Raw genomic sequence first — 55,425 nt, 5'->3', positions numbered from 1 at the left:
TCAACCGAAGCACCGGCTCTTATCAACACCGATTCCGTATCCCGCGCAGCGACCGCGATCACTCTGTCGCGAGATCTTCATCTGGCTCGGCAATGCCGAGTTCCTTGAGCTTGCGATAGAGCGTTGAACGCCCGATCCCGAGTTTCCGCGCGACCGTTGCCATGCGGCCACGATAATGGGTGATGGCGAGGCGGATCATGTCCGCCTCGATATCGGCGAGCGGGCGGACGTCGCCCTGATCGCCGATTGCGCGGATCAATGTCTCGCCCGCCGCCGGCCCCGCCATGGGCGGTGCGTGGGTCGCGAGGCTGATCGACGGCGCCTCGACGGGCAGCAGCATCGGCGCCGCGCCGGCGCTTTCGCCCCCCGTCGCGCCCACCTCGACCTGCGCCGCGATCTGCGGGAATTCGTCGACCGTCAGTTGCAGACCATCGGCCAGCACCACGGCGCGGAACACGGCGTTTTCGAGCTGCCGGATATTGCCCGGCCAATTGTAGCGCGTGAGCAGTTGCAGGCTCTCCGGCGCCACGCTCCGCAGGCCGCTCTTCTTTTCCTCGGCGGCGAATCGTGCCGTGAAATGGCGCACCAGCTCGGGAATATCCTCGCGCCGCTCGCGCAGCGGCGGCACGCGGATCGGGAACACGTTCAGCCGGTAATAGAGGTCCTCGCGGAAGCGGCCTTCCTTCACCAGCGCGATCAGGTCGCGATTGGTGGCCGAGATCAGGCGGATATCGACGCGGATCGGGCGCTTGCCGCCGACCGGGTCGATCTCGCCCTCCTGCAGCGCGCGCAACAGCTTGACTTGCGCTTCGAGCGGCAATTCGCCGACCTCGTCCAGGAACAGCGTGCCGCCATGGGCCTCCTGGAACTTGCCGATATGCTTCTCGGTCGCGCCGGTGAACGCGCCCTTCTCATGGCCGAACAGGATCGACTCGACGAGATGATCGGGGATCGCACCGCAATTGACGGTGACGAAAGGCTTGGCGCGGCGATCGCTCGATCCCTGGATGGCGCGCGCGATCAGCTCCTTGCCGACGCCGCTCTCGCCCTCGATCAGGATCGGGATGGTGGAGCCGGCGGCGCGCTGGCCGAGCCGGATCACGCGCTCCATGGTCGGGCTCGCGGTGATGATGTCGCGAAAGCCGAGCGTTCCGGCGACCGAGTGCTTGACGCGGGCAAGCTCACCCTCGAGCGCGGAGAGCTTCAGCGCATTCTCGATCGAGACCTGGATCCGCTCGGGCGACATCGGCTTGACGAGAAAGTCGCAGGCGCCGGCACGGATGGCACCGATCACCGTATCGATGCCGCCATGCGCGGTCTGGACGATGACGGGGAGGGTGCGGCCGATCTGTGGCAGGCGCTCCAGCACACCCATGCCGTCGAGCTCGGGCATGACGAGATCGAGGATCATCAACTGGAAGCGATCGCCATCGGTGGCGGAGAGGCGGTTGATCGCCGCGCGGCCATTGTCGAGCGTCACCACCGAATGGCCGAGCTTCACCGCGGCCGCCTCCAGCAGGCGCCGCTGCACCGGATCGTCGTCGACAATGAGAATTTGCGCTGACATCGGCTGGGGCAGGGCATTCCGGAGGTGGGCAGGAGGCCGGCGCGGCGCGTCCGGCCGCATGACTGTCCCAATTCGGAGCATCATCGACAAGCTTCGTTAATGTGGCCTTACCCACACCGGCGCTTCCCGCATTGTTTTGTGCCGTGCGGGGCGGGTTGATCGCGATGGGTTCCGCCACTTAAGTAAGGGCACGCTTCTCCTCATGCGGATGTTCATCAGATGACCCCGACCTCACCGGCCGCCCACGCCCCCGCCGCTGCCGCCCAGACCGCCGATACGGCGCTGGGGGTCCTGCCCGAATGGAACCTTGCCGATCTCTATCCCGGCATGGATTCGCCGGTCCTGCTCGCCGACCTCGAAAAGGCCGCGGCGGATTCGATCGCCTTCGAGACGCGCTGGAAGGGGAGACTCGAGGACCTTGCCCGCGCCGGCGGTCTCGCCGAAGTCGTCATCGAATATGAGGCGTTGGACGAACTGCTCGGCCGCATCGTCTCCTATGCCGGCCTCGTCTATTCCGGCGACACGACCGACCCGGTCGGCGCCAAGTTCTATGGCGACGTGCAGCAGAAGATAACCGATGCGAGCACGCATCTCTTGTTCTTCACGCTGGAGTTGAACCGCGTCGAGGATGCGGTGCTGCAGCATGCGATGGCGCATGATCCGAAGCTCGCCCATTACCGGCCTTGGGTCGAGGATGTTCGCAAGGAAAAGCCCTACCAGCTCGAGGATCGCGTCGAGCAGCTCTTCCACGAGAAGTCGGTCACCGGGCGTGGCGCGTGGAACCGGCTCTTCGACGAGACGATGGCGTCGCTGCGTTTCGACGTGAACGGCGAGGAGCTGACGCTCGAGCCGACGCTGAACCTGATGCAGGACCCGGATGAGGCCAAGCGCAAGGCCGCCGCCGACGCGCTCGCCGCGACGTTCACGGAAAACCTGCGCCTGTTCACGCTGGTGACCAACACGCTCGCCAAGGACAAGGAAATCTCTGATCGCTGGCGCGGCTTCAGGGATGTGGCCGAGTCACGCCACCTCGCCAATCGCGTCGAACCGGAAGTGGTCGATGCGCTGGTCGCCGCCGTCCGCGCCGCCTATCCGCGCCTGTCGCATCGCTATTACGCGTTGAAGGCGAAGTGGTTCGGCAAGGATGAGCTCAACCATTGGGACCGCAATGCGCCGCTGCCCAAGGTGCCGAGCCGGACGATCCCCTGGACCGAGGCGCGCGATACCGTGCTCTCCGCCTATGGCCGCTTCTCGCCCGACATGGCCGAGATCGCGCAGCGCTTCTTCGACAAGGGCTGGATCGACGCGCCGGTGCGCCCCGGCAAGTCGCCCGGCGCCTTCGCCCATCCGACCGTGCCCTCGGCGCATCCCTATGTGCTGCTCAACTATCAGGGCAAGACGCGCGATGTGATGACGCTGGCGCACGAGCTCGGCCATGGCGTGCACCAGGTCCTGGCCGGTCCGCAGGGCGCGCTGATGGCGCCGACGCCGCTGACGCTCGCCGAGACGGCCAGCGTGTTCGGCGAGATGCTGACCTTCCGCGCGCTGCTCGATGCACAGACCGATCCCGTCCAGCGCAAGGCGATGCTCGCCTCGAAGGTCGAGGACATGATCAACACGGTCGTGCGCCAGATCGCCTTCTATTCCTTCGAGCGCAAGGTGCATGTCGAGCGGCGCGCGGGCGAACTGACTGCCGAGCGGCTCAACGCGATCTGGATGGAAGTCCAGGCCGAAAGCCTCGGCCCGGCAATCCGCCTCGGCCCCGGCTACGAGACCTTCTGGACCTATATCCCGCACTTCATCCACTCGCCGTTCTACGTCTATGCCTATGCCTTCGGCGATTGCCTCGTGAACTCGCTCTATGCGGTCTACCGGCAGGCGGAGAGCGGCTTCCAGGACAAGTATTTCGCCCTGCTGAAGGCCGGCGGCACCAAGCACCATTCCGAACTGCTCGCCCCCTTCGGCCTCGACGCGACCGACCCCTCCTTCTGGCAGAAGGGCCTTTCCGTGCTGGAAGGCTTCATCTCCGAGCTGGAAGCGATGGAGGCCTGAGGGTTCTGATCCTCGCTTATGCAGAAAAGCCCGGCGCCATGGCGCCGGGCTTTTCTATTCGGGGTGCGGTGCGAGGCGCTATGCCCGGTTTCGTCGGGATAGCGATCAGCTGTGCGGACGCTCCAGCGACCGAGTCAGGCGATTTCGCCCAGATGGCGTCTGACCCATTTCGCTTCTTCCGACGCCGTGCGCCCGAAATGTCGCTTGAAATCCCGGCTGAACTGGGCCGGGCTCGCATAGCCGACCGACGTCGCGACCTCGGCGATCGTTTTCTCCTGGCTTGCGATCATCAATCTCGCCTCGTGCAGCCGCATCGCCTTCACATATTGCATCGGACTGCTGCCCGTCAGTTCCTTGAAATGGACGTGGTAAGAGGGAACGCTCATGCCGACCGCTCTGGCCAGGTCGAGGATCGAGATTTCAGAGCCATAATTTTCCCGCAGCCACGCCACGCTTTGTATGACTTTTCCCGCGGTGCCGTTCTGTCGAACAGCCGCGATCATCGCGCCGCCTTGCGGACCGATCAGGATCCGGTAGTGCAACTCGCGCAGGAGGCTTGGCCCCAGGACGCCGATTTCGGCCGGGCTGCCCAGCGACTTCAGAAGGCGTAGAAGCACATCCTCGATATCGGCATCCATCCGACTGGAACCGAGACCCCGTGGCTTGTCGCTCTTCAGCTCTGCGTGCCGCTCCAATTGCATGGCTATCTCGGCGGCTAATTGCATGTCGAATTCGACATACACCGCAATCAGCGGGCGTTCCGGGCTGGCGACCGAATCCATCCGAAAGGGGACCGGCACTGAGACGGCCAGATAGTGATCCTCGTCGTATTGAAAAATCTCGCCTTCGAGAATGCCCCGCTTGCTCCCACGCAGCACGAACACGGCGCCGGGTTTGTAGAGGACCGGGATGTCTTGGAGCACGGCCTCTGTGCGGAGAATGCGCACGCCGCCGAGCGCTGTCGGATTATACCCGTGGCGCGGCGCGAGACGATCCGCCAATGCCGCCAGCGTGTGGCGCCGGGATGGCGCGTCTCCGCCTAAAATAGGAATCGGCAAGATATTCATAGGTTACGCAATCGATAGACCCGGATCTCGATATTATTGATCAAGCCATCCCCTCCAACAAGGATGTTGGCAGATCATGTCACCAAAGAGCTTTTTCATAACCGGCGCCAATTCGGGCTTCGGCCTGGCAATTTCAGTCGCCGCGATCCGGGCGGGCCACAAGGTGATCGGAACCGTGCGCTCCGAGGCCTCCCGCGCTACGCTCACCGAGGCTCTTCCCGAGGTCCATTCAGTCCTCTGCGATGTCACCGAGTTCGATCGCCTCACGGACATCGTCCGTCAGGTGGAGGAGGAACATGGACCCGTCGACGTCCTGATCAACAATGCTGGCTATGGCCATGAGGGCGTGCTCGAGGAATCACCGATCGAGGAGATGCGCCGACAGTTCGATGTCAACGTCTTCGGCGCGGTTGCCGTCGCCAAGGCGTTTCTTCCAAGCTTCCGGTCGCGCCGTCGGGGTTTCATCGTCAATGTCACCTCGATGGGCGGCATGATCACCCTGCCCGGAATTGCCTATTACTGTGGCAGCAAGTTCGCCCTTCAGGGAATCTCGGAGGTGATGCGCTCGGAAATGGCCCCATTTGGCGTTCATGTGACGGCGCTTTGCCCTGGCTCGTTCCGGACGGACTGGGCCGGGCGCTCAATGGTCCGCACGGAAAGATCGATCGCAGACTACGATGCCCTTTTTGATCCGATACGCGCGGCCCGGCAGGCCGTCAGCGGCAAGCAGCTCGGCGATCCCGAAAAGCTGGCCGCGGCCGTTCTGACCTTGATCGAATCCGACAATCCGCCGCCGCTGCTTCTGCTCGGCAGCGACGCGTACCGGCTGGTGTCGGCGAAAATCGAGCGCCTCCAGCAGGAAATCGAGGCCTGGCGGGCGCTCACCCTGTCCACGGACGGCTAGGCCGCGGCCTGGATGGAGCGCGGGCGGCCGAAGCACGCTCGCGATCCTCGGTCTTGGCGCCGAGGTGATCCCGAAGGAATGCCTCCCTCGCTGGATCCTCCTCCGATGCCTCGCTGATGCGAAGCATCGGAGGATGATGGTGGAGCCCGTAGCAGGCTGCCTAAAGGCTCGCCTGCGCGCGGTAGAGCCTCGCATAGGCGCCGTTGGCCGCGATCAGCGCCTCGTGGCTGCCTTCCTCGATGATTCCGGCCTCCGTCAGCACGAGGATGCGGTCGGCGCGCTGCACCGTCGACAGGCGGTGAGCGATGACCAGCGTCGTGCGAGACCGCGCCAGCGTCATCAGCGCCTGCTGCACGGCCCGTTCGCTCTCATTGTCGAGCGCGCTGGTCGCCTCGTCGAAGATCAGGATCGGCGGGTCCTTCAGGATGGCGCGGGCGATGGTCAGCCGCTGCTTCTGCCCGCCGGAGAGCTTCACGCCGCGCTGGCCGATATCGCTGGCATAACCGTCCGGCAGCGCCATAATGAAGTCGTGCGCGTTGGCGGCACGCGCCGCCGCCTCGACCTCGGCGTCCGTGGCATCGGGCCGGCCGTAGCGAAGGTTTTCCATCACCGTGCCGGCGAACAGGTAGACGTCCTGCTGCACGATGCCGATGTTGCGGCGGAGCTCGTCGAGCCGGATGTCGCGAATGTCCGTGCCGTCGATCAGAATTCGTCCCGCCGTCACGTCATAGAAGCGCGGGATCAGCGCGCAGAGCGAGCTCTTGCCCGCGCCCGAGGCGCCGACGAGCGCCACGAACTCGCCGGGCCTGATGGTGAGCGAGAGGTTCCTGAGCACATGCGGGCCGTCCTCCTCGTAGCGGAAGCCGACCTTTTCAAAGCTGATCGCGCCGCGTGCGCGACCGATGGCCTTGGCGCCCGGCCGGTCCTGGATGTCGGGCTCCGTCTCGAAGATCTCCATCACCCGCACGAAGCCGGTGAAGCCGCTCTGCCAGAGACGCGCGAGGTTGGCGAGGCGGTTGACCGGATCGACCAGCACGGCGACGCAGAGCAGGAAGGTGAGCAGATCGGCGACGCCCAGCCCCGCCTCGGCGACCCGTACCGATCCGGCGACGATGATCATGACCGTCACGAGTTGCGGGAAGATGGTTGTGCCGGCCCAGAGATAGGCCTCGCTGCGATAGCCGATGCGCCGGCCTTCGAGGAAGCGCTGGTTGGCGACTTCGAAGCGCCGGTTTTCGAGCGCCTCATTGGCGAAGGATTGCACGACGCGGATGCCGGCCAGCGAATCCTCGACCCGCTCGCTCACGCCCCCGACGCGTTCCTTGACCCGTAGCATGGCCGCGTTGACGCGATTGTTGAAATGAAGCGCGTAGAAGGACGCCGGCGGGATGACGGCGAGGATCATCAGTGCGAGCGGGACGTCGAGCGTGAACAGGATCGCCGTCACGCCGGCGAATTTCAGCACCGCGATGGCGAGATCCTCCGGCCCGTGATGATAGAGCTCGCCCACGTCGAACAGGTCATGCGTGACGCGGCTCATCAACTGGCCGACGCGCTGGCGATCGTAGAAGCTGAAGGAGAGCTTCTGGCAGTGGGCGAACAGCTCGCGGCGCAGAGCCGCTTCCATCTTCGCGCCCATCATATGGCCCTGATAGTCGACGAAGAGCGTCGCGAAGGCCTGCATGACGAGCAGGGCCAGCATCAACGCGCCCACGGCATAGACGACGGGAAGCGTGGTCGATGGATCGTCCGCGGCGACGAGCAGGCGTGTCACATGGTTGGCGCAGAGCGGCAGCAGCAGCGCGGTCACCGAGATGAGCACGGCGCAGGCGAGGTCGAGCGCCAGCAGCGGCAGATAGGGCCGGTAATAGGCAAGAAGCCTGGCGAGGCGCGCCCGCGTCAGCCGCGGCGTGGCGGCGTCGACGGAATCGTCCGAAAGCGGCCTGCCACGCGGGGCGGCAGGTGTCGGAGGATGAGCCTGCGTGTCGGGGCTAGAGTCGTCGTCTCGTATTGGCGGTTCCGGAGAACGGATAAGCATGGAACGTCATGTCCTGATGAATTTCAAAGGCTCCTTTCGCGCTGGACACAAAGGTTCTCATGGGAAGCTCCCGGGCTTTCGCTGGACGAGCCGCAACTATGGCCCGATGGCCCGGACCTCACAAGGCGGCGCGGGCCAAACAGCTCGGTTGTGGCTTTTCAGCACCGGTTGCACCGCCCGCCAGCGACAGACTGGCGCGGGCTGTTTCTCCGCATCTCACTTGTACGCGGCCCGGGGGAACGCATCTTAGGAGCCAGGATCGCCGAAAGAGTTCATCCCCCATGTCCGATTCCGAACGAAACCGTCTCTCCGGCCGCCTGTCGCGTTATGCGCGGGTGGGGATGAATGTCGGCGGTGTCGCCGCCAAGGTTGCGGGCACGCGGCTCTTCGGCGGCACGCTCGACAAGGGCAAGAACGCCTCGGAGCTCGCAACCGCGCTCGGCGGGCTCAAGGGTCCGCTGATGAAGGTCGGGCAGATCCTCTCGACCGTGCCCGATCTGGTGCCGCCCGAATATGCCGAGGAACTCTCGCAATTGCAGTCGAACGCGCCGCCCATGGGCTGGCCCTTCGTCAAGCGGCGCATGCAGGCCGAACTCGGCCCCGACTGGGAAAAGAAGTTCGAGAGCTTCGATCGCCAGCCGGCCGCCGCCGCCTCGCTCGGCCAGGTCCATCGCGCCGTCGCCAAGGACGGCCGCGCGCTCGCGGTGAAGCTCCAATATCCGGACATGCAGTCGGCCGTCGAGGCCGATCTCGCCCAGCTCAAGGTGCTGATGTCGATCTATCGGCGGATCGACCGCGCGATCGATACCAGCGAGATCTTCGAGGAAATCGGCACGCGCATCCGCGAAGAACTCGATTATGCCCGCGAGGCGCGTCATGCGCTGCTCTACAAGATCATGCTCGACGGCCAGCCGCTCGTGCGCGTGCCGGAGGTCGAGCCGCGCCTTTCCACTCGGCGCCTGTTGTCGCTGACCTGGCTCGAGGGACGCCGCCTGCTCGATTTCCGCGATCGCCCGCTCGAGGAGAAGAACCGCATCGCCGCCGCCATGTTCAACGCCTGGTGGTCGCCCTTCGCCCGCTTCGGCGTCATCCACGGCGATCCGCATCTCGGCAACTACACCGTGTTCGAGGATGAGGACGGCGTCGCGGCCGGCATCAACCTGCTCGATTATGGTTGCATCCGCATCTTCACCCCGGCCTTTGTCGGCGGCGTGGTCAATCTCTTCCACGGCCTGCGCGAAAATGATCGCGACCGTGTCGTCGCGGCCTATGAGAGCTGGGGTTTTGTCGGGCTTTCCAACGAACTGATCGACGCGCTCAACATCTGGGCGCGCTTCATCTATGCCCCGCTGATCGACGACCGCGTCCGCACCATCGCCGATGGCGTCGCGCCGTCGGAATATGGCCGGCGCGAGGCTTTCCAGGTGCATCAGGTGCTGAAGGAAAAAGGCCCGGTGACGGTGCCGCGCGAATTCGTCTTCATGGACCGCGCCGCGATCGGGCTGGGTTCGGTCTTCCTGCACCTGAAGGCCGAAATGAATTTCTATGAGCTCTTCGCCGAGACGATCGAAGGCTTCGACGTCGCCCTGCTCGGCCAGAGGCAGCAGGCGGCGCTGGGCGGGGTCGGGCTGGTTTAGCCCTCCAGCGTCGGCCAGCGATGATGGATCCTGTTGGTCTCGTCGGGATTCGTCGTGCAGACTGCGGCCATGTTCACCTTCGCCATCTACATCGCCGCCGCCCTTGCCGAAATCGCCGGCTGCTTCGCCTTCTGGGCCTGGTGGCGGCTCGATCGCTCGCCGCTCTGGCTCGTGCCCGGCATCGTCTCGCTGATGCTGTTCGCCTGGCTGTTGAGCCTGAGCCCGGCCGATAATGCCGGCCGCGCCTTCGCGGTCTATGGCGGGTTCTATATCGTCATGAGCCTCGCCTGGCTCTGGGCCGTGGAGGGCGCGCGGCCGGACCGCTTCGATCTTCTCGGCGCGGCGATCTGCCTCGCCGGCGCGGCGGTCATCCTGCTCGCGCCACGCGGCGCATGAAACGCGTCAGCATGGCCAATTGCCGGACCCTCTATTCTTGCTGTATAGGCCGCTGATCATTGGCCCTGTTGGAGAGGATCAGGCGACGATGGCCGAAAGCCCGATGGACTACGCCGAACACGAGCGGACCTACGATTTCTTCATCGGTCTGACGAAATACGGCACCATTGCCGTCGTCATCATTCTCGTCTTGATGGCGATCTTCCTGCTCTGATGTGCCAGGGGTCGATCCGCGCCGCTCATGCCGATCCCCGCCTCACATTACCATAGTAGAGCGGGCGCCTGCCCGCTGATCCCAAGGGAAACGCCATGAAGATTGGTGTGCCGGCCGAGATCGACGCGCTGGAAAGCCGCGTCGCCGCGACGCCTGAGACAATCAAGAAGTTTATCGCGCTGGGCGCAGAGGTCGTCGTCCAGTCGGGCGCCGGGCTGCGCTCCCGCATCCCCGATGCCGAATATACGGCCGCCGGTGCCGCGATTGCCGCGACGGGCGCCGATACGGTGCGCGATGCCGATATCGTGCTGAAGGTGCGCCGTCCCGCGAACGGGGAACTCGCCGCCTACAAGGCCGGCGCGCTCGTCGTCGCCACCATGGACCCTTATGGCAATGACGACGCCATCGCCGCCATGGCGGGTGCCGGCGTCACCGCCGTCGCCATGGAGTTCATGCCGCGCATCACCCGCGCCCAGGTCATGGACATTCTCTCCAGCCAGGCGAACCTCGCCGGCTATCAGGCGGTGATCGATGCGGCTTCCGAATATGACCGCGCGCTGCCGATGATGATGACCGCCGCGGGCACCGTTCCGGCCGCGCGCGTCTTCGTCATGGGCGCCGGCGTCGCCGGCCTGCAGGCGATCGCCACGGCCCGTCGCCTCGGCGCCGTCGTGACGGCGACCGACGTTCGCCCCGCCGCGAAGGAGCAGGTCGAAAGCCTCGGCGCCAAGTTCGTGGCGGTCGAGGACGAGGAGTTCAAGCAGGCCGAGACCGCGGCCGGCTACGCCAAGCCGATGTCGGCCGAATATCAGGCCAAGCAGGCGGCGCTCGTCGCCGAGCACATCAAGAAGCAGGACATCGTCATCACCACGGCGCTGATCCCCGGGCGTCCGGCGCCGAAGCTGGTCTCCGCCGCGATGGTCGCCTCGATGAAGCCTGGCTCCGTGCTGGTCGACCTCGCGGTCGAGCGTGGTGGCAATGTCGAGGGTGCGCGGCCGAACGAAGTGGTCGATATCGACGGCAAGAAGATCGTCGGCCATCTGAACGTCGCCGGCCGCATCCCCGCCACCGCCTCGCAGCTCTATGCCAAGAACCTCTTCGCCTTCGTCGAGACGCTGATCGACAAGAAGGAGAAGAAGCTGGCCGTCAATTGGGACGACGAACTGGTCAAGGCGACGGTGCTGACGCGCAATGGCGCGATCGTGCATCCGGCGTTCCGGCCCGTCGAAGCACCCAAGGAAATCCTCGTCGCTGAGCAGGGGGCCAGCTGATCATGGCAAATCTCACGCCCGAACAGGCGGCGAGCGCCGCGCAGGCCGCCGCCGACGCCGCGACCGCCGCGGCCAATGCCGCGCAGGAAGCGGCGCAGGCCGCCCATATCTATGCAACGCAGGCCTCTGGCGGCGGGCTCGGCGATGTCGCCGGCGCGGTCGCCCATGCCGTCAGCGGCGGCGCGATCGATCCCTTCGTGTTCCGCCTGTCGATCTTCGTGCTCGCGATCTTCGTCGGCTATTACGTCGTCTGGCAGGTGACGCCGGCGCTGCATACGCCGCTGATGTCGGTGACCAATGCGATCTCCTCGGTGATCGTGGTCGGCGCGCTGCTGGCTGTCGGCGTCGAGGCTGTCGATGCCGCTGCCGCTTCGGGCCATGCCTGGGCGCAGGGCTTCGGCTTCATCGCGCTCATTCTCGCCAGCGTGAACATATTCGGTGGCTTCCTCGTCACCAGTCGCATGCTCGCCATGTACAAGAAGAAGACGAAGTGAGGATGCGCCGATGACAATCGCCAATATCACGGCGCTGCTCTACCTCGTTTCCGGCGTCCTGTTCATCATGGCGCTGCGCGGGCTTTCGAGCCCCGCGACCTCGCGCCAGGGCAACATCTACGGCATGGTCGGCATGGCGATCGCCATCCTGACGACGCTCGTCCTCGCCGCGCCGAAGAGCCCGCTCGCCTGGGGCCTCATCATCGTCGGCATCGCGATCGGCGGCGGCATCGGCGCGATCACCGCCCGCCGCATCGCCATGACGCAGATGCCGCAGCTGGTCGCCGCCTTCCACTCGCTGGTCGGCCTCGCGGCCGTCATGGTCGCGGCCGCCGCGCTCTATGCACCCTCCGCCTTCGGCATTGGCGAGGTCGGCTCGATCCACGGCCAGGCGCTGGTCGAGATGTCGCTCGGCGTCGCGATCGGCGCGATCACCTTCACCGGCTCGATCATCGCCTTCGCCAAGCTGAACGGCAACATGTCGGGCAAGCCGATCCTGCTGCCCTCGCGCCACATCATCAATGCGGCGCTCGCGATCCTGCTGGTCGCGCTGATCGTCGCGCTGACGATGACCGAGAGCCATCTGGTCTTCTGGCTCATCGTGCTGGTCTCGCTCGTGCTGGGCGGGCTCATCATCGTCCCGATCGGCGGCGCCGACATGCCCGTCGTCGTCTCGATGCTGAACTCCTATTCGGGTTGGGCCGCCGCCGGCATCGGCTTCACCCTCGGCAACACGGCGCTGATCATCACCGGCGCGCTGGTCGGCTCGTCGGGCGCGATCCTCTCCTACATCATGTGCAAGGGCATGAACCGCTCGTTCATCTCGGTCATTCTCGGCGGCTTCGGCGGCGAGACGGGCGGGCCGGCGGGAGCGGCTGGCGCGGTCGAACAGCGCCCCGTCAAGCAGGGCTCGGCCGAGGACGCGGCCTTCGTCATGAAGAACGCCTCCAAGGTCATCATCGTGCCGGGCTACGGCATGGCGGTGGCGCAGGCCCAGCACGCGCTGCGCGAAATGGCCGACAAGCTCAAGGCCGAGGGCGTCGAGGTGAAATACGCGATTCATCCGGTCGCCGGCCGCATGCCGGGCCATATGAACGTGCTGCTCGCCGAGGCGAACGTGCCTTATGACGAGGTGTTCGAGCTGGAAGACATCAACTCGGAATTCGCGCAGGCCGATGTCGCCTTCGTCATCGGCGCGAACGACGTGACCAATCCGGCCGCGAAGACCGATCCGAAGTCGCCGATCTACGGCATGCCGATCCTCGACGTCGAGAAGGCCGGCACGGTCCTCTTCGTCAAGCGCGGCATGGGCTCGGGCTATGCCGGCGTCGAGAACGAATTGTTCTTCAAGGACAATACGATGATGCTCTTCGCCGACGCCAAGAAGATGGTCGAGAACATCGTCAAGGCGCTGGGCTGAACCTCAGCCGACTGAAACAAAAAAGGGGCGATCGTCGATCGCCCCTTTTTCATGCGTGCCTTCCGGGCGCCGCGCGTGTGGACATTCTATTGCCAGACGAGCTCGTCCGCCATGGCCGGGTCGGTCCTGGCCTCCCTGGCCGTGTCGCAGGTCTCGCTCACATTGTCGGCGATGGAGGCGAGTTCGCCGCCGAGCAGCACGCCGTAGATGACGAGAATGTGCGAGTCGAAATAGGCCTTCTGCGCGTCGCTCATCTTGGCCGCGTCCTGCGGCGCAAGCGTGTCGAACACCTTCTCGAAGCGCGCCTGGTCGAGCGTGAAGCCCTGGCAGGTCGCGGCGACGGCCGCCTGATAGGCCACGAGTTGCAGCGTCGTCATCTGCTCGCTGGTGAGCGCGCCCTCGAGCATGTCGATCGCATGCTGGCGGACGAAGCTGCTCTGCGAGCCTTCGGCGCGCGCCTCGAAGGCACCAGCCGCCAGGATCGAGACCGCGAGGCCGAGCGCCGGAACAAGTCTGGTTTTCATGATGGTCGTCCCTGCGGTCAGCTTCAGAAAACGCGGCTCGTCCACGACGGAAGGAAATCGCCGCTATTATTGTAGCAGGCGCCCTCGCGCGGATAGCAGGTGACATTGGTTGCCGGGCTGAACGGCGCAGCGGGCCGCTGTGGTTGCGGCGGCGGCACATACTGGTTCTGGTGCTGGTGATCGCTCGACGACGCCGCAAGCGCCGCCGCCCCGAGGAGCAGCCCGCCAACGATGACCGCCGCCGTCTTGTCGCCATGCTTGGCCTCGGCGATCGTCGGCTGTGCCAGGCAGAGCACCGCCACTGCGGCGCATGCCCATCCGGTGCGTTGACGCATCAAGAAGTCCCCCCGTGTCTACGGACCCAGAACCAGGCGGCGATCGCCGCGGCCGGGTTCCCTTACGGCATCAGGAGAACATACGCTGGGGTGTCGTACAAGTGCAGGCGCGCGGGGCGGGTTACTTCGCCGTGCGGCGCATGCCGTCGCGGGCGGGCGCGTAGCTCGGGTTGAGCGAGGAGGCATGGGCGAAGGCCGCAAAGGCCAGGTCGCGTTCGCCGAGCTTTTCAAGCGCCAGACCCTGGTTGGTCCAGCCCTGATAGGAGTTCTTGTCGCGCCGGACGACGGTGTTGAAATCGTCGAGCGCGGCCTTGTAGTCGCCGATGGCGAGATAGGAAAGGCCGCGCGACAGATAGGGCTCCGGCGCATTCGGCGCATAGGTCATCGCCGCTGTCAGGTCGGCGATCGCGTCGTCGTGGCGGCCCTGACTCTGATAGATCAGGGCGCGGTTCTGGTAGGCCTTCGGGTCGGTCGGCTCGAGCGCGATCGCCTTGGAGAAATCGGCAAGCGCCAGCTCGGTCTGGCCTTCGGAGCGGTAGAGATTGCCGCGCCCGACATAGGCCTCGTTATAGTTCGGATTAAGTTGGATGGCGGTATTGTAGTCGGCCAGCGCCTGCGGGTCCTGCTTCAGGCGCCGCTCGACCAGCGCACGATTGGTATAGGCCTGGTAGAAATTCGGGTTGAGCTGGATCGCCTTGTTGAAATCGGCGAGGGCTTCCTGGTAGCGCCCCGAGCGTCCGAACGCCGTGCCACGAACATTATAGCCCGAAGCGTCGCTCGGGTTCTGGTCGACCACCGAGGTGAGCGAGGAGATATTGGCCGCGGATCCGGTCGCCGGGTCGATGTCACTGTCGAAATCATGCACATTCGACGAAGACTGGCAGCCGGCGAGCAGGAGCGCGCCGAGGGAGGCCACGAGAAACAGGCCGGCTTTTCGTGTTCTCCCGCTCTCCGTCTGCCGATCGATCGGCAAGTTCGCGAGATGCAGAGCGGTCATAGCCATGTCTCCGGGGGGCGTCGCGGCCCAAAGGCCTCGATGCAAACGTCAAAGGGCAACAAGCACCGCCGAAACGGGCTCGTTACCCCGAAACATTCGAAGTGCAAAACGGGCGAAAGGAAGGCGCCGGGCGATTTCGCCGCGACGGCGCGCTTTCGCTGATGCTCTTAATGCTTGTTGCCGGCGGCTGCAACCACGCCGCCTTCGCGCAGTGCGCGCTTGCGGGCCAGCTTGCGGGCGCGGCGCACGGCTTCAGCCTTCTCGCGGGCGCGCTTGACCGAGGGCTTCTCGTAGAAGTCGCGAAGCTTCATCTCGCGGAAGAGGCCCTCGCGCTGCATCTTCTTCTTGAGAACCTTCAGCGCCTGGTCGACATTGTTGTCGCGGACAAGTATCTGCACGCCCGTGCTTCCTATATTGGTCCGATCAAAATGAGCTTTCGGCTATTCGCCGGGCAAACGAAAGCATCGCCGGCCGGCAGATCTCCGATTTCGGCGCTCTCATAGCAGAACCGCCCTTGGCCTGTCAAAGCGGCCGGAGGCAAAATGTGGCGGTTTTTCTATGTTTCGCCGGCCTCAAAGGCGCTAAGGATCGGGTCGGTCAATCAGGAGCGTTTGCATTGAAACTCGAAAACAAGGTCGCGATCGTCACCGGCGGTGCCAAGGGCATCGGCTATGCCATCGCCGAGCGTTTTCTCCAGGAGGGCGCGCGCGTCGTCGTCGCCGATATTGACGAGCCGACGGGCGAGGCGGCGATCGCCGCGCTCGGCAGCCTCGGCGCCTGCCGCTTCGTGCGCACCGATGTCGGCGATCGTGACGCCGTCGCCAATCTCATTGCCGCGACGCTCGATTTCGGCGGCGAGATCGACGTGCTCGTCAACAATGCCGGCATCGTCGCCGGTGCCGATTTCCTCGACGTTTCCGAGGAGGATTTCGACCGCGTCCTGCGCGTCAACCTGAAGGGGGCCTTCCTCTGCGGGCAGGCAGTGGCGCGCCATATGGCGGCGCGCGTCGATGCCGGCGGCACGCCGGGCGTGATCGTCAACATGTCGTCGGTCAATGCCGTGTTCAGCCTGCCGAACCAGGTGCCCTACAGCGTGTCCAAGGGCGGGCTCAACCAACTGACCAAGGCGATGGCGGTCTCGCTCGCGCCGCGCGGCATTCGCGTCAACGCGATCGGGCCGGGCTCGATCGCGACGGATATCCTCGCTTCTGTGAACAGTGATCCCGACGCCAAGCGGCGCATCCTGTCGCGGACCCCGATGGGGCGGATCGGCGAGCCTTCCGAGATCGCGGCGATCGCCGCGTTCCTCGCTTCCGACGATGCGAGCTACATCACCGGGCAGACCATCTATGCCGATGGCGGCCGCATGCCGCTCAACTATACGGTCGCCGTCAAGGAATAGGCGGTCATCGCTCAACAAAGAACCCGCCTCGAGGGGCGGGTTCAAAGCATCAGTCGCGGCAGGGCTCGATGAGCCCTGCGCGGGGGAGGGGCGACGGGCGCCTATTCCTCGTCTTCGTCGACCGGGCCGCGCAGCGACTTGAGCTTGGCGAAGACGGCCTCGGCGTCGAGTTCCTCGTCCTTCGGCTCTTCGCGGCGGTAGGAGCGCAGGGCGGCCGAGGCGAGCGCGTCGGCGGCGGTCGTCTCCTCGGGACGCAGCAGCGTCTCGCCATCGGCGGCGATTTCGCGCGGCGGAGCGTTCTTCGCGGCCTTGTCGACTTCGAAATCGAGATCGATCTGCGAGCAGAGGCCCAGCGTCACGGGGTCGGAGGGCGTCAGATTGGTCGAGTTCCAGTGGCTGCGGCCACGGATCGAATCGATCGTCGGCTTGGTGGTGCCGACGAGACGCATGATCGCGGCGTCCTTCAGCTCCGGATGGTTGCGCAGCAGCCAGAGAATGGCGTTCGGCCGATCCTGGCGACGCGACACGGGCGTATAGCGCGGGCCCTTGCGCTTCTGCACGGGGATGCGGACCTTGGTCTCGGCCATCTTGAGGTGATATTTCGGATCGCGCTGGCCGCGATCGATTTCCTCACGGGTCAGCTGGCCGGTCGAAACGGGATCGAGCCCCTTGATGGTCTGCGCCGCTTCGCCGTCCGCGATCGCTTTGACTTCCAGCGGGTGCAGCTTGCAGAAATCGGCGATCTGGTCGAAGCCGAGCGAGGTATTCTCGACGAGCCAAACGGCCGTCGCCTTCGGCATCAGCGGAATAGTGGACATAATTCTCTCCTGATCGCTCGCCCGGATTTCGCCGGAGGAGCAGAACAATCGTCGAATTGACGGGGAATGGCCAACATATAGACCGGAGCCGGCTCTGAATCAAACAAAGCCTCGGGTCTCGCGTGCCATGGCCGCCGATCCGGCGAAAGTCGTGAGGCCGGACGCGGCAGAAGCCACGTCCGGCGACACAGGGCAGCCGATCCTTACGGCGTCGCGGGAGCCGGTGCCGGAGCGGGCTCGGCAGGTGCCGGAGTCGCGGGCGCCGGAGCGGGCGCGGCCGGAGCCGCAGGTGCCGGCGTTGCGGGAGCCGGGGCGGGCGCTGATTGTTCGGCGGCCGGCGGAGGCGGCGGCGGCGGGGTGGGCGTGCGGCCCTTCCACCAGAAATAAGCGATCACCAGAACGATGATCACCACCACGGCCCAAATCCAAGTGTTTTGGCGTTGCATGGTTTCCTCCGGGTGCGTTGTGCACCGACGCAACTATCCTACATCATCCGTCACGCAATCGTCACATCCGACACGAAGAAATCGGCCGGATGGTCAAGAACGGCGCGAATATTAGTGCCGGCTGCGCATCAGCTCGTCGCTCGACTTGTTCAGATGAACCTGATCATCGACCCGCTCGACCCATCCGGGCGGAATGTAGTGATGCGCGCCATCGGGCGAATCACTTTTCGTGAGCTTGATTGCGCCCGGGCCGCTCATATGATCGACCGTTCCGATACGGTTGCCGCGGAGGTCGACAACCGCCATCTGTTCGCGAATGGTACTGGCATTGATCATCGTGCCTGCTCCTCTCTTGGGACAGGCCGACAACGCCAGGACGGGCGATTGGTTCAGCCTTTCGTGCCGGATCCGACCGTCAGCACGATCTTGCCGATATGGGCGGACGATTCCATCCGCCGATGCGCGCCCGCCGCATCGCGGAGCGGGAAGGTCTGGTCGATCTGCGGCAGGACGCGTCGTGCGGCGAGGAGCGGCCAGACATGCTCCTCCAGCGCGCGGGCGATTCCCGCCTTGAACGCGACCGGCCGGGGCCTGAGCGTCGAGCCGGTGTGGGTCAGCCGCTTCATCATCAAACGGCGGAAATCGACCTCGGCGCTCGAGCCGTTCAGGAAAGCGATCTGCACGATCCGTCCATCCGGCGCGGCGGCCTCATAGTTGCGCTCGATATAATCGCCGCCGACCATGTCCAGGATGACGTCGGCGCCATGGCCGTCGGTCGCGGCCTTGGTCTCGACGACGAAATCCTCTTTCTGATAGTTGATGGCCCGATCGGCGCCGAGCGACAGGCAGGCGGCGCATTTCTCGGCTGAACCCACCGTCGTGATCACGCGGGCGCCGAAGGCTTTGGCGAGCTGGATCGCCACCGTGCCGATGCCCGATGTGCCGCCATGGACGAGCAGCGTCTCGCCGGCCTTCAGCCCGCCACGCTCGAACACATTGCTCCAGACGGTGAAGAAGGTCTCGGGAATGGCGGCTGCCTCGATCATGGAGAGGCCTTCGGGAACCGGCAGCGCGTTGGTTTCGTGAACGGCGACATATTCCGCGTAGCCGCCGCCCGCGACGAGCGCCATCACGGCATCGCCCACCTTGTAGCGCATCACATTGCGGCCGATCGCGGCCACATGGCCGGCCACTTCCAGCCCCGGCAGGTCGGAGGCGCCCTTGGGCGGAGGATAGCCGCCCATGCGCTGCAGTATATCGGGACGGTTGACGCCCGCCGCTTCGACGGCGATCAGGATCTCGCCCTCGAAGGGATGGGGAACCGGCCGTTCCACCGGCTTCAGCACGTCGGGGCCGCCCGGCTCGTCGATGGCGATCGCGGTCATGGTGGCGGGAATGACGTCCATGGAACTCTCCTGCTGATGATCCGCCGCATCCTCGTTCCCATATGCGGGACTCTGGAAACGCGGATCGGTCCTGCTAATTTCGCTGGCGAGACGACGAGACCACAAGGAGGACGGCAATGGCGCTCTTCGACGACGCACCGGTCGAGCGGCCGGTACCACACAGGATCGGCGAAGATCTCGCAACCCTTTCCATCGCGGAGCTGGGCGACAGGGTCGCCGTGCTGGAGGGCGAGATCGCGCGCCTGCGCGCCGCCATGGCGGCAAAGACGGCCTCGCGCGATGCGGCCGCCTCGTTCTTCAAGCGTTAGCAACAAAGGGGGCGGGGATAATCGGCATCGATGGTTAATGTTCTGTTAAGGTTTCCAGGACATTATCAATGACATCCAGTCATCTGGATTCGAGTGGCTCCTGTCCACTTTGTTCGATGCCTCCCTGTTAACCTGCAAGAGCCGTTTTCCACGGCTCTTTTTTTGACGTGCCGGGCGAGAATCGGCGAAGTTGAAAGCTGCCGCCTTTCATGCGATGGCCTTGCCGCGACGCGATTCCGGCATGGCCGGCCGCGACGGCCGGGCAGGCAGGGGGAGCGTCTGGATGAGCGACGGATTCGGGGACGGACGGCAGGCCGACGCACCGATCGCGTTCGGTCAGGCATTCGCCCTTTCCGACACGTTCAAGCTGCTCTTCCGCGAAGGCATGGCGCTGGTCGAGGAGACCGCGACCTATCTCGACAATGACGGCCGGATCGAATCCCGCGACCTGACGCGCGACGGATCGCTGAGCTACGCGACCGAATCGATGCGCCTCACCACGCGGCTGATGCAGATCGCCTCATGGCTGCTGCTGCAGCGCGCGGTGAACGAAGGCGAGATGACGGCCGAGCAGGCGAGCCAGGAAAAGGCCAAGGTGCGCCTGCGTGGCTTCGGCACGGTGACGCACGGCCCGGGCTGGGAAGAGCTGCCGCCGCGGCTGCAGCAGATCGTCGAACGCTCGGTCCGCCTGCAGGAGCGAGTCGTCCGGCTCGATGATGCGCTCTACAACATGGTGGCGCTCGAGCATCCGGCGGAAAACGCCGTCAATCGCCAGTTCGGCCGGCTCGCCCGCGCCTTTGGCGGCGAATAGCGAACAGCGCGTCCGTTCCAACGCCGCCGCCAGGGCGGCTCACATCGTTTCCTGTCCAGAAAAGCAAAACCCCGGCGCGAAGGCCGGGGTTCGTATCAGCGCGGACGTCAGGGGCGATCAGCTGTTGCCCATGAAGCCCTTGAACTTGTTGTTGAAGCGCGAGATGCGGCCTGCGCGGTCGAGCAGCGTCTGCGTGCCGCCGGTCCAGGCCGGATGCGTCGTCGGGTCGATGTCGAGGTTCAGCGTCGCGCCGGCCTCGCCATAGGTCGACTTGGTCAGGTACTCGGTCCCGTTGGTCATCACGACCTTGATCGTGTGGTAGTCCGGGTGAATGTTCTTCTTCATGGTCGGTCCTCGAGCGCTCGGTCCGTCGGGACCGCATGGCCTCGGCTCGCGTCAGGCGCGGGCAAAGGCCGGATCAATGGGAAAAACGGCCGCTTGCGACCGGCCGTCCTGTCGGGGCGACGATATAGCCCACCCCTCGGATCGGCACAAGAGGTTGGCGCGCCTTGAAAGCGCCGGGGCTCCATGTGCATCTACGCCGCCGGAGCGGGCGGCGATCTTTCGCGGCAAACGGACGTCAATGGTCGAGCAAACCACAGCCAATAGAGACATTCGCGCGGCGTCGGCTGAAGGCGCGTCGCCGCGACGGCGCTCGATGAAGCCGCTGGCCATGCTCGTGCCCTATGTGCTGCGCTACAAGCCGCAGCTCGCCGGCGCCGGCCTCGCGCTGCTCCTTGCCGCCGCCGCGACGCTGGTGGTGCCGCTCGCCGTGCGCCGCATGATCGACCACGGCTTCAACGCCGCCGATGGCGCGGCGATCAACACCTATTTCATCGCGTTGATCGGGGTGGTGGCGGTGCTCGCCACGGCCTCCAGCCTGCGCTTCTACTTCGTCACCTGGCTGGGCGAGCGAGTCGTTGCTGATCTGCGCGCCGATGTCTTCCGCCACATCGCGACGCTGGGCATCGATTTCTTCGATCGCAACCGCTCGGGCGAGATCACGGCGCGGCTGACCACGGACACCACGCAGATCAAGGCGGTCGCGGGCGCGAATGTTTCGATCGCGCTGCGCAACCTCGTCATGTTCGTCGGCGCGATCGCCATGATGGTGGTGACGAGCCCCAGCCTGTCCGGGCTCGTGCTCGTGGCGCTGCCGATCGTCGTGCTGCCGCTGGTCGGCTTCGGCCGCCGCATCCGCGCGCGCTCCCGCCGGGCACAGGACATGCTGGCCGACGCGTCCGCCTATGCGAGCGAGGCGATCGGCGCGATGCGCGTCGTGCAGGCCTTCACGGCGGAGGGCTCGGTTACGGCGCGCTTCACGCGGGCGGTTGAAACGGCCTTCGTCGCCGCGCGCAATTCCACGGCGGCGCGCGCGGCGCTCACCGCCTTCGGCATCTTCATGGTGTTTTCGAGCATGGTGGCCGTGCTCTGGTGGGGCGCGCAGGACGTGCTCGCCGGCCGCATGACGCCCGGCACGCTCGGCCAGTTCCTGATCTACGCGGTGATCGGCGCCGGCGCGCTCGGCGAGCTCTCGCAGGTCTGGGGCGACATCGCAAATGCCTCCGGCGCGGCCGAGCGCCTGTCGGAAATCCTGGTCGAGACGCCGTCCGTCTCCGCACCGGCAAGGCCGCAGTCGATCGCCGGGCGCGGCGCGGGCGCGATCGCGTTCGAGGCCGTGACGTTCGCCTATCCCGAGGGCGGGCGCGAGGCGGCCATCCGCGAGATCAGCTTCACGATCGCGCCGGGCGAGCGCGTCGCCGTGGTCGGGCCGTCGGGCGCCGGCAAGAGCACGCTCTTCAACCTAATCCTGCGCTTCTACGACCCGCAATCCGGCCGCGTCACCTTTGACGGCATCGACGCGAAGGCGCTCGATCCGCTCGCGCTCCGCCAGCGCATCGCGCTCGTGCCGCAGGATACGGTGATCTTCGCGGCGACGGCGGCGGAGAATATCGGCTTCGGCCGGCCGGATGCTTCGGTTGACGACGTGCGGCAGGCCGCAAAGGCCGCCTATGCCGACGATTTCCTGAGTGCCTTGCCGAAGGGCTACGAGACCGAGCTCGGCGAGCGCGGCGTGACGCTTTCGGGCGGCCAGCGCCAGCGCCTCGCGATCGCGCGCGCCATCCTGAAGGATGCGCCCGTGCTGCTGCTCGACGAGGCGACCAGCGCGCTCGACGCCGAAAGCGAGGTCGCCGTCCAGGCGGCGCTCGACGAATTGATGGTCGGCCGCACCACGATCGTGATCGCGCACCGCCTCGCGACGATCCTCAAGGCCGACCGCATCCTCGTCATGGATGGCGGCACGATCGTCGAGGAAGGCACCCATGAGGAATTGTCGCGCCAGGGCGGGCTCTATGCCCGCCTCGCCCGGCTGCAGTTCCGACAGGACGCCGCATAGCGATTAGCGGGCCAGGCACCGTTCTTCTCCCTCTCCCGCTTGCGGGGGAGGGTCGGGGAGGGGGCCGCCTGCAGGGTCTCGGAACGCTATTCCGTATTCGCCCGACGTCACGGCGTTGAGCCCCCTCTCCAGCTCTCCCCCGCTTTGCGAGAGAGAGGGCGGGCCGTGCGTTTCATGGGGGCCGGTGCGCAATCATGGAGCGGTGATTCCGGACGGCGGAGCTTCGGATCGGCGACCATAGCGGGCCGTGCGCCTTTCTTCTCCCTCTCCCGCTTGCGGGGGAGGGTCGGGGAGGGGGCCCGCCCGCAGGGTCTCGGAAGGCTGTCTCGTATTCGCCCGATGTCACGGCCGTGAACCCCCTCTCCAGCTCTCCCCCGCTTTGCGGGAGAGAGGGCGGGCCGTGCGCTTCATGCGGGCCGGCGCGCGATGGAGGGCAGGGGATTGCGGCTGGCGGAACGCCAGCCCTACCGTTCGGTGAGCTTCAGCTCGATGCGGCGGTTCTTGGCGTTGGCGGCGTCGCTGTCGCCCGGCTCGATCGGCTGGAACTCGCCGAAACCCGCGGCCACGAGATGGCTCGGCTGCACGCCGCGATCGATCAGATAGCGCACGACGGCGATGGCGCGCGCGGCCGAAAGCTCCCAATTGTTGCGGAAGCGGCCCGTGCCCGAGAGCGGGCGCGCATCCGTATGGCCGTCAACGCGCAGTACCCAGGCGATCTCGGGCGGGATCTCGCCTTCGAGCTGCTTGATCGCGTCGGCGAGCTTGTCCAGTTCGGCCTTGCCGTCGACATTGAACTCGTCCGAGCCGGATGGAAACAGCACTTCCGACTGGAACACGAAGCGGTCGCCGACGACGGTGATATCGGGTCGGTTGCCGAGGATTTCGCGCAGGCGACCGAAGAAATCGGAGCGATAGCGCGAGAGCTCCTGGACGCGTTGGGCGAGCGCCACATTCAGCCGGCGGCCGAGATCGGCGATCTGCGTCTGGCTTTCCTGGTCGCGCTTCTCCGAGGCGCCGAGCGCATCCTCCAGCGCCGCGATCTGGCGGCGAAGCGCGGCGATCTGCTGGTTCAGGATCTCGACCTGCGACAGCGCCTTCTGGCTGACGATCTTTTCGTTGTCGAGCGCCTTGGTGATGATCGCGATCTGCCCATCGGCCGAATTCGCGGCGGCTGACGAGGTGTCGGCCGCGCCCTTCAACTTGTCGCGCTCGGCCGCGGTCGCGGCGAGGCTCGCCTGAAGATTGGCGAGTTCGTCGTTCAGTTCCTGCTTGTTGGAGCGCTCCATGGCGAGCAGTTCGGTCAGTTCCGCGATCTGGGAATTGAGCCGGTTCAGCACCGTATCCTTGCCGGTGATCTCGCGGCTCTGCAGGAACTGCAGCAGCGCGAAGATCGAGAGCAGGAAAATGAAGACGAGCAGAAGATTCGACAGGACGTCGACAAAGGCCGGCCAGACGTCGCTTCTCGCCTCGCGGCGGCGGGCTCGGGCGGCCAATTGCTATTCCCCCGCCGGTTGCTTCAACGCCCGCGCTATGACTTCGAGAAGCTGCTGCATCTCGCGCTGTTGATCGGCCTGCTGTTCGACCCAGCCGCGCACGACCTGCTGCTCGCTGCGCATGTGCTGGACAAGGCCCTGGATTCCTTCGGCGAGGTTCGCCATGGCGGCCGTGGCGCGCTGCGTCGAGCCGCCGCCGGCCTGGCCGGGAACGGCGCCTTCGTGCAGGGCCTGGGTAAGGCGGTCGATGGCGATGCGCAGATCGTCATTGCCGGTCGTGCCTTCCTGGACATCGATGCGGCTCGGATCGAGATCGGTCACCGTCGCGAGCCAGTCTTCCAGCTCGGTGTAGAACTTGCTCTGCGCCTGGCCGGCCTGGAGGTCGAGGAAGCCGAGGATCAGCGAGCCCGACAGACCGAAGAGCGAGGACGAGAATGCCGTGCCCATGCCCTTGAGCGGACCTTCGAGCCCGGCCTTCAGGTCCTCGAAGATCACCGCGCTGTCGCCCGCGCCGATATTGAGGCTGCGGATCGCGTCGGCGACCGCGCCGACGGTCTCCAGAAGGCCCCAGAACGTGCCGAGCAGACCGAGGAAGATGAGCAGGCCCGTCAGGTAGCGCGAGGTGTCGCGGTCCTCGTCGAGGCGCATCAGGATCGAATCGAGCACGGACCGCATGGTCTGCGTCGAGATCGAGACGCGGCCGATCCGGTCGCCGAGAATGGCGGACATCGGCGCGAGGAGGACCGGATTGCGCTCCATCTCGACCGAGCGGTCGGCATTGCGGAAACCGTTGGCCCAGCGCACTTCCGGGAAGATGCGGATCACCTGCCGGAAAGCCAGCAGGATGCCGATGAACAGCACGCCGACGATGACGCCGTTCAGCGCGGGATTGGCCAGGAAGGACGTATAGACCTGACGATAGAGGATAACGGCGACGAAGGCCGCGATCACCAGGAATATGATCATCCGCCAGAGATAGACCTGGGGACTGGCAAGCTTGTAGGGGTCGAAATCTCTCGCCATGGTCTGTCGCCGGATCACATCCGTTTCATGCTGAACACGGCTCAACGTTTAGCGTGATTTGGCGGACGATAGGAAGCAATTAACGTCGCGTCTCATCGAGACGCGACGCTTTCTCGTCGTCGGGCGTGGCGAGGGCCTCAGGCGGCCTCGCGCTCGAGCGCCGGCTGCCACTGGCCGAGGGCCGCCAGGCTGTTCATGCGGCAGCGATGAAGGAAGGCGATCTGGCCGGCGCCGACATTCTCCGCCTTGCCGCCCCAGGCCTGGAGGGCTGCGGCCTGCAGCGCGCGGCCGAAGGAGAAGGTGATCCGCCAGGGCAGGTTCGGCAGCTGGTTGATCGCCGAGAGGTTCTCCGTCGCCTGCTCGTCCGTCTGACCGCCCGAAAGGAAGGCGATGCCGGGAACGCTCGCCGGCACGACATCGCGGAACATCGCGACGGTGCGCTCGGCCACTTCCTGCGCCGAGACGGTCTGGCCGCTGGTCTTGCCGGGCACGACCATGTTCGGCTTCAAGATCATGCCGGTCAGGTCGACACGGGCGCGCTCCAGCTCCGAGAAGACGATGCGCAGCGTATCGGTGGTGACCGCCTGGCAGACATCGATGGTGTGCGAGGATTCGACGCCGTCCATCAGCACTTCAGGTTCGACGATCGGCACGATGCCTGCGGCCTGGCAGAGCGCGGCGTAGCGGGCAAGCGCATGGGCGTTGGCGTAGATCGCCTCCTGCGTGGGCAGGCCCTTGCCGATGGCGATGACGCCGCGCCATTTGGCGAAGCGGGCGCCGAGATCGTAATATTCCGAAAGACGCTCGCCGAGACCGTCCAGGCCCTCGGTGATCGTCTCGCCCGGGAAGCCGGCCAGCGGCTTGGCGCCGGAATCCACCTTGATGCCCGGGATCGAGCCGCTCTCCTTGATCAGCTCGACCAGCGGCGTTCCGTCGGCGGCGGACTGGCGGATCGTCTCGTCGTAGAGAATAACGCCGGAAACATATGCGCTCATGGCGGGCTTGGCCCGGAACAGCATTTCCCGGTAATCGCGACGTGTATCGAAGGTCGAAATCAGTTTGATCTGATCGAACCGCTTCTTGATCGTGCTGGAACTCTCGTCAGCAGCAAGAAGGCCTTTTCCAGGTTCGACAAGACGACGTGCAATGGCCTGCAGGCTTTCGGTCATGCGTAGCGATCTCTTCCGGCGCGCGGCCCGGACCATCCAGGCCGTCTGATTTTGCATAACGCCCTAGAATAGATTTTGCACTGCAAAATAAAACGGGTCTAGGCTAACAGGCCACTGAAATCGTTTAATTCTGAGCTCAAAATAATCGCGCCGCCGTCGTCTGGCCTTAGCCGGCTATTGCACTGCAGCAATGCGCCGGCTCTGGCCTCGACCGTTCGCTGTCAGCGGCGCAGCACTTCGACACCCGGAAGGGGCTTGCCTTCCAGCCACTCCAGGAACGCGCCGCCGGCCGTCGAGACATAGGAGAACGCATCCGCCACGCCAGCCGCATTGAGTGCTGCCACCGTATCGCCGCCGCCGGCGACGGAGAGCAGATGGTGGGACTTCGTACGGGCCGCCGCATGCCGCGCCGCGGCGACCGTGCCGTGGTCGAAGGGCTGCATCTCGAAGGCGCCGAGCGGGCCGTTCCAGACCAGTGTCGCCGCATCGTCGATCGCCGACTTGATGCGCTCGATCGAGTGCGGGCCGACATCGAGGATCATGCCGTTCTCGGGGATCGCCTCGACGCTGTAGTTCTGGTTCGGCGCATTGGCCTCGAACTGATAGGCGACCGTGCCGTCGACCGGCAGGATGATGGCGCAATTGGCTTCCTGCGCCTTGATCAGGATCCGACGCGCCGTCTCGGCGAGGTCCTTCTCGCAGAGCGACTTGCCGATGCCGTAGCCTTCCGCGTTCAGAAAGGTATTGGCCATGCCGCCGCCGATGACCAGCGCATCGACCTTGGTGACGAGGTTTTCGAGCAGGTCGATCTTGGACGAGACCTTGGCGCCGCCGACAATGGCGATGACCGGGCGCTTCGGCGCGGTCAGCGCCTTTTCGAGCGCCTCGAGCTCGGCCTGCATCGAGCGGCCGGCATAGGCGGGAAGCTGGTGGGCGATGCCTTCGGTCGAGGCGTGCGCGCGATGCGCGGCCGAGAAGGCGTCGTTCACATAGACATCGCCGAGTTCGGCGAGCGCGGAGATGAAGATCGGGTCGTTCTTCTCTTCGCCCTTGTGGAAGCGCGTGTTCTCGAGCAGCAGCACGTCGCCGTCCGACATCTTGGCGATTGCCGAGGCCGCGTCATTGCCGATGCAGTCATTGGCGAAGGCGACCTTCTGGCCGAGCAGGGTCTGCAACGCCGGCACGACCGGTGCGAGCGACATGTCGGGAACGCGCTCGCCCTTCGGGCGGCCGAAATGGGCGAGCAGGATCGCCTTGCCGCCCTTCTTTGAGACCTCGCGCACCGTCGGCAGGATCGCGCGGATGCGCGTGTCGTCCGTGACGATGCGATCCTTCATCGGCACGTTCAGGTCGACGCGGATCAAGACGCGCTTGCCCTTCAGATCAGCCATATCGAGGGTGCGGAAGGACGTCATGGGCAGCGGCTCCGTGAAGGCAGGCGGGACGAGGAGAGAATAGAGCCGGCCCGCCTGGATGGCGAGCCGGCTTTCATCGCGTCGATCAGATGGTCTTCGAGAAGATCACCGCGAGGTCGGCCATGCGGTTCGAGAAGCCCCATTCATTGTCGTACCAGGCCAGAACGCGCACGAACGTGCCGTCGATGACCTTGGTCTGGTCGAGATGGAAGGTCGCCGAATGCGGGTCGTGATTGAAGTCGTGCGAGACATTCGGCTGGTCGGTCACGGCCAGAATGCCCTTGAGGGGGCCATTCGCGGCAGCGATCATCGCCGCATTGATCTCGTCCTTGGTGGTGGCGCGCTTGGCGACGAACTTGAAGTCGATGAGCGAGACGTTCGGCGTGGGGACGCGGACGGAGCTGCCGTCGAGCTTGCCCTTCAGCTCCGGAATCACCAGGCCGATCGCCTTGGCGGCGCCGGTCGAGGTCGGGATCGAGGACAGGGCCGCCGCGCGGGCGCGGTAGAGGTCCTTGTGCATGGTGTCGAGCGTCGGCTGGTCGCCCGTGTAGGAATGGATCGTCGTCATGAAGCCATGCTCGATGCCGATCGTCTCGTGCAGTACCTTGGCGACCGGCGCGAGGCAGTTGGTCGTGCAGGAACCGTTGGAGATGACGAGGTTGTCCTTGGTCAGGCCGCCCTCGTTCACGCCGACCACGGCGGTGTAGTCGGCGCCGTCGGACGGAGCCGAGACGATGACGCGCTTGGCGCCAGCCGTCAGATGGGCGGCTGCCTTGTCGCGGCTCGTGAAGATGCCGGTGCACTCAAGGGCGATGTCGATGTTCTGCTCGCCGTGCGGCAGCGTCGACGGGTCCTTGATCGCGGTCACGCGGATCTTCTTGCCATCAACGACGATGAAATCGCCCTCGACCGCGACGGTCTTCGGGAAACGGCCATGAACCGAATCGAAGCGCAGCAGATGCGCGTTGGTCTCGACCGGACCCAGATCATTCACGGTCACCACTTCGACATCGGTCCGGCCCGATTCGACGATCGCCCGCAGAATGTTGCGGCCGATACGACCGAAACCGTTGATTGCAACCCGCACCGCCATATTCGCTTCTCCTTGAGGGACGCGCGCTTGCGCGGCGTCGTTCGTTGATCGGCCGGGGAGGGAGGCCCCGGCCGCGTTTCACATCAGTTTCAGACGTTCGACGTCAGTCGCGCAAGGGCTGCGTCGGCTGCCGCATCGGCCGTGATGCCGAAATACGGGTAGAGCGCCTCGATCGGCGCGCTGGCGCCGAAGCCGGTCATGCCAATGAAGATGCCGTCATGGCCGATGAACGTATCCCAGCCCTGGCGAATGGCGGCTTCGATCGCGACCTTGACCTTGGCCGTGCCGATCACCTCGGCCCGGTAGGCCGCGTCCTGAGCTGCGAACAGTTCGAAGGACGGCACCGAGACGACGCGGGCCGTGCGGCCGGCCGCCTCGATCTTCGCCATCGCGTTGACGGCGATCTCCACTTCCGAACCGGTCGCGAACAGCGTCACCTCGGCGTCGGCGGGGCCGGCGATGAGATAGGCGCCGCGTGCCGACTTGTTCTCGACCGAATGCGCGGTCCGCAGGACCGGCAGGTTCTGGCGCGAGAGCGCGAGCAGCGAGGGATGGTTCGTGGTCTCGAGCGCGATCTGCCAGCATTCGGCGACCTCGACCGCATCGGCGGGCCGGAAGACCAGCAGGTGCGGAATGGCGCGCAGCGCCGCGAGATGCTCGACCGGCTGGTGGGTCGGGCCGTCTTCGCCGAGGCCGATCGAATCATGCGTCATCACATAGACGACATGCGTTCCCATCAGCGCCGAGAGGCGGATCGCCGGGCGGGCATAATCGGAGAAGACGAGGAACGTGCCGCCATAGGGCAGGAAGCCGCCATGCAGCGAAATGCCGTTCATCGCCGCGGACATGCCGAACTCGCGGATGCCGTAATGGATGTAGCGGCCCGAATAATCCTCGGGCGTCAGCGGCTTCTGCGGCTTGCCGCGCGTCAGGTTCGAGCCCGTCAGGTCGGCGGAGCCGCCCACCAGCTCCGGCACGATCGCCGTCAGCATGTCGAGCGCCATCTCGGACGATTTGCGGGTCGCGACCTTCGGCTTCGTATCGGAGAGGCCGCGCTTGTAGGCCTCGACCGCCGCCTCGAAATTGCCGGGCAGGATCTTGTCGAAGCGGCGCTTGAACTCGGCCTTGAGGTCGTGGTCCTTGGCGGCGAGACGGGCTTCCCACGCCTCGCGCTCGGCGACCCAGCCCTTGCCGGCCTCAAGCCAGCCCGTCGCCACGTCGTCCGGAATCTCGAAGGGCGGATAAGGCCAGCCGAGCTTCTCGCGGGCGCCGGCGATCTCCGCCGCGCCGAGTGCCGCGCCGTGCGAGGCATGGCTGTCGGCCTTGGTCGGGGCGCCATAGCCGATGATCGTCTTGCAGGCGATCAGCGACGGCTTGTCGGACTTGCGGGCGCGTTCGATCGCGGCGGCGACTTCTTCCTGGTCGAAGCCGTCGACACGCTCGGCGTGCCAACCGCTCGCCTGGAAGCGCGCGACCTGGTCGACCGAGGTCGACAGATCGGTATGACCGTCAATGGTGATGCCGTTATCGTCGAAGAGCACGATCAGCTTGTTCAGCTTCAGATGGCCGGCAAGGTCGATCGCCTCATGGCTCACGCCTTCCATCAGGCAGCCATCGCCCGCGATCACATAGGTGTAGTGGTCGACGATGTCGTCGCCATATTCGGCGTTCAACATGCGCTCGGCGAGCGCGAAGCCGACCGACATGGCGAGGCCCTGGCCGAGCGGACCCGTCGTGGTCTCGATGCCGGGCGTCACGAAATTCTCGGGGTGTCCCGGCGTCAGCGAGTGGAGCTGGCGGAACTGCTTCAGCTGCCCGATCGTGAGCGCCGTCGAGCCCAGCAGATGCAGGACCGAATAAAGCAGCATCGAGCCATGACCGGCCGAGAGAACGAAACGGTCGCGATCAGGCCAATGCGGATTGGCGACGTCGAATTTCAGGAAGCGCGTGAAGAGGACCGTCGCCACATCGGCCATGCCCATCGGCATGCCGGGATGGCCGGACTTGGCCTTTTCGACGGAATCCATAGCGAGCGCTCGGATGGCGTTGGCCATGCGCTTGTTCAGTTCGGGAGCAGTCATGGGTTCGCTTCTTCGCTCAAGGGCCGGAACGCCGCGCAATGGTCGTGCCGCGACCAGCCTTGTTGTTCTGAGGGGCCCTGCCCAGCCGCCGGACCATCGGGGAGAGGCGGCTGCGACAAATAACAGGTCGACAAGTCGAGTCAATCGCAGCGCGTTCCGACTGGATCGGCACATCCTGCTCTTTTTCTACGAATTGCTTTGCCGGCACTGTGGGCTGGCCGGCATGGCCCCTCCCGTGGCATTGACGCGTTCTTCGCGCCTTGCCTAATGTCGGGATGGCCCGCGATCGAGACGGGAAAAGGGACGACGCGCACATCATGCCTGGAGCCTCGCCGATCGACAACGCCATACGGCGCCTGAATGCCGCACTGGACGGCCTCGAGGGAGCCGTCGACCAGCGCCGTGACGCCAATCGCCGCGTCGTCGAGCTCGAATCCGAATTGCAGCGAATCGGCCTCGACCGGTCTCGCCTGGCACAGACCGTCGACGCCTCCGAGGCGCGTTCCGACCGGCTGGAGGAGGCGAACAAGGAAGTCTCGCACCGACTGGTGAACGCGATGGAGACGATTCGCACCGTTCTCGACCGGCAGGAAGGCTGATCGATCATGGCGCAGGTCAACGTCACCATCAACGGCAAGATCTACCGCATGGCCTGCGACGACGGGCAGGAGGCCCATCTGGAGGGCCTGGCCGACCGTCTGAACGTGATCATCGACCAGTTGCGTGGCAATTTCGGCGAGATCGGCGACCAGCGGCTGACCGTCATGGCCGCGATCACCATGGGTGACGATCTGGCCGAGGCGCATCGGCGCATCCGTCGCCTGGAAGCGGAGCTCGCCGGCATCAACGAGACCAAATCGGCGGTGATCTCGCGTTACGAGCAGGCCGAGGCTGGCTTTGCCCGCACGATCGAGCAGGCGGCGAGCCGCCTCGAAGGCCTGACGCAGAGATTGCTGGCGGCCGAAAAGGGCTGAATTTCGGAACCGGTCAGGGCGTGATCCGTTCTCCTTCCAGACGAAACGGAAGGATTTCACCATGACGGACGACAAGAAGATCACGACGGACACCGAGGCGCGCGACAAGGTGTTCGAGCTCGTGGCGGACGCGCATATCGCGATGATGGCGAGCCTCGGCGGCGATGGACATTGGCACAGCCGCCCGATGGCGACCGGCAAGGAGCCTTTCGGCGGCGATCTCTGGTTTCTCACCGATATCCGGTCGGAGAAGATCGACGATCTCGAGAAGAATCCCGAGGTGCTCCTGTCCTATGCCGACGAGGACCATCACAGCTATGTCTCGATCACCGGTACCGCAGCGATCGTGCGCGATTCCGACATGGTCGACGAACTCTGGTCCGAGCCGGCGCGAATCTGGTTTCCCGACGGGCCGACCGATCCCAACATCGCCTTGATCCGCGTCTCTCCGGAATCAGCGGAATATTGGGACAGCCCGTCGAGCGCGATGGTGACGCTGCTCGGCTATGCCAAGGTTCTCACGACCGGCAAGCCGCTGCGCGACATCGGCGAGAACCGAAAGGTGGATTTTAACTGAGCGCGCTGGCTAAGGCCGCCTGCGTGGCCTATGTATGAAGCCGGCGAGACTGCGCGGCCCGACAGGATATCTACATTCCCCGGGGCCTTATCGATCCAAAAGGGAGCTGTCCCTGTTCGGGCCCCTGGGCTTGAGTACACGGCGCCCACCTACGCTGTAGGTTCCCGGGATCGATCATTCCATCGGCCCATCGTGGCTCGCCACCTTTCGACCATCCCCGCCATGCTCTCGATCGCCCCACTGCGTCCTTGACCGATAAGTCCGCCCTGCGCGCCGCAGCGCTTTCCCGTCGCGATGCGCTGGCCGGTTCCTATCGAGCCGAAGCGGCGGAGCGGCTCGCCATGCGGGCGCGGCCGCTCATCGAAAATGCCCAACCCTCCATTGTCTCAGGCTATTGGCCGATCCGCAGCGAAATCGACCCGAGGCCGCTGCTCGCGCTGGCCCGCCATGACGGCCATGCCGTCGCGCTGCCCGTGCTGATCGATAGCGAGACGCTGCGCTTCCGCCTCTGGGACGAGGGCGCGGCACTGGTTCCCGCCGGCTTCGGCACGATCGGCCCGGATGCTGCGGCGCCCGACATCGTGCCAGACATCGTTCTGCTGCCGCTCGCCGGCTTCGATCGAAGCGGTCATCGCATCGGCTATGGCAAGGGCCATTACGACCGGGCGATCGCGCGGCTTGCGACGTCGGGGCATCGCCCGCTCCTGGTCGGCCTTGCCTTTGGCGTTCAGGAGGTCGACAAGGTACCTTTCGAGCCGCACGACATCCCCCTCGATTTCATCTTGACCGAGGACGAACTGATCGCGGCACCGCCGCGGGGCTGAGGACGGAGGATTGCGTGCGACTGCTTTTTCTGGGTGACATTGTCGGCCGTGTCGGCCGCAACGCCGTGATCACCTATCTGCCCGGATTGATCGAGCGCTACAGGCTGGATTTCGTCGTCGTGAATGGCGAGAACGCCGCCGGCGGCTTCGGCATGACCGAGGAAATCGTCCGCGACGTGCTCGATGCCGGCGCCGACGTGCTCACCACGGGCAATCATGCCTTCGACCAGCGCGAGGCCCTCGTTTTCGCAGAGCGGCAGCCGCGTTTCCTGCGGCCGGTGAATTTCCCCGCCGGGACGCCGGGCCGTGGCGCCAATCTCTTCATCGCGCGGAACGGCGCCCGCATCCTGGTCGTGAACGTCATGGGCCGCGTCTTCATGGATGCGCTCGACGATCCCTTCGCCGCGGTCGACCGCGAAGTCTCCGCCTGTCCGCTCGGCGAGCAGGCCGATGCGATCGTCATCGATTTCCATGGCGAGGCGACGAGCGAGAAGCAGGCGGCCGGGCATCATCTCGACGGGCGCGTCACGCTCGTCGTCGGCACACATACCCATGTCCCGACCTCCGATCATCGCATCCTGCCGGGCGGCACGGCCTATCAGTCCGATGCCGGCATGTGCGGCGATTATGATTCCGTGCTCGGCATGGAAAAGGAGGAGCCGGTGCGCCGTTTCCTGACCAAGATCCCGTCCGGCCGCTTCACGCCGGCAGGCGGCGTCGCCACACTTTGCGGCCTCGCGGTCGAGATCGACGAGATGACGGGGCTTGCCAAAGCGGTGGCGCCGGTCTCGATCGGCGGGGTGCTCGAGCAGCGTCTGCCAGCCTTCTGGGGTTGACGGCGGTCGTCATTCCGTGATGGGAGAGGCGCCCGCTTTCCCGTTTACGTTCATGCGCCGCGGCGCGGATCGCCCTTGATCCCGCCCGATCGCGCTGCAGGAGTTCCGCCATGGCCCGTTCGGCCCTTCTCAACGTCATGGTTGCCGCCGTCATGAAGGCCGGCCGCTCGCTGTCGCGCGATTTCGGCGAGGTCGAGAACCTGCAGGTTTCGATCAAGGGCCCGGGCGACTTCGTCTCGGCCGCCGACAAGAAGGCGGAAAAGATCCTGATCGAGGAGCTTTCCAAGGCACGGCCGGGCTATGGCTTCCTCGCCGAGGAATCGGGCATTTCCGAAGGAACCGACGCCACCCATCGCTGGATCATCGATCCGCTCGACGGCACCACCAATTTCCTGCACGGCATTCCGATCTTCGGCGTCTCGCTGGCGCTCGAGCGCGAAGGCCAGATCGTTGCCGGCGTGATCTTCAATCCCGTCATGAACGAGCTCTACGTCGCCGAGCGCGGCGGCGGCGCCTTCATGAATGATCGTCGCCTGCGCGTCGCCGCGCGCAACACGCTGGCCGATGCGGTCATTGCCACCGGCATCCCCCATCTCGGCCGCCCGCGCCATGATGATTTCACCCGGAAGCTGAACCGCGTCATGCTGGAGGTCGCGGGCGTGCGCCGCAACGGCGCCGCCGCGCTTGATCTGGCCTGGGTCGCGGCCGGCCGGTTCGACGGCTATTGGGAAGATGCGATCCACCCGTGGGACATGGCGGCGGGCATCCTGCTGGTGCGCGAAGCCGGCGGTTTCGTTTCCGATCTGTCGGGTGGCGACAAGATGTTCGAGACCGGCGGCATCTGCGTCGGCAACGAGATCATCCAGCGGCGCCTGCTCGCGACGCTCGCCGGTCGCTGAGGCCGCCGCTTCGTCCTGCTTTCGCCACAAGCCTGTGGCCTGCTTCGGGCCTTGAGAGAAGAGACCATGGCGAAGAAGAAGAAGCCCGCAATCGTCGAGCCCCCGATCGGCCGCCTGTGCCTGGTGACGCCGGCCGGCGCCGACCCGTCGGTCTTTGCCGGCGCGCTCGAAGCCGCATTCCAGGGCGGTGACGTTGCGACGCTCTTCATCGTCGATGAGGGCGCGAGCCCGGCCGCCCTGCAGAAGCTCGCGGAAGTGGCCGTGCCGATCGCGCAGGCGCATGGCGCCGCGGCCATCGTGCCGAACGATACTCGCCTCTTCGGTCGCGTGCATGCCGATGGATTGCATGTCGATACCGGCATTGCCGACCTGAAGGCGGCGCTCGATACGTTGCGCCCGGATGGCATGGTCGGTGCCGGCGGTTTGACCACCCGCCACGATGCCATGCTCGCCGGCGAGGCGGATTGCGACTATCTCTTCTTCGGCCGTTTCGACGGCGATACGGGCGACGCGATCTTCGACAAGGCGTTCGATCTCGCAGCATGGTGGTCGGCCGTTTTTGAAATTCCGGCCGTCGTCATGGGTGGACGCGCCATTGCTTCGGTCGCGGAAGCGGTCGATGCGCGCATCGAGTTCGTCGCGTTGCGCTCGGCCGTCTGGGAGCATCCAGAGGGGCCGGCTGCAGCCGTCGCCGAGGCGAATCGGCTGATCGCCGCACATCAGGCCGAGGCGTTGCCGTGATGACGCAACTGGGCCGCCGGCTTGCTGTCGCTGCCGCGCTGTTGGCGCTCGGCATGTCGGCCGGCTCGGCTGCCAATCCGGTGCCGAAGCCGGCACCGAAGCCCGCCACCGGCGACGCAGCCGCCACCGGCAAGTCCACTGCGAGCGCCGAGACGCCTGCGGCCGAGGCCGAGAAGGCCGTGCCGCGCTTCCAGCCGCCGCTCGATCCGACCCTCGGCGTGCCGCCGCCCTCCGCCGGCTTGCTGCCATCGCCGGATGAGCTGCTCCGTTCAGGCCGCGGCATGGACGATGATGTCGGCGATCCGGCCTTTGGCGCTTTCCAGCGCGGCTATTATCTCACCGCCTTCCGATATGCGATGGCGCGGGCCCAGGCCGGCGACCCGATCTCGAAGACTCTGGTGGCCCGCCTTTATGCCGAGGGCCTCGGCGTCAAGCAGAGCATAAAGGCCGCGGCCGCCTGGTATCAGCAGGCGGCACTAGCCGGCGACCCGGCCGCGCAGATGGCGATGGGCATTCTCTATCTCGACGGCAAGGGCGTGAAGAAGGACAAGGCCAAGGCGGCCGATGCCTTCGAGCAGGCGGCCGCCTGGAACGACCCGGCCGCGGAATATAATCTCGGCCTGCTCTATCTTGAAGGCGAAGTGCGGCCGCGCGATTCCGAAAAGGCGGCACAGCTTTTCTCGCGTTCGGCCGGGCAGGGCAATATCGACGCCGAATATGCGTTGGCGCAGATGTATTCCGAAGGCGAGGGCGTCGTGCTCGACGACGGCATCGCCGCGCTCTGGCTCGGCAAGGCGGCCAAGGCCGGCCATACCGACGCGCAACTCGAATATGGCATCCGCCTCTATAACGGCGCCGGCGTGCCGAAGGACGCGGTTGCTGCGGCCGGCTGGTTCCGTCGCGCGGCGGAGGCCGGCAACCCGGTCGCCCAGAACCGCTACGCCCGCGTGCTGGCCATCGGCATGGGCGTTGCGCCCGATCCGGTCGCGGCCGCCAAATGGCACATGATCGCGGCCAAGGCCGGCGCGAAGGACGGCTGGCTCGACGACTTCGTGGCCAAGCTCTCCGATGCGGAGCGCAAGAGCGCGCAGGATCAGGCGCAGAGCTGGCCTGCCAAAGGCTGACCGGCTTTATTTCGCGCGTTCGAGCCCCTATAAGCGGGCGAAGAATCCAAGCCGCCTATTGCTGACAGGACGACCGAGATGGCCGGACATTCCCAGTTCAAGAACATCATGCACCGCAAAGGTGCAGCTGACGCCAAGCGCTCCAAACTCTTCGCCAAGCTCGCGCGCGAGATCACCGTTGCCGCAAAGCTGGGCCTGCCGGACCCGAAGATGAATGCGCGCCTTCGCCTCGCGATCCAGAACGCGCGCGCCGAGAACATGCCGAAAGACAATGTCGATCGTGCCATCAAGAAGGCGATGGGCGCCGACGGCGAGAACTATGACGAGATCCGCTATGAGGGCTACGGCCCCGGTGGCGTCGCCGTCGTGGTCGAGGCTCTGACGGATAATCGCAATCGCACGGCGAGCGCGGTCCGCTCCTATTTCACCCGCTCCGGCGGCGCGCTCGGTGAAACCGGCGCCGTTTCCTTCATGTTCGATCATGTCGGGCAGATCGTCTACAAGCCCGAGGCCGGCTCGGCCGACAAGGTGCTCGACGCGGCGATCGAGGCCGGTGCCGACGACGTGCAGAGCGACGAAGATGGCCACGTCATCACGACCAGCTTCGAAGGCATGGTCGAAGTCGCCAAGGCGCTCGAGGCAAGCCTCGGCGAGCCGGAATCGGCCAAGATCGTTTGGAAGCCGCAGAACCTCGTGCCGGTCGACGAGGAGAAGGCGGCGAGCCTGCTGAAGCTCATCGATTCGCTCGACGATGATGACGACGTGCAGTCGGTCTACACCAACTTCGAAGTCTCCGACGAAGTGATGCAGAAGCTCACGGCCGCCTGAGGCTGTCCGGGGCATCTTGACCGGCGCGCTGTCGAGATTGTCGCGGCGCGCTGGATCGGCCCGCAAGCCGCGCTAGATGGGTGGTCGTCCCCACGACCGCCTCTGGAGCGCGCCATGTCATTGAAGAGCATCCTGCCCGCCGCGCTGTTCGCGCTCGCCGCGACCACGGCCATGGCGCAGGCACCCGCCATGCCGGTTCGCGTGAGCGGCACCATCGTCACCTTCGATGGCGGCCTGCTGTCGATCCGGACCGACAAGGGCGCCGACGAGACGCTCAAGCTCTCGCCCGATCTCCGCGTGACCGCGCTGGTCAACCGCCAGCTATCCGACATCAACGCCGGCGATTATGTCGGCTCGGCTGCTGTCGCCGGGCCTGACGGCAAGCTGCATGCGCAGGAAGTGCACATCTTCGCCAGCAACATGCGCGGCGCCGGCGAAGGCCATCGTCCGATGGCGGGGCCGAACCAATCCATGACCAATGCGACGGTCACCACCGTTCTGGCCGATCCGACCGGGCACACGCTGCGGCTCACCTATCCCGGCGGCGAGCAGGACATCGAAGTGGGCAGCGATGCGCGGATCGTCCAGATCGTGCCGGGCGATCGCAGCCTGCTGAAGCCGGGCGCCGCGGTCTCGCTGTTCGTCTCGAAAGCGGCGGATGGTACGCCGACGGTACGGTCCATCCAGGCCGAGAAGGATGGCGTGAAGCCGCTCTGAGGCGGCGCTCGCAGCCGGATGGGCGCCCCTCCGGAAAGGGGCGCCGGCTTGGCACGGCTGAGTTCAGCGCGGACCGATCTCGGTGCCTTCCACGATCGTCACGACCGTATCGGCGCCGGAAATGCCGAAATCATTGTCGTTGATCATGAAGAGCTTGCCATCGGCCGTGAGCGCCAGGCCTTCGATCTTGGCGGGATAGCGGACGGCGGCGCCTTCGAGCGAGGACGCGACGAGACGCTCGGTCTTGGCGACCGGCACGATCTCGGTGCCCTTGAGGTCGTTCGACTGCTCCAGCGTCGGGCTGGTTGCCGCGTCATCCCATTTGGTACCGAGGATATTGGTCGCGCCGGCGAGGTCGATCTCGAACAGCTTGGCGATCTGGTCGGTGCGCTCGTCGACGAGGAAGTGCTCGTGGCCCAGCGCCGTCATTTCGCTGATGCGCAGGTCCGACGGCTTCTTGGCGTCGGTCGCGCCGAGCGCGGCGAAGCCGGCGAAATCGCCGAGTTGGTAGACATATTCGGCAACCGGGGTCAGCGTCGTGGCGCCGCTGGCGTCTTTGCCGATCTCGAGCTTGAACAGGCGCGTATTGAGCGCCTTGCCATAGGCCTTGCTGTCGGGGTTATCGAGCGGGTTCTGCACCATGGTGTAGAGGTATTTGCCGTCATCGGAGACGCTGAGCGATTCAAGCCCGCGGTTCGAATGACGCTTGGCGAGGATCGCCGGGAAGGCGCCGGAGACCGGATAATCGGCCGTGGCGAAATCCATCTCGGTGCCGGCCGGCACGAAGCGGCGCACGATCGTGCCGTCGGGGCTGATCTCGACGATGCCGGTCGCATTCTCCTCGGCGACGAAGAAGCGGCCATCGGCGAGCCGCACGAGGCCTTCGGCGTCGATCGAATTGATGTTCTGCTTGAGCGGCTGGCCATTGCCGTCGCGCGGCTTCTCGGTCGTCGCGACGGTGAGCGGATTGGTCAGGCCGACGATCGGCGCGCCCTTGGGCGTCTTCAGCGGCAGCGTGTCGGTGACCGTGAAGGTCTTCGCGGCCGGATCGAGCTTGACGGTATAGATCGAGAGCACGTCATCGGGGCGCGGATAGAGGCGGCCGGCGCCGGCCTTGATCCCTTCAACGGCGGGGCAGGCGGCTTCAGCGTCGAGGCCGAGCACGTCCTTGGCATCGTCGCAGGTGAAGTTCGCGCCACGATCCGAGATCGTATAGAACGTGTCGGCCGGGCCTGCCGGATCGCGGAAGGCGGCCGAGCCAATGCCGACCGTCAGGTGCAGCGGCTTGGCGCCGGGCAGCGTCGACTGGAAGGCGCCGAGATCCAGGGCCGGCTGGCCGGCGGCCTGGGTGAACGTCGTGATCGTCTCGGCGTAGGCCGTTCCGGCCGCGAGGATCGCGGCGGTCGCGAGGAGAATTCGGCGCATGGTATCCCTCCGGTGCAGGCTTGATATGGCTGGCGAATAGTCCCCACGCGTGACAGCCGCGTGACGCACCGGTGCGCTTGTTCACCGAATGTTCTTTGCCTGCCGGGGCAATTGCGCTAGGCCTTTTCGATGGCAAGCACGATTCGCATTCTCGGCATCGATCCCGGCCTCAGGCGCACGGGCTGGGGTCTCATCGAGAGCCGCGGCAACAACCTCTCCTTTGTCGCCGCCGGCACCGTCAGGGCTCCGCTGGATGGCGAGATGGCGCATCGCCTCGTCGTGCTGCACAAGGGGCTGACGGAGATCGTGCGCGGCTTCGAGCCGGAGGAGGCCGCAGTCGAGCAGACCTTCGTCAACAAGGACGCGTCCTCGACGCTGAAGCTCGGCCAGGCGCGCGGCATCGCGCTCCTGGTGCCGGCGCTGGCGGGCATATCGGTCGCCGAATATTCACCCAACTCGGTCAAGAAGACGATCGTCGGCGCCGGCCATGCGTCGAAGGAGCAGATCCGCATGATGGTGAGCGTGCTGCTCCCCAAGGCGCAATTCGATTCCGACGATTCCGCCGACGCCCTGGCGATCGCGATCTGCCATGCGCATCATCGTGTTTCGATCGCCCGGATGAAGGCGTTGAGCGCATAGTACCTGACACCAACGACGCTTGCGGGCGTTCTTCAAATGTTCTATTCTTTACTTTGAAAAGTAAAGAATGGAGTTGATCGTGCGGATCAGTTCGAAGGGGCAGGTCACGGTGCCGAAGGTACTGCGTGACAAAGTCGGTCTGCGGCCCGGCGGCGAAATCGATTTTGGCTTCGAGAACGGTGTCATCACCTTGCGGCCTGCGCCGGAGGAAAAGCGGACTCAGCCGACGCGCGGTCAGCGAATGGTTGCGGCTCTCAAAGGGAGCGCGACGGCAAATCGTGGGATGTCAACGGATGAACTGATGAGGCTGCTTCGCGGCGATGATTGATACGCTCGCGGACACCAGCATTATTCTCGACGTCGTCGAAGCGGATCAGACCTGGTTCGAATGGTCGTCGCAGCAGTTGGCCGCGGCGGCCGATCGCGGAAAGATTATTCTCAATCAGATCGTCTATGCGGAGCTGGCGGTCGGTTTTTCAAGTCTGGCCGACCTCGAAGCCGCGCTGGCTCCCTGGCCTTTCGAGCGAGAGAGTTTGCCGTTTGATGCCGCGTTCCTGGCCGGTTTTGCCTATCTCGAATATCGCAGGCGCGGTGGCGCCAAGACCTCGCCGCTGCCTGATTTCTTCATTGGGGCGCACGCTGCCGTCCAGGGGTACAAACTGTTGACCCGCGATCGTGGCTACTACGCGTCTTACTTCCCCACCATCGATATCGTCTCGCCTGGGAAACAACCATGATCGGTAAGCTCAAGGGCATCATCGATTCCTACGGCGATGATTGGGTCATCATCGATGTCGGCGGCGTTGGCTATCAGGTTCATTGCTCGACGCGGACGCTGCAGGCGCTGCCGCAGCCCGGCGAGGCAGCGCAGCTTGCGATCGAGACCTATGTCCGCGAGGACATGATCAAGCTGTTCGGCTTCGGCGCCGATGTCGAGCGCGAGTGGTTCCGCTTGCTGATGACCGTGCAGGGCATCGGCTCCAAGGTGGCGCTCGCGATCCTCGGCGTGCTGAAGCCGGCCGATCTCGCCAATGCGATCGCCCTGCAGGACAAGGCCCAGATTGCGCGGGCGCCCGGCGTCGGGCCGAAGGTCGCCGCGCGCGTGGTCGCCGAACTGCGCGACAAGGCGCCGGCCTTCTCCTCGGTCGATCCGGCCGTGATCAGCCTCCAGACGGATCTGGCCGAGAAGCGGGCGCCGCTTCCGATCGCCGATGCCGTCTCGGCGCTCGTCAATCTCGGCTACCAGCAGATCCAGGCCAATGCCGCGGTCGCCGCCGCCGCACGTAGTGCAGGCGAGGACGCCACGACCGAGATGCTGATCCGCCTCGGCCTCAAGGAACTCGCACGATGAGCAGCCCCTCGGACCAGCGGCTCGTCTCGGCGCATGTCGACGAAGACGATAATGACCGCACGCTCCGGCCGCAGGTGCTGGCCGATTTCGTCGGTCAGGCACAGGCCCGCGCCAATCTCTCGGTGTTCATCGAGGCCGCCCGCAGCCGCAAGGAGGCGCTCGATCACGTCCTCTTCGTCGGTCCGCCCGGCCTCGGCAAGACGACGCTGGCGCAGATCGTCTCGCGCGAACTCGGCGTCAATTTCCGCGCGACCTCGGGCCCCGTCATCGCCAAGGCGGGCGATCTCGCGGCGCTCCTCACCAATCTCGAAGAGCGCGACGTCCTCTTCATCGACGAAATCCACCGCCTTAGTCCTGCCGTGGAAGAAATCCTCTATCCCGCCATGGAGGATTTCCAGCTCGACCTGATCATCGGTGACGGACCGGCGGCGCGATCGGTCAAGATCGACCTCGCCAAGTTCACGCTGGTGGCCGCGACGACGCGCCTCGGCCTGCTGACGACGCCGCTGCGCGATCGTTTCGGCATTCCCGTCCGCCTGCAATTCTACACCGTGCCCGAGCTCGAGCACATCGTGACGCGCGGCGCGCGGATCATGGGTATCGGCATGACGGCCGATGGCGCGGCCGAGATCGCGCGGCGCTCGCGTGGCACGCCGCGTATTGCGAGCCGCCTGCTGCGCCGCGTGCGCGATTTTGCCCTGGTCGAAGGGCCGGGCACGATCAACCGCGAGGTCGCCGACGGGGCGCTTCTTCGCCTCGAAGTCGATTCCATGGGCTTCGATTCCCTCGATCGGCGCTATATGTCGACCATCGCGCTCTCATTCGGCGGCGGCCCGGTCGGTATCGAGACCATTGCAGCCGCCTTGTCCGAGCCGCGCGACGCGATCGAGGAGATCGTCGAGCCCTATCTGATCCAGCAGGGCTTCGTGCAGCGCACACCGCGCGGCCGTCTGCTCACGCCGCATGCCTTCCGCCATCTCGGCCTCGCCGTGCCCGAGAGCAGCGTGGTTCCGATGCCGCTTTTCGACAGTGAGACCGACTGAGACATGACCGACCACGCCCATCTTTCCGGACGGCACACGTCCGAGGGCCATATCCTGCCGGTCCGCATCTATTTCGAGGATACGGACTTCACCGGCGTCGTCTATCACGCCTCCTACATCCGCTTTCTGGAGCGTGGGCGGACGGATTATGTCCGCCTGCTCGGCGTGCATCACAAGGCGCTCGATGCGGGCGAGATGGGCGAGCCGATCGCCTTTGCCGTCGCGCGGCTCGAAATCGACTTCAAGCGGCCGGCGCGAATCGACGACATCGTCGAGGTCGTGACCCGTCCGAAGGAAATTCGCGGTGCCCGGATCATTCTGTCGCAGTCGATCCGCCGGGGCTCCGAATTGATCGTCCAGGCGGTCGTGACCGTGGTGCTCGTCAACCGAGAAGGCCGCCCGCAGCGCATTCCTGACGAGATGGCGGAGCGTTTTGCTGCAGCGCCCAAAATAACGATTGATTAACCATGCGATCACTATAAAGGAACGTCCCGGAAGCAGCGGAAAAGGCTAGTAAACGCCCTCATTTCGACAAATTTGAAGGCGAGACAGCCAGCCGGAATATCGTGTCCGGCCCGATGCTTGCAGGGACGTGTTCCATGGCAGGGATCAGCATTGGCTGCGGGTCCCGTCCTCGCATGCGAGATCGCTCCGCGAGGTTCAAACCCGAGAGGTTCGAAGCGAATGAATCCGGTCGACGTGGGCCAGGCAGCGCTCGACGCGCCCGCCGCCAGCCTGTCCCTCATCGCCATGTTCCTTCAGGCGCATATCGTCGTGAAGTTCGTGATGCTGGGGCTCGTGCTGGCGTCGATCTGGAGCTGGGCGATCATCGTCGACAAGGTCCTTCTCTATGGCCGCGTGAAGCGCCAGATGGACCGGTTCGAGAAGGTGTTCTGGTCCGGGCAATCGCTCGAGGAGCTGTATCGCTCGCTGTCGAGCCGGCCCGCCTCTGCGATGGCGGCGCTGTTCGTGGCCGCGATGCGGGAGTGGAAGCGTTCCTATGAGGCTGGTGCGCGCTCGCCGATGGGCTTGCAGATGCGCATCGACAAGGTGCTCGAGGTCACGATTGCCCGCGAGACGGAGCGGCTCGAAAGCCGTCTGCTCTTCCTGGCGACCGTCGGCTCCGCCGGCCCCTTCATCGGCCTCTTCGGTACGGTCTGGGGCATCATGACGGCGTTCCAGGGCATTGCGGCATCCAAGAATACGTCGCTGGCCGTCGTGGCGCCGGGTATCGCCGAGGCGCTGATGGCGACAGCGCTTGGCCTTTGCGCCGCCATTCCCGCCGTTATCGCCTACAACAAGCTGGCCAGTTCTTCGGGCAAGATCAGCTCGCGGCTCGAAGGCTTCGCCGATGAGTTCTCGGCCATCCTGTCGCGTCAGATCGACGAGAGGGCCTGATTCATGGGCATGTCGGTCGGCGGCGGGGGAGGACGAGGCGGTGGCCGGCGGCGGCGTCGCCGTTCGACCCACGTCATGAGCGAGATCAACGTCACGCCGTTCGTCGACGTGATCCTGGTGCTCCTGATCATCTTCATGGTGTCGGCGCCGTTGCTGACGGCTGGCGTGCCGATCAACCTGCCGGAGAGCCAGGCCAAGGCGCTTTCCGCCGACAAGGATCCGATCTCGATCACGGTCGATTCGGCCGGCAAGGTGTTCCTGCAGGATACCGAGATCACCCAGGACGAACTCATTCCCAAGCTGAAGGCCATCGCCACGACCGGCTATGACGAGCGCATCTTCGTGCGCGGCGACAAGAGCAGCAATTACGGCGCGATCATGGGTGTGATGGGCGCCATCTCGAATGCTGGCTATCGCAATATCGGACTGGTCACGATCGACGCCTCGGGCAGTTGAGCGGATATGCGCGCCGGGCTCATCACTTCGATCATCGCCCACCTCCTGCTTCTCGCCTGGGGGCTCTTCGTGTTGCCCGACACGAAGCCCTTCGACGTGAGCACGGCGGAGGCGCTGCCGGTCGAGCTGGTGCCGCTTTCCGAGGTCACGAGTGTCCAGAAGGGCAAGAAGACCGCCGAGGTGAAGCCGACGCCGTCGCCCAACAAACCGACCGAGAAGGATACGCCGGCCCCCAAGCCGACGCCCGCGCCGCCCAAGCCGACACCTGCCACCCCGCCGCCGCCGAAATCCGAGCCGACGCCGCCTGCGCCGCCGACGGATCCGACCCCGCCTGCGCCGACCCCACCCGCGCCGCAGCCTGATCCGACGCCGCCCCCGCCGCCGACCCCGGAACCTGCCAAGGCCGAACCTGCCCCGACGCCTCCGCCGGAGCCGACGCCCGAGCCGGCACCCGCTCCAACGCCTGAACCGCCCAAGGCCGCCGAGGCGACGCCGACCCCTGCGGCCCCGGCACCGAAGCCGCGCGTGAAGCCGAAGCCGCCGGTGCAGACCGCTCAGGCGCCGAAGCCCCCGGCCGCGCAGCAGCCGACGCAGAGCACGACCGATTCGAAGTTCGATCCGGACAAGATTGCCGCACTGCTCGATCGTTCGCAGCCTGCAGGCGCAACGGCGGCGAGCCAGAATCCGGAAGCCTTCGGCGCGGAAGAGGCCCGCAATCCGACCCAGATGATGACGCAGAGCGAGCTCGACGCGCTTCGTTCGCAGGTTCAGCGCTGCTGGAACATCCCGGTCGGCTGGACGGACCCGCGCCAGGTCACCGTCACGCTACGCTTCAAGCTCAATCAGGACGGCACCGTGAACGGAACGCCGTCGGTCGAGCAATATCCTGCCAGCCAGTATGGTACGGTCGCCGCCGAGAGCGCCGTCCGCGCCGTGCTGCAATGCGGCCCCTATCAGCTGCCCGCCGAGAAATACGACCAGTGGAGCGAAGTCCAGATGCGGTTCAGCCCGCAGGGATAATGCAACGCGCCACCTCGCTGCCGTTATCGTCGGCGATAACCGATCGAGATCGAGACGTTTTGTTGAACAGGAACTCCAAGATGACGGTTCACGCCACCGATGAGCGCTCCGTGTCGCGTCGCCTGTCGCGGCCAGCACTCGGCGCGCTGGCCTTCCTTGCCGCGGTCTTTGCGATCAGCGTGCCTTTCGTTCAGAAGGCCGAGGCGCTGATCGAGCTCGACGTGACACAGGGCAATGTCCAGCCGCTGCCGATCGCGATTCCCCCCTTCATCGGTGGATCGCCTGAGGATGCCCAGCTCGCGGCCGACGTATCCGGCGTGATCGCGGCCGACCTGAAGCGGTCCGGCCTGTTCCTGCCGGTCGATCCCGCCTCGTTCATCGAGAAGATCACCAGCGCCGACCAGACACCGGTGTTCCAGAACTGGACCGTGATCAACGCGCAGGCGCTGGTCACCGGCGGTGTCTCGCGCCAGCCGGATGGCAGGCTGCGCGCCGAGTTCCGCCTCTGGGACATCTATGCCGGCCAGCAGATGGCGGGCCAGCAGTTCTACACCAGCCCCGACAATTGGCGCCGTGTCGCCCATATCATCGCTGATGCGATCTACGAGCGGCTGACAGGCGAGCAGGGCTATTTCGATACGCGTGTCGTCTATGTCGACGAGAGCGGTCCTAAGGACAAGCGCATCAAGCGCCTCGCCATCATGGACCAGGATGGCTTCAACTCGCGCTATCTGACCCGCGGCAACGATCTCGTGCTGACGCCGCGCTTCAATCCTTCGGCGCAGGAAATCGTCTACATGTCCTATGGCAAGGACCAGCCGAGCGTCTACCTGCTCAATATCGAGACGGGGCAGCGCGAACTGGTCGGCAATTTCCCCGGCATGACCTTCGCCCCGCGCTTCTCGCCCGATGGCCAGCGCATCGTGATGAGCCTCGAGGACCAGGGCAACGCCAATATCTACCAGATGGACCTGCGCTCGAAGCGCACGACGCGGCTGACCAATTCGGCCTCGATCGACACCAGCCCGTCCTTCTCGCCGGACGGATCGCGCATTGTCTTCACCTCCGATCGCGGCGGTGGCCAGCAGCTCTACGTCATGGGCGCCGATGGCTCGAACCCGACCCGCATTTCGTTTGGCCAGGGCTCCTATTCGACCCCGGTCTGGTCGCCGCGCGGCGATCTGATCGCGTTCACGCGCCAGTCGGGCTCCGGTTTCGCGATCGGCGTGATGAAGCCGGACGGCTCGGGCGAGCGCATCCTGACCGAGGGCTATCACAATGAAGGCCCGACCTGGGCCCCGAACGGCCGCGTGCTGATGTTCTTCCGCGATACGCAAGGCGCGACGGGCGGCCCGCAGCTCTGGTCGATCGACCTGACCGGCTATAACGAGTTCCGCGTGCCGACGCCGGCCTTCGCTTCCGATCCGGCCTGGTCGTCGCTGATCAATTGAGGGCGAGGGCGCCGTCCGGGCCGTCGGTCCCGTGCCGTCGGCACGGACCGATCCCGCTTCGGCGCCGTCCGCCTCGAGCCGCGTTATCCATGTGGAGGCAAGCGGCAGCCTCGGTTTTCATGTGTTTCGTTGCGTCACGCGTTTCGGGGTTAATCCTCCATTAACCACGTTGTTGAACCCGTATTTAACCAAGCGACCGCTAAAAACGGTCCCATGTCCGAGTATGGTGGACAAGGAGTTATCTTGATGATTCAGATTAGATCGATGTCCCACGGTGCCAAGCTCGTGGTCTTTCTCGGCGCCGCGCTCATGCTCGCTGCCTGCGCGAACAAGCCGGGCGGTCCGGAAGGCGCCGGCGCCGGTCTCGGTTCGGCCACGCCGGGCAGCGCCCAGGATTTCGTCGTCAATGTCGGCGACCGCGTCTTCTTCGATACCGACCAGACCGAGGTTTCGGCCCAGGGCCGCGTGACGCTCGACAAGCAGGCGCAGTGGCTGCAGCAATATGCGCGCTATACCGTCACGATCGAAGGCCATGCCGACGAGCGCGGCACGCGCGAATACAACATCGCGCTCGGCGCCCGCCGCGCCACCAACGTGAAGAACTATCTCGTCTCGCGTGGCATCAATCCGAACCGCATCCGCACCATCTCCTACGGCAAGGAGCGTCCGGTCGCGGTCTGCAACGACATCTCGTGCTGGTCGCAGAACCGCCGCGCGGTGACGGTGCTCAACAACGCACAGTAATCGGCGGTCCACCATACGGATCGGCGAAACGGCGGCCTTCGGGCCGCCGTTTCCGTTTCGGCGCCCCAATTTGGCCGAACTCGAACCGGCCTGATAGGATCATGAGCGCGGGATGCGAGCCATGGCCCGCCGCCCGCGCAGGGCCCGCATGAATGGACGGACCGATGACAAACCTATTTGCGAGGACCGGACTGGCCGCCATCGTCGCGACCATGATGCTCGCGACGCCGGCCCATGCCGGACTGTTCGACGTATTCAAGCGCAATCCCGATGCGACTCAGCCCGGTCCGACGCCGCCCGGTGGCCTCGCCGATCCCTCGGGCGCGACCGACGGCAATCCGGTCCGGGCGCAATCGAGCTCCGCCGATGCGCAGGCGGCGCTGCGCATGGACCGCATGGAGCAGCAATTGCGCACGCTGACCGGCCAGGTCGAGGAACTAACCTACCAGGTCAAGCAGTTGCAGCAGCAATTGCAGCTTCAGCCGGGCGCTGGTGCCGGAAAGCGCTCGGCCGCGCCGCCCGCCGCTGTCGCGCCGCGCCCAAGCCCGGCAACGCCTCCGACCGCGCAGGCGGCGCCCGCCGCCACGGATCCGATCAGCCAGCAGATCGGCGCGAACGCCGGCGCCCCGATGGACGCCGACGGCGGCACCGGCCTCGGCGCCCCGCCGCAGAATCTCGGCCAGCTCGCCGTTCCGCCCGGAGGCCCGCCGCCGATCGACCTGTCGTCGGCAGCGACCGCGGGCGGTGCCGCCGCCATCGCGCCGCCGCCCGCGACGGGCAATTCGCGCGCTGATTATGACGCGGCCTATGATCTGGTGCTGAAGGGCGATTATGACGTCGCTGAAACGTCGTTCCGTCGCTTCCTCGCCTCCTATCCGTCGGATCCGCTCGCGGCCGATGCGCAATACTGGCTCGGCGAGAGCCTCTATGCCCGGCAGGACTATCGCGGCTCGGCCGATGCCTTCCTCGCCGGCTACAAGCAATATCCGAAGAGCGGCAAGGCGCCGGACATGCTGCTGAAACTTGGCCTGTCGCTATCGGGGCTCGGCCAGCGCGAGGCTGCCTGCGCAACCTATTCCGAGATTCTGAAGCAATATCCGAAGAGTTCGAACGCGCTTGTCCAGCGCGTCAAAGCCGAACAGGCCAGTGCCAGCTGCTGACACCCCGCTTCCGATCGCCGATGCGGCGCTGGACGATATCTTCGCGCCGCTTCTTGGTGCGCGGCGGATTGCGCTCGCGGTTTCCGGCGGTGCCGACTCGCTGGCGCTGACGCTGCTTGCCCGGCGCTGGCAGGCTATCGCCCCCGACCGGCCGGGCCTGATCGTCCTGACCGTAGATCACGGTCTGAGGGCCGAATCCGGCGCTGAAGCCGAGATGGTTGGCGAGATCGCCGGGCGGCTCGGGCTGCCCTTCAAAGGGCTCCACTGGAAGGGCCCTTATCCCGATGCCGATCTGGAGGCGGCGGCCCGGGCGGCACGTTATGCGTTGCTGGTGGAGGCGGCGCATGCGGAAGGAGCCGACCACCTCGTCACCGCCCATCATCGTGACGATCAGGCCGAGACCGTGCTGATGCGGCTTGCGCGCGGCTCCGGCGTCTATGGCCTGGCGGGCATGGCGGCGACCGTGGATCGCGGCGGCATCCGCCTCGCGCGGCCCTTGCTCGGCCTCGACCGCGCCACCTTGGCCGCGATCGTCAAGGCGGCAGGACTGCACCCGGTCGATGATCCGCACAATCGCGATGCGCGGTTCAGCCGGGCCAGGCTGCGCGCGCTGATGCCACAGCTCGCCGCCGAAGGGCTGGACGCGCAGACACTGGCTGCAACGGCCGGCCGGCTCGGCCGCGCGGCGGCGGCGATCGATCATTATGTCGGCCGCCTGCTCGGCGCTTCGGCGAGAATCGACGAAAGCGGCGCGGTTCGGCTGGACGAGGCCGCCTGGCGCGCCGAGCCGGAGGAGACGCGGCTGCGCGCGCTCGCTCGCATCCTCCGCGCCGTCGGCGGTTCGGCCTATGTGCCGCGGCTCGAGCGCCTTGCCGCGCTGGAGCTTGCCATGAACGAGACGCCTGACGGGCGCTTTGCCCGAACGCTCGCCGGCGTTCTCGTTGATCGGCGCAAGGGCGCCTTCCGCTTCCAGCGCGAAAGCGGCCGCGACGGCCTGCCCGAAATCAGGGTCGTGGACCGGTTCGACGGCGTCTGGGATGGCCGCTTCCGCATTTCGCTTCGGGTCGGGCAGGGGAGCGAGGTTGTCATCGGCGCGCTCGGCCCGGCGGGGCGGCGGACGCTCGCCGTCTGCGTGCCGGAAGGGCAGCCAAGGGCCATCGAGGCGCTTCCCGCGATCCGTCGCGCAGGGCGGATCATCGCCGTGCCAGGCCTCGGAATCATGCCGGATGCGGAGGCAGATATCAGCGTGCAGATCGACAATCTTGTGCGCATGAGGCTCGAAGATCCGGCCCGATATGACGATCTATGACCGTAATCTCAACCATTGCCGCATTTTATGCGCTTTCCCAACCATAGCTCATATTGGCTTGGGCGCTCGCTCCACCTATCTTAGGCAGCAACGAAGGACTCTTCTGGCCTTCCCTTGCCCCCTGAAGGGATTCTGATGAACGCGAATTTTCGCAACTTCGCAGTCTGGGTCATCATCGGCCTGCTGCTGATCGCCCTGTTCAATCTGTTCCAGAATCCGGGACCGCGCGCGGCCGGACAGGACATTGCCTATTCGCAGTTCCTGAATGACGTCGATAGCGGCCGCGTGAAGAGCGTGGTGATCGCCGGTCAGCAGATCACGGGCACCTATAGCGACAATACGAGCTTCCAGACCTTCTCGCCCAACGACGCAGAGCTGGTGAGCCGGCTCGAGGCGAAGAATGTCACGATCGCGGCCAAGCCCCCGACCGAGGCCGGCACGTCGCTGATCGGCGTTCTGATCTCCTGGTTCCCGATGTTCCTGATCCTCGCGGTCTGGATCTTCTTCATGCGCCAGATGCAGGGCGGCGCCGGCGGCAAGGCGATGGGCTTTGGCAAGTCCAAGGCCAAGCTTCTGACCGAGGCGCATGGCCGCGTCACCTTTGACGATGTCGCCGGTGTCGATGAAGCCAAGGAAGACCTGCAGGAGATTGTCGAATTCCTGCGCGACCCGCAGAAGTTCCAGCGCCTCGGCGGCCGTATTCCGCGTGGTGTGCTGCTCGTCGGCCCGCCCGGTACCGGCAAGACGCTGACGGCGCGTGCCGTCGCCGGCGAAGCCAACGTGCCCTTCTTCACCATTTCGGGTTCTGACTTCGTCGAAATGTTCGTCGGTGTCGGCGCGAGCCGCGTCCGTGACATGTTCGAGCAGGCGAAGAAGAACGCGCCTTGCATCATCTTCATCGACGAAATCGATGCGGTCGGCCGTCATCGCGGCGCCGGTCTCGGCGGCGGCAATGACGAGCGCGAGCAGACGCTGAACCAGCTCCTGGTCGAGATGGACGGCTTCGAGCAGAACGAAGGCATCATCATCATCGCCGCGACCAACCGTCCGGACGTGCTGGACCCGGCGCTGCTGCGCCCCGGCCGTTTCGATCGCCAGGTCGTCATCCCCAATCCGGATGTCGTCGGCCGCGAGAAGATCCTGAAGGTCCATGCCCGCAAGGTTCCGATGTCGCCCGACGTCGATCTCAAGGTGCTGGCACGCGGCACGCCCGGCTTCTCCGGCGCCGATCTGATGAACCTCGTCAACGAGGCGGCGCTGATGGCCGCCCGGCGCAACAAGCGCATGGTCACGATGCGCGAGTTCGAGGATTCGAAGGACAAGGTCATGATGGGCGCCGAGCGGCGGACCCTGGTCATGACCGAGGACGAAAAGCGCCTGACCGCCTATCACGAGGCCGGCCACGCCATTGTCGCCCTCAATGTTCCGGCGACCGATCCCGTCCATAAGGCGACGATCATCCCGCGCGGCCGTGCGCTTGGCATGGTCATGCAGCTTCCCGAGCGCGACAAGCTTTCGATGAGCTACGAGCAGATGACGTCGCGCCTCGCCATCATGATGGGCGGCCGCATCGCCGAGGAAATCACCTTCGGTACCGACAAGGTCACTTCGGGTGCCGCCTCGGATATCGAGCAGGCGACGCGTCTGGCGCGTGCCATGGTCACGCGCTGGGGCTTCTCGAAGGAACTCGGCACGGTTGCCTATGGCGAGAACCAGGAAGAGGTCTTCCTCGGCCATTCCGTTTCGCGGACGCAGAACATCTCGGAAGAGACGGCCCGCAAGATCGACGCCGAAGTCCGCCGCCTGGTCGAGATGGGTCTGGACGAAGCGCGCCGTATCCTGTCGGTCAAGCATGGCGATCTCGAAACCCTGGCCCAGGGCCTGCTCGAATATGAGACGCTGACGGGTGAGGAAATCCGTGGCCTGCTCGCCGGCAAGCCGCCGATCCGCGATACGGGCGACGACACGCCGCCCACGCGGCCGTCGGTCGTGCCGAATACGCGTGGGCCTCGCCCGAAGGGTGATACCGGCCTGGAGCCGCAGCCGCAGGCGTAAGCACACCTTCTTCTCATTGATCCGGGCGGGTTCTCAGGAACCCGCCCTTTTCGTTTGTGGCTGGTGCGCAAGGATAGAGCCGCCGCGTTCGCTATGATCCCGATGGCGCTTCGGCACTGCGCCGTACCGGCGGGAACTGCGATAGCGACGATTGCGGCGCGGTCCTGTTACACTCGCTCATCAATTTTGAACTGTTTCGCCGCAATGCTGGTTTATGAGTCGCCGCGCGACGGAAAGAGTGGGATCGACGCATGGCACGCAAGTTCTTCGGCACGGATGGTATTCGCGGCAAGGCCAACGCCTTTCCGATCACCCCCCAAATGGCGCTTCAGGTCGGCATTGCCGCCGGCATCGCCTTCAGGAATGGCGGCCATCGCCACCGCGTCGTGATCGGCAAGGATACGCGCCTGTCGGGCTACATGATCGAGCCGGCGCTTACGGCGGGTTTCACGGCGGCGGGTGTCGACGTCTTCCTGCTCGGCCCGATGCCGACGCCGGCCGTCGCCATGCTGACGCGCTCGCTCCGCGCCGATCTCGGCGTCATGATCTCCGCCTCGCACAACCCCTATGAAGATAACGGCATCAAGCTGTTCGGTCCCGACGGCTACAAGCTCTCGGATGAAACCGAAGCCAAGATCGAAGCGCTGATCGAGGAGGATCTCTCCGACCGGCTTGCCGCCTCGCCCGATCTCGGCCGTGCGCGCCGTATCGATGGCATGCGCGACCGCTATATCGAATTCGCCAAGCGCACCATGCCGAAGGCCTTCGACCTGACGGGCCTGCGCGTCGTCATCGATTGCGCCAATGGCGCCGCCTACAAGGTCGCGCCGGACGCGCTTTGGGAGCTCGGTGCCGAGGTCATTACCATTGGCGCCGAGCCGGACGGCTTCAACATCAATGCCGATGTCGGATCGACCGCGCCGGACGCGCTGCGCAAGAAGGTGCACGAGGTGCGCGCCGATATCGGCATCGCGCTCGATGGCGATGCCGACCGCGTCATCATCGTCGACGAGCATGGCGATGTCGTCGATGGCGACCAGCTGATGGCCGTGGTCGCGGCCTCCTGGGCCGAGGACGGCCGGCTGTCGCAGCCGGGCATCGTGGCGACCATCATGTCGAATCTCGGCCTCGAGCGCTATCTCGGCTCGATCGGCCTGTCGCTGGCCCGCACCAAGGTCGGCGACCGCTATGTCGTCGAGCATATGCGCCAGCACGGTTACAATGTCGGCGGTGAGCAGTCCGGTCATCTGATCCTGTCGGATTTCTCCACCACAGGCGACGGGCTCGTCTCGGCGCTGCAGATCCTTGCTGTCGTGCGCAAGACCGGCAAGACGGTGAGCGAGGTCTGCCGCCGCTTCGAGCCGGTGCCGCAGTTGTTGAAGAATGTCCGCTTTGCCGGCGGCAAGCCGCTTGAAAGCCCGAGTGTCCAGGCTGCGATCGCCGATGGCGAGGCGCGGCTTCTCGGTTGCGGCCGCATCGTGATCCGGCCCTCCGGCACCGAACCGCTGATCCGCGTCATGGCGGAAGGCGACGACCAGCATGTGGTCGAATCCGTCGTCAACGACATTGTCGGCGCGCTGAAGCAGGTCGCCGCATAGCACCGAGGCTGGGTGCAAGGCCGGTCGCGTCATCGCGTCCGGTCGGACCGTCAAGGCGAGGGCTCTCCTGTCCATCGGACGGGCAGGGGGGTGGCAAAGCCTCGTTCCCACTGTGAACCGGGTCGCGAATGACGAGGCCGGGTCGCGTCTGAACCGCTGCGCGGCAGGCGGAATGCCGCGTCGTGGTTAAGAACTGTAGTTAATCCACTCTTAAATCTTCAGCCTTATCAATGGCTCCAAGCTGCTTGCGGGGGCGAGCGGATGCATTGATCGGCCAGGAGATTGCCATGTCCACCTTTAACCGAATCATCCTCACGGCCGGGATGACGGCAGCCCTGATCGGGCAGGCTGCTGCAGCCGATCTGATCGAGCCGCCCTATGTTCCCCCGGTTCCGGTCGCCACGGGCGGCTGGTACCTGCGCGGCGATATCGGCTACAAGATCTACAATAGCCCCGATATCAGCTTCGTCACCTCGACCTATACCGACCCCTGGAACAATACGAGCCTCAACGATACGGGCGTTATCGGCCTCGGCGTCGGCTACCAGTTCACGGATTACTTCCGCGCCGACCTGACGGCTGATTATGAGTTCAAGGCCGGCGCCTATGGCGAGGGCTATTGCGGTGGCTGCGGCGGCGTCGGGCATACGGTCGAGACCGCCGATATCGACGCCTGGACCGTGCTGGCCAATGCCTATATCGATATCGGTTCCTGGGGCGGCTTCACGCCCTATATCGGTGGTGGCATCGGCGCGGCCTATGTCCAGACGAGCAATATATCCTACGCCAATCCCAACGGCGTGACGGGCACCTGGAACGGCGATGGCCAGTGGAACTTCGCCTGGGCGCTGATGGCCGGCGCGTCCTATGCCGTGACGCGCAATACCTCGATCGACTTCAACTACCGCTATTTGAACCTTGGCGACGCCGTATCGGGTTACGTTCCCGCCGGTGGCGGCGGCACGATCAACTATGACAATATTTCGGCCAACGAGTTCCGCGTCGGCCTGCGCTACAAGTTCTACTGATCGCGCGAAAAGGCCCGATTTCAGCTGCGCCGTGGCAACACGGCGCAGTTTTCGTTTTCGTGATCCGACTGTCGTTGACTTCCCGCAGACCCGAGCGTAGACGCATCGGCGGGACACCCCTCCCCAACGAGGGGCTGCTATCTGAGAGGATAGATCAATGGCAGAGATCGCGACTCCTGGCCGTCGGCCGGTTAACGTCAATTATTCTTCCGGCCCCTGCGCCAAGCGTCCGGGATGGACCTTCGAAGCGCTCAAGGATGCGGCTCTCGGCCGATCCCACCGGGCCAAGATCGGCAAGCAGAAACTCCAGAAGGCCATCGACCTGACGCGCGAAGTGCTCGGCGTGCCGGCGGATTACCACATCGGCATCGTGCCGGCCTCCGATACTGGCGCGGTCGAGATGGTGCTCTGGTCGATGCTCGGCGCCCGCGGCGTCGACATGCTGGCCT

Annotated in this window: 57 protein-coding genes and 1 other RNA gene (1 of these 58 only partly in view); 40 read left to right on the top strand and 18 right to left on the bottom strand. The window is 65.5% G+C overall.

What is annotated here, in order from left to right:
• Positions 1 to 58 precede the first annotated feature (58 nt).
• A complete protein-coding gene (locus QO014_RS17910; protein ID WP_266350105.1) occupies positions 59 to 1,567 on the bottom strand; it encodes a sigma-54-dependent transcriptional regulator in 1,509 nt (502 codons plus the stop codon).
• Between the two features lie 219 nt (positions 1,568 to 1,786).
• Between QO014_RS17910 and QO014_RS17905 the strand changes: the two genes are divergently transcribed.
• Positions 1,787 to 3,619: a M3 family oligoendopeptidase gene (locus tag QO014_RS17905; protein WP_266350104.1), complete on the top strand. Its 1,833-nt coding sequence runs from the start codon at positions 1,787 to 1,789 to the stop codon at positions 3,617 to 3,619.
• A gap of 134 nt (positions 3,620 to 3,753) precedes the next feature.
• Here the strand turns inward: QO014_RS17905 and QO014_RS17900 are convergent, their stop codons facing one another.
• The gene (locus tag QO014_RS17900) at positions 3,754 to 4,680 is read right to left on the bottom strand and encodes an AraC family transcriptional regulator (protein ID WP_266350404.1); all 927 of its coding nucleotides are present in this window, start codon (positions 4,678 to 4,680) and stop codon (positions 3,754 to 3,756) included.
• An 82-nt stretch (positions 4,681 to 4,762) separates the two neighbouring features.
• Here QO014_RS17900 and QO014_RS17895 point away from each other — a divergent pair, with 82 nt between their 5' ends.
• Positions 4,763 to 5,590, top strand: coding sequence for an oxidoreductase (locus tag QO014_RS17895; RefSeq protein ID WP_266350103.1), 828 nt, complete (start codon positions 4,763 to 4,765; stop codon positions 5,588 to 5,590).
• Positions 5,591 to 5,750: 160 nt separating this feature from the next.
• Here the strand turns inward: QO014_RS17895 and QO014_RS17890 are convergent, their stop codons facing one another.
• Entirely contained in the window at positions 5,751 to 7,628 is a 1,878-nt protein-coding gene (locus QO014_RS17890) for an ABC transporter ATP-binding protein (protein ID WP_266350102.1), read from the bottom strand.
• A 281-nt stretch (positions 7,629 to 7,909) separates the two neighbouring features.
• On the opposite strand from QO014_RS17890, the gene QO014_RS17885 reads away from it, so the two are divergent.
• The 6 genes from QO014_RS17885 to QO014_RS17860 all read left to right on the top strand — a co-directional run bounded on the left by QO014_RS17885 (position 7,910) and on the right by QO014_RS17860 (position 13,060).
• Positions 7,910 to 9,265, top strand: a complete 1,356-nt coding sequence (locus QO014_RS17885; protein ID WP_266350101.1) for an ABC1 kinase family protein — start codon at positions 7,910 to 7,912, stop codon at positions 9,263 to 9,265.
• Positions 9,266 to 9,334: 69 nt separating this feature from the next.
• The gene (locus QO014_RS17880) at positions 9,335 to 9,661 is read left to right on the top strand and encodes a YnfA family protein (RefSeq protein ID WP_266350403.1); all 327 of its coding nucleotides are present in this window, start codon (positions 9,335 to 9,337) and stop codon (positions 9,659 to 9,661) included.
• 88 nt (positions 9,662 to 9,749) lie between these two features.
• The gene (locus QO014_RS17875) at positions 9,750 to 9,875 is read left to right on the top strand and encodes an aa3-type cytochrome c oxidase subunit IV (protein ID WP_266350100.1); all 126 of its coding nucleotides are present in this window, start codon (positions 9,750 to 9,752) and stop codon (positions 9,873 to 9,875) included.
• Positions 9,876 to 9,970: 95 nt separating this feature from the next.
• Complete coding sequence (locus QO014_RS17870) at positions 9,971 to 11,146, top strand: Re/Si-specific NAD(P)(+) transhydrogenase subunit alpha (RefSeq protein ID WP_266350099.1); 1,176 nt, start codon at positions 9,971 to 9,973, stop codon at positions 11,144 to 11,146.
• Positions 11,147 to 11,148: 2 nt separating this feature from the next.
• Positions 11,149 to 11,640, top strand: a complete 492-nt coding sequence (locus QO014_RS17865; RefSeq protein WP_266350098.1) for a proton-translocating transhydrogenase family protein — start codon at positions 11,149 to 11,151, stop codon at positions 11,638 to 11,640.
• Positions 11,641 to 11,650: 10 nt separating this feature from the next.
• Positions 11,651 to 13,060, top strand: coding sequence for an NAD(P)(+) transhydrogenase (Re/Si-specific) subunit beta (locus tag QO014_RS17860; RefSeq protein ID WP_266350097.1), 1,410 nt, complete (start codon positions 11,651 to 11,653; stop codon positions 13,058 to 13,060).
• Between the two features lie 86 nt (positions 13,061 to 13,146).
• Here QO014_RS17860 and QO014_RS17855 read toward each other — a convergent pair whose 3' ends face one another.
• The 4 genes from QO014_RS17855 to rpsU form a co-directional block, all read right to left on the bottom strand.
• The gene (locus QO014_RS17855) at positions 13,147 to 13,584 is read right to left on the bottom strand and encodes a hypothetical protein (RefSeq protein ID WP_266350096.1); all 438 of its coding nucleotides are present in this window, start codon (positions 13,582 to 13,584) and stop codon (positions 13,147 to 13,149) included.
• 23 nt (positions 13,585 to 13,607) lie between these two features.
• Positions 13,608 to 13,919, bottom strand: a complete 312-nt coding sequence (locus QO014_RS17850; protein WP_266350095.1) for a hypothetical protein — start codon at positions 13,917 to 13,919, stop codon at positions 13,608 to 13,610.
• Between the two features lie 121 nt (positions 13,920 to 14,040).
• The gene (locus QO014_RS17845) at positions 14,041 to 14,922 is read right to left on the bottom strand and encodes a tetratricopeptide repeat protein (RefSeq protein WP_370877168.1); all 882 of its coding nucleotides are present in this window, start codon (positions 14,920 to 14,922) and stop codon (positions 14,041 to 14,043) included.
• A gap of 161 nt (positions 14,923 to 15,083) precedes the next feature.
• Positions 15,084 to 15,314, bottom strand: coding sequence for a 30S ribosomal protein S21 (gene rpsU / locus QO014_RS17840; protein ID WP_266350093.1), 231 nt, complete (start codon positions 15,312 to 15,314; stop codon positions 15,084 to 15,086).
• Between the two features lie 218 nt (positions 15,315 to 15,532).
• Between rpsU and QO014_RS17835 the strand changes: the two genes are divergently transcribed.
• A complete protein-coding gene (locus tag QO014_RS17835) occupies positions 15,533 to 16,318 on the top strand; it encodes an SDR family NAD(P)-dependent oxidoreductase (RefSeq protein WP_266350092.1) in 786 nt (261 codons plus the stop codon).
• Positions 16,319 to 16,419: 101 nt separating this feature from the next.
• On the opposite strand, the gene QO014_RS17830 is transcribed toward QO014_RS17835, so the two are convergent.
• From QO014_RS17830 to QO014_RS17820, 3 genes are all read right to left on the bottom strand, one after another.
• Positions 16,420 to 17,136, bottom strand: coding sequence for a DUF1013 domain-containing protein (locus tag QO014_RS17830; RefSeq protein WP_266350091.1), 717 nt, complete (start codon positions 17,134 to 17,136; stop codon positions 16,420 to 16,422).
• A gap of 557 nt (positions 17,137 to 17,693) precedes the next feature.
• Positions 17,694 to 17,918, bottom strand: coding sequence for a DUF2171 domain-containing protein (locus QO014_RS17825; RefSeq protein WP_266350090.1), 225 nt, complete (start codon positions 17,916 to 17,918; stop codon positions 17,694 to 17,696).
• Between the two features lie 53 nt (positions 17,919 to 17,971).
• Complete coding sequence (locus tag QO014_RS17820; RefSeq protein WP_266350089.1) at positions 17,972 to 18,988, bottom strand: NAD(P)H-quinone oxidoreductase; 1,017 nt, start codon at positions 18,986 to 18,988, stop codon at positions 17,972 to 17,974.
• A gap of 116 nt (positions 18,989 to 19,104) precedes the next feature.
• Between QO014_RS17820 and QO014_RS17815 the strand changes: the two genes are divergently transcribed.
• Complete coding sequence (locus QO014_RS17815) at positions 19,105 to 19,296, top strand: DUF1192 domain-containing protein (RefSeq protein ID WP_266350088.1); 192 nt, start codon at positions 19,105 to 19,107, stop codon at positions 19,294 to 19,296.
• Between the two features lie 283 nt (positions 19,297 to 19,579).
• Positions 19,580 to 20,107 carry a protease adaptor protein RcdA gene (rcdA, locus tag QO014_RS17810; protein WP_266350087.1) on the top strand — a complete coding sequence of 176 codons (528 nt, stop codon included), beginning with the start codon at positions 19,580 to 19,582 and terminating at the stop codon, positions 20,105 to 20,107.
• A 117-nt stretch (positions 20,108 to 20,224) separates the two neighbouring features.
• Here rcdA and rpmE read toward each other — a convergent pair whose 3' ends face one another.
• The gene (gene rpmE / locus QO014_RS17805; RefSeq protein WP_266350086.1) at positions 20,225 to 20,452 is read right to left on the bottom strand and encodes a 50S ribosomal protein L31; all 228 of its coding nucleotides are present in this window, start codon (positions 20,450 to 20,452) and stop codon (positions 20,225 to 20,227) included.
• 313 nt (positions 20,453 to 20,765) lie between these two features.
• Between rpmE and QO014_RS17800 the strand changes: the two genes are divergently transcribed.
• Positions 20,766 to 22,505, top strand: a complete 1,740-nt coding sequence (locus tag QO014_RS17800) for an ABC transporter transmembrane domain-containing protein (RefSeq protein ID WP_266350085.1) — start codon at positions 20,766 to 20,768, stop codon at positions 22,503 to 22,505.
• A gap of 464 nt (positions 22,506 to 22,969) precedes the next feature.
• Here QO014_RS17800 and QO014_RS17795 read toward each other — a convergent pair whose 3' ends face one another.
• The 6 genes from QO014_RS17795 to tkt all read right to left on the bottom strand — a co-directional run bounded on the left by QO014_RS17795 (position 22,970) and on the right by tkt (position 30,779).
• On the bottom strand, positions 22,970 to 23,998 hold the full coding sequence (locus tag QO014_RS17795; RefSeq protein ID WP_266350084.1) for a peptidoglycan -binding protein: 1,029 nt from the start codon (positions 23,996 to 23,998) through the stop codon (positions 22,970 to 22,972).
• A gap of 3 nt (positions 23,999 to 24,001) precedes the next feature.
• A complete protein-coding gene (locus tag QO014_RS17790; protein ID WP_266350083.1) occupies positions 24,002 to 25,021 on the bottom strand; it encodes a flagellar motor protein MotA in 1,020 nt (339 codons plus the stop codon).
• 137 nt (positions 25,022 to 25,158) lie between these two features.
• Positions 25,159 to 26,190 (bottom strand): class I fructose-bisphosphate aldolase, encoded by a 1,032-nt coding sequence (locus tag QO014_RS17785; RefSeq protein WP_266350082.1) that lies wholly within the window; start codon positions 26,188 to 26,190, stop codon positions 25,159 to 25,161.
• Between the two features lie 221 nt (positions 26,191 to 26,411).
• A complete protein-coding gene (locus QO014_RS17780; RefSeq protein ID WP_266350081.1) occupies positions 26,412 to 27,605 on the bottom strand; it encodes a phosphoglycerate kinase in 1,194 nt (397 codons plus the stop codon).
• An 85-nt stretch (positions 27,606 to 27,690) separates the two neighbouring features.
• Positions 27,691 to 28,698 (bottom strand): type I glyceraldehyde-3-phosphate dehydrogenase, encoded by a 1,008-nt coding sequence (gene gap, locus QO014_RS17775; protein ID WP_266350080.1) that lies wholly within the window; start codon positions 28,696 to 28,698, stop codon positions 27,691 to 27,693.
• 89 nt (positions 28,699 to 28,787) lie between these two features.
• Positions 28,788 to 30,779, bottom strand: a complete 1,992-nt coding sequence (gene tkt, locus QO014_RS17770; RefSeq protein ID WP_266350079.1) for a transketolase — start codon at positions 30,777 to 30,779, stop codon at positions 28,788 to 28,790.
• 317 nt (positions 30,780 to 31,096) lie between these two features.
• Here tkt and QO014_RS17765 point away from each other — a divergent pair, with 317 nt between their 5' ends.
• The 11 genes from QO014_RS17765 to QO014_RS17715 all read left to right on the top strand — a co-directional run bounded on the left by QO014_RS17765 (position 31,097) and on the right by QO014_RS17715 (position 38,299).
• Positions 31,097 to 31,378: a DUF4164 domain-containing protein gene (locus QO014_RS17765; protein WP_266350078.1), complete on the top strand. Its 282-nt coding sequence runs from the start codon at positions 31,097 to 31,099 to the stop codon at positions 31,376 to 31,378.
• 6 nt (positions 31,379 to 31,384) lie between these two features.
• Positions 31,385 to 31,753 (top strand): cell division protein ZapA, encoded by a 369-nt coding sequence (locus tag QO014_RS17760; RefSeq protein ID WP_266350077.1) that lies wholly within the window; start codon positions 31,385 to 31,387, stop codon positions 31,751 to 31,753.
• A gap of 61 nt (positions 31,754 to 31,814) precedes the next feature.
• Positions 31,815 to 32,330: a pyridoxamine 5'-phosphate oxidase family protein gene (locus tag QO014_RS17755; protein ID WP_266350076.1), complete on the top strand. Its 516-nt coding sequence runs from the start codon at positions 31,815 to 31,817 to the stop codon at positions 32,328 to 32,330.
• Between the two features lie 43 nt (positions 32,331 to 32,373).
• Positions 32,374 to 32,532, top strand: a non-coding RNA gene (ssrS, locus tag QO014_RS17750) — 6S RNA.
• A gap of 46 nt (positions 32,533 to 32,578) precedes the next feature.
• On the top strand, positions 32,579 to 33,154 hold the full coding sequence (locus QO014_RS17745; protein ID WP_266350075.1) for a 5-formyltetrahydrofolate cyclo-ligase: 576 nt from the start codon (positions 32,579 to 32,581) through the stop codon (positions 33,152 to 33,154).
• Positions 33,155 to 33,168: 14 nt separating this feature from the next.
• Positions 33,169 to 33,990: a TIGR00282 family metallophosphoesterase gene (locus tag QO014_RS17740; RefSeq protein ID WP_266350074.1), complete on the top strand. Its 822-nt coding sequence runs from the start codon at positions 33,169 to 33,171 to the stop codon at positions 33,988 to 33,990.
• Between the two features lie 110 nt (positions 33,991 to 34,100).
• Entirely contained in the window at positions 34,101 to 34,889 is a 789-nt protein-coding gene (locus tag QO014_RS17735; protein ID WP_266350073.1) for an inositol monophosphatase family protein, read from the top strand.
• A gap of 66 nt (positions 34,890 to 34,955) precedes the next feature.
• Complete coding sequence (locus QO014_RS17730; RefSeq protein ID WP_266350072.1) at positions 34,956 to 35,630, top strand: thiamine phosphate synthase; 675 nt, start codon at positions 34,956 to 34,958, stop codon at positions 35,628 to 35,630.
• Complete coding sequence (locus QO014_RS17725) at positions 35,630 to 36,754, top strand: tetratricopeptide repeat protein (protein ID WP_266350402.1); 1,125 nt, start codon at positions 35,630 to 35,632, stop codon at positions 36,752 to 36,754. The genes QO014_RS17730 and QO014_RS17725 overlap by 1 nt, the downstream gene beginning before the upstream one ends.
• A 78-nt stretch (positions 36,755 to 36,832) precedes the next feature.
• Positions 36,833 to 37,582 carry a YebC/PmpR family DNA-binding transcriptional regulator gene (locus tag QO014_RS17720; protein ID WP_266350071.1) on the top strand — a complete coding sequence of 250 codons (750 nt, stop codon included), beginning with the start codon at positions 36,833 to 36,835 and terminating at the stop codon, positions 37,580 to 37,582.
• A gap of 114 nt (positions 37,583 to 37,696) precedes the next feature.
• Positions 37,697 to 38,299, top strand: coding sequence for a hypothetical protein (locus QO014_RS17715; RefSeq protein ID WP_266350070.1), 603 nt, complete (start codon positions 37,697 to 37,699; stop codon positions 38,297 to 38,299).
• Between the two features lie 63 nt (positions 38,300 to 38,362).
• On the opposite strand, the gene QO014_RS17710 is transcribed toward QO014_RS17715, so the two are convergent.
• On the bottom strand, positions 38,363 to 39,724 hold the full coding sequence (locus tag QO014_RS17710) for an esterase-like activity of phytase family protein (protein WP_266350069.1): 1,362 nt from the start codon (positions 39,722 to 39,724) through the stop codon (positions 38,363 to 38,365).
• A 129-nt stretch (positions 39,725 to 39,853) separates the two neighbouring features.
• Here QO014_RS17710 and ruvC point away from each other — a divergent pair, with 129 nt between their 5' ends.
• The 17 genes from ruvC to QO014_RS17625 all read left to right on the top strand — a co-directional run.
• Positions 39,854 to 40,363, top strand: coding sequence for a crossover junction endodeoxyribonuclease RuvC (gene ruvC / locus QO014_RS17705; protein WP_266350068.1), 510 nt, complete (start codon positions 39,854 to 39,856; stop codon positions 40,361 to 40,363).
• A 67-nt stretch (positions 40,364 to 40,430) separates the two neighbouring features.
• A complete protein-coding gene (locus tag QO014_RS17700) occupies positions 40,431 to 40,691 on the top strand; it encodes an AbrB/MazE/SpoVT family DNA-binding domain-containing protein (RefSeq protein WP_266350067.1) in 261 nt (86 codons plus the stop codon).
• A complete protein-coding gene (locus tag QO014_RS17695) occupies positions 40,684 to 41,100 on the top strand; it encodes a type II toxin-antitoxin system VapC family toxin (RefSeq protein ID WP_266350066.1) in 417 nt (138 codons plus the stop codon). The genes QO014_RS17700 and QO014_RS17695 overlap by 8 nt, the downstream gene beginning before the upstream one ends.
• The gene (ruvA, locus tag QO014_RS17690; RefSeq protein WP_266350065.1) at positions 41,097 to 41,714 is read left to right on the top strand and encodes a Holliday junction branch migration protein RuvA; all 618 of its coding nucleotides are present in this window, start codon (positions 41,097 to 41,099) and stop codon (positions 41,712 to 41,714) included. Before QO014_RS17695 ends, ruvA begins: the two co-directional genes overlap by 4 nt.
• Complete coding sequence (ruvB, locus tag QO014_RS17685; protein WP_266350064.1) at positions 41,711 to 42,757, top strand: Holliday junction branch migration DNA helicase RuvB; 1,047 nt, start codon at positions 41,711 to 41,713, stop codon at positions 42,755 to 42,757. Before ruvA ends, ruvB begins: the two co-directional genes overlap by 4 nt.
• 3 nt (positions 42,758 to 42,760) lie before the next feature.
• The gene (gene ybgC, locus QO014_RS17680) at positions 42,761 to 43,222 is read left to right on the top strand and encodes a tol-pal system-associated acyl-CoA thioesterase (RefSeq protein ID WP_266350063.1); all 462 of its coding nucleotides are present in this window, start codon (positions 42,761 to 42,763) and stop codon (positions 43,220 to 43,222) included.
• A 219-nt stretch (positions 43,223 to 43,441) separates the two neighbouring features.
• Positions 43,442 to 44,155 carry a protein TolQ gene (gene tolQ, locus QO014_RS17675; RefSeq protein ID WP_370877167.1) on the top strand — a complete coding sequence of 238 codons (714 nt, stop codon included), beginning with the start codon at positions 43,442 to 43,444 and terminating at the stop codon, positions 44,153 to 44,155.
• 3 nt (positions 44,156 to 44,158) lie between these two features.
• On the top strand, positions 44,159 to 44,611 hold the full coding sequence (gene tolR / locus QO014_RS17670; RefSeq protein WP_266350062.1) for a protein TolR: 453 nt from the start codon (positions 44,159 to 44,161) through the stop codon (positions 44,609 to 44,611).
• Between the two features lie 6 nt (positions 44,612 to 44,617).
• A complete protein-coding gene (gene tolA / locus QO014_RS17665; RefSeq protein WP_266350061.1) occupies positions 44,618 to 45,631 on the top strand; it encodes a cell envelope integrity protein TolA in 1,014 nt (337 codons plus the stop codon).
• A gap of 80 nt (positions 45,632 to 45,711) precedes the next feature.
• A complete protein-coding gene (tolB, locus tag QO014_RS17660) occupies positions 45,712 to 47,082 on the top strand; it encodes a Tol-Pal system beta propeller repeat protein TolB (protein WP_266350060.1) in 1,371 nt (456 codons plus the stop codon).
• A 246-nt stretch (positions 47,083 to 47,328) separates the two neighbouring features.
• Positions 47,329 to 47,826 (top strand): peptidoglycan-associated lipoprotein Pal, encoded by a 498-nt coding sequence (gene pal / locus QO014_RS17655; RefSeq protein ID WP_266350059.1) that lies wholly within the window; start codon positions 47,329 to 47,331, stop codon positions 47,824 to 47,826.
• A 164-nt stretch (positions 47,827 to 47,990) separates the two neighbouring features.
• Positions 47,991 to 48,986, top strand: a complete 996-nt coding sequence (ybgF, locus tag QO014_RS17650; RefSeq protein WP_266350058.1) for a tol-pal system protein YbgF — start codon at positions 47,991 to 47,993, stop codon at positions 48,984 to 48,986.
• Entirely contained in the window at positions 48,973 to 50,295 is a 1,323-nt protein-coding gene (tilS, locus tag QO014_RS17645; RefSeq protein ID WP_266350057.1) for a tRNA lysidine(34) synthetase TilS, read from the top strand. The genes ybgF and tilS overlap by 14 nt, the downstream gene beginning before the upstream one ends.
• A 135-nt stretch (positions 50,296 to 50,430) precedes the next feature.
• Positions 50,431 to 52,350, top strand: coding sequence for an ATP-dependent zinc metalloprotease FtsH (ftsH, locus tag QO014_RS17640; protein ID WP_266350056.1), 1,920 nt, complete (start codon positions 50,431 to 50,433; stop codon positions 52,348 to 52,350).
• 251 nt (positions 52,351 to 52,601) lie between these two features.
• Entirely contained in the window at positions 52,602 to 53,948 is a 1,347-nt protein-coding gene (glmM, locus tag QO014_RS17635) for a phosphoglucosamine mutase (RefSeq protein WP_266350055.1), read from the top strand.
• Positions 53,949 to 54,235: 287 nt separating this feature from the next.
• Positions 54,236 to 54,976 carry an outer membrane protein gene (locus QO014_RS17630; protein WP_266350054.1) on the top strand — a complete coding sequence of 247 codons (741 nt, stop codon included), beginning with the start codon at positions 54,236 to 54,238 and terminating at the stop codon, positions 54,974 to 54,976.
• Between the two features lie 157 nt (positions 54,977 to 55,133).
• A protein-coding gene (locus QO014_RS17625; RefSeq protein WP_266350053.1) for a phosphoserine transaminase crosses the window boundary here: on the top strand, positions 55,134 to 55,425 show its 5' portion. The gene runs 884 nt beyond the window's last position; only the first 292 of its 1,176 coding nucleotides appear in the window; its start codon is at positions 55,134 to 55,136; the stop codon falls past the right edge of the window.

Origin of the sequence: Kaistia dalseonensis (assembly GCF_030814715.1) — a bacterium.
Lineage (GTDB): Bacteria > Pseudomonadota > Alphaproteobacteria > Rhizobiales > Kaistiaceae > Kaistia > Kaistia dalseonensis.
This window is presented reverse-complemented; position numbering and strand designations above follow the sequence as displayed.

Excerpts from the sequence above, each read along its gene's own strand:
- QO014_RS17910 (WP_266350105.1), bottom strand. The coding sequence starts at position 1,567 with ATGTCAGCGCAAATTCTCATTGTCGACGACGATCCGGTGCAGCGGCGC.
- QO014_RS17905 (WP_266350104.1), top strand. The coding sequence starts at position 1,787 with ATGACCCCGACCTCACCGGCCGCCCACGCCCCCGCCGCTGCCGCCCAG.
- QO014_RS17895 (WP_266350103.1), top strand. The coding sequence starts at position 4,763 with ATGTCACCAAAGAGCTTTTTCATAACCGGCGCCAATTCGGGCTTCGGC.
- QO014_RS17890 (WP_266350102.1), bottom strand. The coding sequence starts at position 7,628 with ATGCTTATCCGTTCTCCGGAACCGCCAATACGAGACGACGACTCTAGC.
- QO014_RS17885 (WP_266350101.1), top strand. The coding sequence starts at position 7,910 with ATGTCCGATTCCGAACGAAACCGTCTCTCCGGCCGCCTGTCGCGTTAT.
- QO014_RS17880 (WP_266350403.1), top strand. The coding sequence starts at position 9,335 with ATGTTCACCTTCGCCATCTACATCGCCGCCGCCCTTGCCGAAATCGCC.
- QO014_RS17875 (WP_266350100.1), top strand. The coding sequence starts at position 9,750 with ATGGCCGAAAGCCCGATGGACTACGCCGAACACGAGCGGACCTACGAT.
- QO014_RS17870 (WP_266350099.1), top strand. The coding sequence starts at position 9,971 with ATGAAGATTGGTGTGCCGGCCGAGATCGACGCGCTGGAAAGCCGCGTC.
- QO014_RS17865 (WP_266350098.1), top strand. The coding sequence starts at position 11,149 with ATGGCAAATCTCACGCCCGAACAGGCGGCGAGCGCCGCGCAGGCCGCC.
- QO014_RS17860 (WP_266350097.1), top strand. The coding sequence starts at position 11,651 with ATGACAATCGCCAATATCACGGCGCTGCTCTACCTCGTTTCCGGCGTC.
- QO014_RS17855 (WP_266350096.1), bottom strand. The coding sequence starts at position 13,584 with ATGAAAACCAGACTTGTTCCGGCGCTCGGCCTCGCGGTCTCGATCCTG.
- QO014_RS17850 (WP_266350095.1), bottom strand. The coding sequence starts at position 13,919 with ATGCGTCAACGCACCGGATGGGCATGCGCCGCAGTGGCGGTGCTCTGC.
- QO014_RS17845 (WP_370877168.1), bottom strand. The coding sequence starts at position 14,922 with ATGGCTATGACCGCTCTGCATCTCGCGAACTTGCCGATCGATCGGCAG.
- QO014_RS17830 (WP_266350091.1), bottom strand. The coding sequence starts at position 17,136 with ATGTCCACTATTCCGCTGATGCCGAAGGCGACGGCCGTTTGGCTCGTC.
- QO014_RS17825 (WP_266350090.1), bottom strand. The coding sequence starts at position 17,918 with ATGATCAATGCCAGTACCATTCGCGAACAGATGGCGGTTGTCGACCTC.
- QO014_RS17820 (WP_266350089.1), bottom strand. The coding sequence starts at position 18,988 with ATGGACGTCATTCCCGCCACCATGACCGCGATCGCCATCGACGAGCCG.
- QO014_RS17815 (WP_266350088.1), top strand. The coding sequence starts at position 19,105 with ATGGCGCTCTTCGACGACGCACCGGTCGAGCGGCCGGTACCACACAGG.
- rcdA (WP_266350087.1), top strand. The coding sequence starts at position 19,580 with ATGAGCGACGGATTCGGGGACGGACGGCAGGCCGACGCACCGATCGCG.
- rpmE (WP_266350086.1), bottom strand. The coding sequence starts at position 20,452 with ATGAAGAAGAACATTCACCCGGACTACCACACGATCAAGGTCGTGATG.
- QO014_RS17800 (WP_266350085.1), top strand. The coding sequence starts at position 20,766 with ATGAAGCCGCTGGCCATGCTCGTGCCCTATGTGCTGCGCTACAAGCCG.
- QO014_RS17790 (WP_266350083.1), bottom strand. The coding sequence starts at position 25,021 with ATGGCGAGAGATTTCGACCCCTACAAGCTTGCCAGTCCCCAGGTCTAT.
- QO014_RS17785 (WP_266350082.1), bottom strand. The coding sequence starts at position 26,190 with ATGACCGAAAGCCTGCAGGCCATTGCACGTCGTCTTGTCGAACCTGGA.
- QO014_RS17780 (WP_266350081.1), bottom strand. The coding sequence starts at position 27,605 with ATGACGTCCTTCCGCACCCTCGATATGGCTGATCTGAAGGGCAAGCGC.
- gap (WP_266350080.1), bottom strand. The coding sequence starts at position 28,698 with ATGGCGGTGCGGGTTGCAATCAACGGTTTCGGTCGTATCGGCCGCAAC.
- tkt (WP_266350079.1), bottom strand. The coding sequence starts at position 30,779 with ATGACTGCTCCCGAACTGAACAAGCGCATGGCCAACGCCATCCGAGCG.
- QO014_RS17765 (WP_266350078.1), top strand. The coding sequence starts at position 31,097 with ATGCCTGGAGCCTCGCCGATCGACAACGCCATACGGCGCCTGAATGCC.
- QO014_RS17760 (WP_266350077.1), top strand. The coding sequence starts at position 31,385 with ATGGCGCAGGTCAACGTCACCATCAACGGCAAGATCTACCGCATGGCC.
- QO014_RS17755 (WP_266350076.1), top strand. The coding sequence starts at position 31,815 with ATGACGGACGACAAGAAGATCACGACGGACACCGAGGCGCGCGACAAG.
- QO014_RS17735 (WP_266350073.1), top strand. The coding sequence starts at position 34,101 with ATGGCCCGTTCGGCCCTTCTCAACGTCATGGTTGCCGCCGTCATGAAG.
- QO014_RS17730 (WP_266350072.1), top strand. The coding sequence starts at position 34,956 with ATGGCGAAGAAGAAGAAGCCCGCAATCGTCGAGCCCCCGATCGGCCGC.
- QO014_RS17725 (WP_266350402.1), top strand. The coding sequence starts at position 35,630 with ATGACGCAACTGGGCCGCCGGCTTGCTGTCGCTGCCGCGCTGTTGGCG.
- QO014_RS17720 (WP_266350071.1), top strand. The coding sequence starts at position 36,833 with ATGGCCGGACATTCCCAGTTCAAGAACATCATGCACCGCAAAGGTGCA.
- QO014_RS17715 (WP_266350070.1), top strand. The coding sequence starts at position 37,697 with ATGTCATTGAAGAGCATCCTGCCCGCCGCGCTGTTCGCGCTCGCCGCG.
- QO014_RS17710 (WP_266350069.1), bottom strand. The coding sequence starts at position 39,724 with ATGCGCCGAATTCTCCTCGCGACCGCCGCGATCCTCGCGGCCGGAACG.
- ruvC (WP_266350068.1), top strand. The coding sequence starts at position 39,854 with ATGGCAAGCACGATTCGCATTCTCGGCATCGATCCCGGCCTCAGGCGC.
- QO014_RS17700 (WP_266350067.1), top strand. The coding sequence starts at position 40,431 with ATGGAGTTGATCGTGCGGATCAGTTCGAAGGGGCAGGTCACGGTGCCG.
- QO014_RS17695 (WP_266350066.1), top strand. The coding sequence starts at position 40,684 with ATGATTGATACGCTCGCGGACACCAGCATTATTCTCGACGTCGTCGAA.
- ruvA (WP_266350065.1), top strand. The coding sequence starts at position 41,097 with ATGATCGGTAAGCTCAAGGGCATCATCGATTCCTACGGCGATGATTGG.
- ruvB (WP_266350064.1), top strand. The coding sequence starts at position 41,711 with ATGAGCAGCCCCTCGGACCAGCGGCTCGTCTCGGCGCATGTCGACGAA.
- ybgC (WP_266350063.1), top strand. The coding sequence starts at position 42,761 with ATGACCGACCACGCCCATCTTTCCGGACGGCACACGTCCGAGGGCCAT.
- tolQ (WP_370877167.1), top strand. The coding sequence starts at position 43,442 with ATGAATCCGGTCGACGTGGGCCAGGCAGCGCTCGACGCGCCCGCCGCC.
- tolR (WP_266350062.1), top strand. The coding sequence starts at position 44,159 with ATGGGCATGTCGGTCGGCGGCGGGGGAGGACGAGGCGGTGGCCGGCGG.
- tolA (WP_266350061.1), top strand. The coding sequence starts at position 44,618 with ATGCGCGCCGGGCTCATCACTTCGATCATCGCCCACCTCCTGCTTCTC.
- tolB (WP_266350060.1), top strand. The coding sequence starts at position 45,712 with ATGACGGTTCACGCCACCGATGAGCGCTCCGTGTCGCGTCGCCTGTCG.
- pal (WP_266350059.1), top strand. The coding sequence starts at position 47,329 with ATGATTCAGATTAGATCGATGTCCCACGGTGCCAAGCTCGTGGTCTTT.
- ybgF (WP_266350058.1), top strand. The coding sequence starts at position 47,991 with ATGACAAACCTATTTGCGAGGACCGGACTGGCCGCCATCGTCGCGACC.
- ftsH (WP_266350056.1), top strand. The coding sequence starts at position 50,431 with ATGAACGCGAATTTTCGCAACTTCGCAGTCTGGGTCATCATCGGCCTG.
- glmM (WP_266350055.1), top strand. The coding sequence starts at position 52,602 with ATGGCACGCAAGTTCTTCGGCACGGATGGTATTCGCGGCAAGGCCAAC.
- QO014_RS17630 (WP_266350054.1), top strand. The coding sequence starts at position 54,236 with ATGTCCACCTTTAACCGAATCATCCTCACGGCCGGGATGACGGCAGCC.